The 55,598-nt window shown below is 71.6% G+C and carries 54 protein-coding genes and 2 pseudogenes (1 of these 56 only partly in view); 33 read left to right on the top strand and 23 right to left on the bottom strand.

The genetic code is table 11. The features are described from left to right. The 4 genes from ACFYYT_RS31695 to ACFYYT_RS31710 form a co-directional block, all read left to right on the top strand. Positions 1-1,044 carry the 3' portion of an LLM class flavin-dependent oxidoreductase gene (locus tag ACFYYT_RS31695; protein WP_351831204.1) on the top strand. It extends 78 nt beyond the left edge of the window, so the window shows 1,044 of its 1,122 coding nt (coding positions 79-1,122); the start codon falls outside the window, past its left edge; the stop codon is at positions 1,042-1,044. Between the two features lie 286 nt (positions 1,045-1,330). Then, complete coding sequence (locus ACFYYT_RS31700) at positions 1,331-3,070, top strand: D-aminoacylase (RefSeq protein ID WP_351826153.1); 1,740 nt, start codon at positions 1,331-1,333, stop codon at positions 3,068-3,070. Then, positions 3,067-4,545 (top strand): aldehyde dehydrogenase family protein, encoded by a 1,479-nt coding sequence (locus ACFYYT_RS31705; protein ID WP_351826154.1) that lies wholly within the window; start codon positions 3,067-3,069, stop codon positions 4,543-4,545. The genes ACFYYT_RS31700 and ACFYYT_RS31705 overlap by 4 nt, the downstream gene beginning before the upstream one ends. A gap of 230 nt (positions 4,546-4,775) precedes the next feature. After that, positions 4,776-6,359, top strand: a complete 1,584-nt coding sequence (locus ACFYYT_RS31710; RefSeq protein ID WP_351826155.1) for an APC family permease — start codon at positions 4,776-4,778, stop codon at positions 6,357-6,359. A gap of 38 nt (positions 6,360-6,397) precedes the next feature. Here the strand turns inward: ACFYYT_RS31710 and ACFYYT_RS31715 are convergent, their stop codons facing one another. Further along, positions 6,398-6,562, bottom strand: coding sequence for a hypothetical protein (locus tag ACFYYT_RS31715; RefSeq protein ID WP_351826156.1), 165 nt, complete (start codon positions 6,560-6,562; stop codon positions 6,398-6,400). A 3-nt stretch (positions 6,563-6,565) separates the two neighbouring features. Between ACFYYT_RS31715 and ACFYYT_RS31720 the strand changes: the two genes are divergently transcribed. Both ACFYYT_RS31720 and ACFYYT_RS31725 read left to right on the top strand, forming a co-directional pair. Further along, a complete protein-coding gene (locus ACFYYT_RS31720; RefSeq protein ID WP_351826157.1) occupies positions 6,566-6,808 on the top strand; it encodes a helix-turn-helix domain-containing protein in 243 nt (80 codons plus the stop codon). 165 nt (positions 6,809-6,973) lie between these two features. Then, positions 6,974-7,270: a hypothetical protein gene (locus ACFYYT_RS31725; RefSeq protein WP_351826158.1), complete on the top strand. Its 297-nt coding sequence runs from the start codon at positions 6,974-6,976 to the stop codon at positions 7,268-7,270. Between the two features lie 90 nt (positions 7,271-7,360). On the opposite strand, the gene ACFYYT_RS31730 is transcribed toward ACFYYT_RS31725, so the two are convergent. Then, a complete protein-coding gene (locus ACFYYT_RS31730) occupies positions 7,361-7,759 on the bottom strand; it encodes a VOC family protein (protein ID WP_351826159.1) in 399 nt (132 codons plus the stop codon). A 1,293-nt stretch (positions 7,760-9,052) separates the two neighbouring features. On the opposite strand from ACFYYT_RS31730, the gene ACFYYT_RS31735 reads away from it, so the two are divergent. Both ACFYYT_RS31735 and ACFYYT_RS31740 read left to right on the top strand, forming a co-directional pair. Continuing rightward, positions 9,053-9,391, top strand: a complete 339-nt coding sequence (locus tag ACFYYT_RS31735; protein ID WP_351826160.1) for a hypothetical protein — start codon at positions 9,053-9,055, stop codon at positions 9,389-9,391. A 219-nt stretch (positions 9,392-9,610) separates the two neighbouring features. Then, the gene (locus ACFYYT_RS31740; protein WP_351826161.1) at positions 9,611-9,922 is read left to right on the top strand and encodes a cupin domain-containing protein; all 312 of its coding nucleotides are present in this window, start codon (positions 9,611-9,613) and stop codon (positions 9,920-9,922) included. 19 nt (positions 9,923-9,941) lie between these two features. Here ACFYYT_RS31740 and ACFYYT_RS31745 read toward each other — a convergent pair. Together ACFYYT_RS31745 and ACFYYT_RS31750 are read right to left on the bottom strand one after the other, a co-directional pair. Further along, positions 9,942-10,082: pseudogene (locus ACFYYT_RS31745) on the bottom strand (IS982 family transposase); the annotation flags it as partial. 29 nt (positions 10,083-10,111) lie between these two features. Beyond that, entirely contained in the window at positions 10,112-10,636 is a 525-nt protein-coding gene (locus ACFYYT_RS31750; RefSeq protein ID WP_351826162.1) for a MepB family protein, read from the bottom strand. Positions 10,637-10,805: 169 nt separating this feature from the next. Between ACFYYT_RS31750 and ACFYYT_RS31755 the strand changes: the two genes are divergently transcribed. Beyond that, positions 10,806-11,699 (top strand): IS982 family transposase, encoded by an 894-nt coding sequence (locus tag ACFYYT_RS31755; RefSeq protein ID WP_351826163.1) that lies wholly within the window; start codon positions 10,806-10,808, stop codon positions 11,697-11,699. 19 nt (positions 11,700-11,718) lie between these two features. Here ACFYYT_RS31755 and ACFYYT_RS31760 read toward each other — a convergent pair whose 3' ends face one another. From ACFYYT_RS31760 to ACFYYT_RS31780, 5 genes and pseudogenes are all read right to left on the bottom strand, one after another. After that, positions 11,719-12,105, bottom strand: a complete 387-nt coding sequence (locus ACFYYT_RS31760) for a hypothetical protein (RefSeq protein ID WP_351826164.1) — start codon at positions 12,103-12,105, stop codon at positions 11,719-11,721. A 129-nt stretch (positions 12,106-12,234) separates the two neighbouring features. Beyond that, positions 12,235-12,546 (bottom strand): hypothetical protein, encoded by a 312-nt coding sequence (locus ACFYYT_RS31765; protein WP_351826194.1) that lies wholly within the window; start codon positions 12,544-12,546, stop codon positions 12,235-12,237. Continuing rightward, a pseudogene (locus tag ACFYYT_RS31770) lies at positions 12,534-12,806 on the bottom strand (serine/threonine protein kinase); the annotation flags it as partial. The gene ACFYYT_RS31765 and the pseudogene ACFYYT_RS31770, both read right to left, overlap by 13 nt. A gap of 114 nt (positions 12,807-12,920) precedes the next feature. After that, a complete protein-coding gene (locus tag ACFYYT_RS31775; RefSeq protein WP_351826165.1) occupies positions 12,921-13,166 on the bottom strand; it encodes a DUF397 domain-containing protein in 246 nt (81 codons plus the stop codon). Beyond that, positions 13,163-13,996 carry a helix-turn-helix transcriptional regulator gene (locus tag ACFYYT_RS31780; RefSeq protein WP_351826166.1) on the bottom strand — a complete coding sequence of 278 codons (834 nt, stop codon included), beginning with the start codon at positions 13,994-13,996 and terminating at the stop codon, positions 13,163-13,165. Before ACFYYT_RS31780 ends, ACFYYT_RS31775 begins: the two co-directional genes overlap by 4 nt. A 126-nt stretch (positions 13,997-14,122) precedes the next feature. Between ACFYYT_RS31780 and ACFYYT_RS31785 the strand changes: the two genes are divergently transcribed. After that, a complete protein-coding gene (locus ACFYYT_RS31785; protein WP_351826167.1) occupies positions 14,123-14,596 on the top strand; it encodes an ATP-binding protein in 474 nt (157 codons plus the stop codon). Positions 14,597-14,659: 63 nt separating this feature from the next. Here the strand turns inward: ACFYYT_RS31785 and ACFYYT_RS31790 are convergent, their stop codons facing one another. From ACFYYT_RS31790 to ACFYYT_RS31800, 3 genes are all read right to left on the bottom strand, one after another. Then, entirely contained in the window at positions 14,660-15,136 is a 477-nt protein-coding gene (locus ACFYYT_RS31790) for a hypothetical protein (protein WP_351826168.1), read from the bottom strand. Positions 15,137-15,234: 98 nt separating this feature from the next. Continuing rightward, positions 15,235-16,095 carry a TIGR03619 family F420-dependent LLM class oxidoreductase gene (locus ACFYYT_RS31795; protein WP_351826169.1) on the bottom strand — a complete coding sequence of 287 codons (861 nt, stop codon included), beginning with the start codon at positions 16,093-16,095 and terminating at the stop codon, positions 15,235-15,237. A 148-nt stretch (positions 16,096-16,243) separates the two neighbouring features. Next, on the bottom strand, positions 16,244-17,584 hold the full coding sequence (locus ACFYYT_RS31800; protein WP_351826170.1) for an ADP-ribosylglycohydrolase family protein: 1,341 nt from the start codon (positions 17,582-17,584) through the stop codon (positions 16,244-16,246). A gap of 223 nt (positions 17,585-17,807) precedes the next feature. Between ACFYYT_RS31800 and ACFYYT_RS31805 the strand changes: the two genes are divergently transcribed. Next, positions 17,808-18,893, top strand: coding sequence for a tyrosine-protein phosphatase (locus tag ACFYYT_RS31805; RefSeq protein WP_351826171.1), 1,086 nt, complete (start codon positions 17,808-17,810; stop codon positions 18,891-18,893). Positions 18,894-18,967: 74 nt separating this feature from the next. Here ACFYYT_RS31805 and ACFYYT_RS31810 read toward each other — a convergent pair whose 3' ends face one another. The 3 genes from ACFYYT_RS31810 to ACFYYT_RS31820 form a co-directional block, all read right to left on the bottom strand. Beyond that, on the bottom strand, positions 18,968-21,559 hold the full coding sequence (locus tag ACFYYT_RS31810; protein ID WP_351826172.1) for a bifunctional FO biosynthesis protein CofGH: 2,592 nt from the start codon (positions 21,557-21,559) through the stop codon (positions 18,968-18,970). Between the two features lie 40 nt (positions 21,560-21,599). After that, entirely contained in the window at positions 21,600-22,385 is a 786-nt protein-coding gene (locus ACFYYT_RS31815) for an SDR family oxidoreductase (protein ID WP_351826173.1), read from the bottom strand. 109 nt (positions 22,386-22,494) lie between these two features. Beyond that, a complete protein-coding gene (locus tag ACFYYT_RS31820) occupies positions 22,495-23,082 on the bottom strand; it encodes a hypothetical protein (protein WP_351826174.1) in 588 nt (195 codons plus the stop codon). Between the two features lie 314 nt (positions 23,083-23,396). On the opposite strand from ACFYYT_RS31820, the gene ACFYYT_RS31825 reads away from it, so the two are divergent. Beyond that, positions 23,397-25,118, top strand: a complete 1,722-nt coding sequence (locus ACFYYT_RS31825; protein ID WP_351826175.1) for a lytic transglycosylase domain-containing protein — start codon at positions 23,397-23,399, stop codon at positions 25,116-25,118. A 271-nt stretch (positions 25,119-25,389) separates the two neighbouring features. On the opposite strand, the gene ACFYYT_RS31830 is transcribed toward ACFYYT_RS31825, so the two are convergent. Continuing rightward, the gene (locus ACFYYT_RS31830; protein ID WP_007265804.1) at positions 25,390-25,593 is read right to left on the bottom strand and encodes a cold-shock protein; all 204 of its coding nucleotides are present in this window, start codon (positions 25,591-25,593) and stop codon (positions 25,390-25,392) included. 238 nt (positions 25,594-25,831) lie between these two features. On the opposite strand from ACFYYT_RS31830, the gene ACFYYT_RS31835 reads away from it, so the two are divergent. The 4 genes from ACFYYT_RS31835 (at position 25,832) to ACFYYT_RS31850 (ending at position 30,853) form a co-directional block, all read left to right on the top strand. Then, positions 25,832-26,695, top strand: coding sequence for a menaquinone biosynthesis protein (locus ACFYYT_RS31835; RefSeq protein ID WP_351826176.1), 864 nt, complete (start codon positions 25,832-25,834; stop codon positions 26,693-26,695). Positions 26,696-27,054: 359 nt separating this feature from the next. Next, entirely contained in the window at positions 27,055-28,929 is a 1,875-nt protein-coding gene (locus ACFYYT_RS31840) for a serine/threonine-protein kinase (protein WP_351826177.1), read from the top strand. A 73-nt stretch (positions 28,930-29,002) separates the two neighbouring features. Then, complete coding sequence (gene mqnC / locus ACFYYT_RS31845) at positions 29,003-30,202, top strand: cyclic dehypoxanthinyl futalosine synthase (RefSeq protein WP_351826178.1); 1,200 nt, start codon at positions 29,003-29,005, stop codon at positions 30,200-30,202. A gap of 6 nt (positions 30,203-30,208) precedes the next feature. Next, the gene (locus tag ACFYYT_RS31850) at positions 30,209-30,853 is read left to right on the top strand and encodes a hypothetical protein (protein ID WP_351826179.1); all 645 of its coding nucleotides are present in this window, start codon (positions 30,209-30,211) and stop codon (positions 30,851-30,853) included. An 87-nt stretch (positions 30,854-30,940) separates the two neighbouring features. On the opposite strand, the gene ACFYYT_RS31855 is transcribed toward ACFYYT_RS31850, so the two are convergent. Continuing rightward, a complete protein-coding gene (locus ACFYYT_RS31855; protein ID WP_351826180.1) occupies positions 30,941-31,699 on the bottom strand; it encodes a DUF3152 domain-containing protein in 759 nt (252 codons plus the stop codon). Between the two features lie 191 nt (positions 31,700-31,890). Here ACFYYT_RS31855 and ACFYYT_RS31860 point away from each other — a divergent pair, with 191 nt between their 5' ends. Continuing rightward, a complete protein-coding gene (locus ACFYYT_RS31860) occupies positions 31,891-32,583 on the top strand; it encodes a demethylmenaquinone methyltransferase (RefSeq protein WP_351826181.1) in 693 nt (230 codons plus the stop codon). A 6-nt stretch (positions 32,584-32,589) separates the two neighbouring features. After that, on the top strand, positions 32,590-33,516 hold the full coding sequence (locus tag ACFYYT_RS31865; RefSeq protein ID WP_351826182.1) for a glutaminase: 927 nt from the start codon (positions 32,590-32,592) through the stop codon (positions 33,514-33,516). Positions 33,517-34,117: 601 nt separating this feature from the next. On the opposite strand, the gene ACFYYT_RS31870 is transcribed toward ACFYYT_RS31865, so the two are convergent. Continuing rightward, positions 34,118-34,648, bottom strand: coding sequence for a GNAT family N-acetyltransferase (locus ACFYYT_RS31870; protein ID WP_351826183.1), 531 nt, complete (start codon positions 34,646-34,648; stop codon positions 34,118-34,120). A gap of 99 nt (positions 34,649-34,747) precedes the next feature. On the opposite strand from ACFYYT_RS31870, the gene ACFYYT_RS31875 reads away from it, so the two are divergent. Then, on the top strand, positions 34,748-36,031 hold the full coding sequence (locus ACFYYT_RS31875) for a geranylgeranyl reductase family protein (protein ID WP_351826184.1): 1,284 nt from the start codon (positions 34,748-34,750) through the stop codon (positions 36,029-36,031). Between the two features lie 60 nt (positions 36,032-36,091). Here ACFYYT_RS31875 and ACFYYT_RS31880 read toward each other — a convergent pair whose 3' ends face one another. The 4 genes from ACFYYT_RS31880 to ACFYYT_RS31895 form a co-directional block, all read right to left on the bottom strand. Continuing rightward, entirely contained in the window at positions 36,092-36,541 is a 450-nt protein-coding gene (locus tag ACFYYT_RS31880) for a DNA-binding protein (protein ID WP_351826185.1), read from the bottom strand. Next, a complete protein-coding gene (locus tag ACFYYT_RS31885; RefSeq protein ID WP_351826186.1) occupies positions 36,535-36,777 on the bottom strand; it encodes a hypothetical protein in 243 nt (80 codons plus the stop codon). The genes ACFYYT_RS31880 and ACFYYT_RS31885 overlap by 7 nt, the downstream gene beginning before the upstream one ends. Before the next feature lie 137 nt (positions 36,778-36,914). Continuing rightward, entirely contained in the window at positions 36,915-37,175 is a 261-nt protein-coding gene (locus tag ACFYYT_RS31890; protein WP_351826187.1) for a hypothetical protein, read from the bottom strand. Positions 37,176-37,332: 157 nt separating this feature from the next. After that, complete coding sequence (locus ACFYYT_RS31895; RefSeq protein ID WP_351826188.1) at positions 37,333-38,211, bottom strand: NlpC/P60 family protein; 879 nt, start codon at positions 38,209-38,211, stop codon at positions 37,333-37,335. An 849-nt stretch (positions 38,212-39,060) separates the two neighbouring features. Here ACFYYT_RS31895 and ACFYYT_RS31900 point away from each other — a divergent pair. The 14 genes from ACFYYT_RS31900 to nuoN are packed head-to-tail and all read left to right on the top strand — an operon-like array spanning position 39,061 to position 54,871. Beyond that, positions 39,061-39,420: an NADH-quinone oxidoreductase subunit A gene (locus ACFYYT_RS31900; RefSeq protein ID WP_030236351.1), complete on the top strand. Its 360-nt coding sequence runs from the start codon at positions 39,061-39,063 to the stop codon at positions 39,418-39,420. Positions 39,421-39,435: 15 nt separating this feature from the next. Next, entirely contained in the window at positions 39,436-39,990 is a 555-nt protein-coding gene (locus tag ACFYYT_RS31905) for an NADH-quinone oxidoreductase subunit B family protein (protein ID WP_030162005.1), read from the top strand. Beyond that, positions 39,987-40,709 carry an NADH-quinone oxidoreductase subunit C gene (locus ACFYYT_RS31910; RefSeq protein WP_351826189.1) on the top strand — a complete coding sequence of 241 codons (723 nt, stop codon included), beginning with the start codon at positions 39,987-39,989 and terminating at the stop codon, positions 40,707-40,709. The genes ACFYYT_RS31905 and ACFYYT_RS31910 overlap by 4 nt, the downstream gene beginning before the upstream one ends. Next, a complete protein-coding gene (locus ACFYYT_RS31915) occupies positions 40,709-42,043 on the top strand; it encodes an NADH-quinone oxidoreductase subunit D (protein WP_351826190.1) in 1,335 nt (444 codons plus the stop codon). The genes ACFYYT_RS31910 and ACFYYT_RS31915 overlap by 1 nt, the downstream gene beginning before the upstream one ends. After that, positions 42,040-42,789 carry an NADH-quinone oxidoreductase subunit NuoE gene (gene nuoE / locus ACFYYT_RS31920; protein WP_351826191.1) on the top strand — a complete coding sequence of 250 codons (750 nt, stop codon included), beginning with the start codon at positions 42,040-42,042 and terminating at the stop codon, positions 42,787-42,789. The genes ACFYYT_RS31915 and nuoE overlap by 4 nt, the downstream gene beginning before the upstream one ends. Then, on the top strand, positions 42,789-44,138 hold the full coding sequence (gene nuoF / locus ACFYYT_RS31925; protein ID WP_351826192.1) for an NADH-quinone oxidoreductase subunit NuoF: 1,350 nt from the start codon (positions 42,789-42,791) through the stop codon (positions 44,136-44,138). The genes nuoE and nuoF overlap by 1 nt, the downstream gene beginning before the upstream one ends. Continuing rightward, a complete protein-coding gene (locus ACFYYT_RS31930; protein WP_351826193.1) occupies positions 44,135-46,651 on the top strand; it encodes an NADH-quinone oxidoreductase subunit G in 2,517 nt (838 codons plus the stop codon). Before nuoF ends, ACFYYT_RS31930 begins: the two co-directional genes overlap by 4 nt. Then, on the top strand, positions 46,648-48,006 hold the full coding sequence (nuoH, locus tag ACFYYT_RS31935; RefSeq protein WP_351831743.1) for an NADH-quinone oxidoreductase subunit NuoH: 1,359 nt from the start codon (positions 46,648-46,650) through the stop codon (positions 48,004-48,006). Before ACFYYT_RS31930 ends, nuoH begins: the two co-directional genes overlap by 4 nt. Positions 48,007-48,066: 60 nt before the next feature. Continuing rightward, the gene (nuoI, locus tag ACFYYT_RS31940; RefSeq protein WP_388610189.1) at positions 48,067-48,600 is read left to right on the top strand and encodes an NADH-quinone oxidoreductase subunit NuoI; all 534 of its coding nucleotides are present in this window, start codon (positions 48,067-48,069) and stop codon (positions 48,598-48,600) included. Beyond that, on the top strand, positions 48,597-49,412 hold the full coding sequence (locus ACFYYT_RS31945) for an NADH-quinone oxidoreductase subunit J (protein WP_351831738.1): 816 nt from the start codon (positions 48,597-48,599) through the stop codon (positions 49,410-49,412). The genes nuoI and ACFYYT_RS31945 overlap by 4 nt, the downstream gene beginning before the upstream one ends. Further along, a complete protein-coding gene (nuoK, locus tag ACFYYT_RS31950; protein WP_030864698.1) occupies positions 49,409-49,708 on the top strand; it encodes an NADH-quinone oxidoreductase subunit NuoK in 300 nt (99 codons plus the stop codon). The genes ACFYYT_RS31945 and nuoK overlap by 4 nt, the downstream gene beginning before the upstream one ends. 12 nt (positions 49,709-49,720) lie before the next feature. Continuing rightward, complete coding sequence (gene nuoL / locus ACFYYT_RS31955; protein WP_388610168.1) at positions 49,721-51,616, top strand: NADH-quinone oxidoreductase subunit L; 1,896 nt, start codon at positions 49,721-49,723, stop codon at positions 51,614-51,616. A gap of 1 nt (position 51,617) precedes the next feature. Further along, entirely contained in the window at positions 51,618-53,219 is a 1,602-nt protein-coding gene (locus tag ACFYYT_RS31960; RefSeq protein ID WP_351829138.1) for an NADH-quinone oxidoreductase subunit M, read from the top strand. A gap of 23 nt (positions 53,220-53,242) precedes the next feature. After that, positions 53,243-54,871, top strand: a complete 1,629-nt coding sequence (gene nuoN, locus ACFYYT_RS31965) for an NADH-quinone oxidoreductase subunit NuoN (RefSeq protein ID WP_385316165.1) — start codon at positions 53,243-53,245, stop codon at positions 54,869-54,871. A gap of 65 nt (positions 54,872-54,936) precedes the next feature. On the opposite strand, the gene ACFYYT_RS31970 is transcribed toward nuoN, so the two are convergent. Next, entirely contained in the window at positions 54,937-55,554 is a 618-nt protein-coding gene (locus tag ACFYYT_RS31970) for a Uma2 family endonuclease (protein ID WP_351829143.1), read from the bottom strand. Positions 55,555-55,598 lie beyond the last annotated feature (44 nt).

The raw sequence follows: 55,598 nt of genomic DNA on the forward strand, positions 1-55,598 counted from the left end.
CTGCTCGAGGAGACCGAGTACGTCATCCAGGCCGACCAGTCCGGCTTCAAGTACGCCTGGGCCTCCGAGCACCACTTCCTGGAGGAGTACTCGCACCTCTCGGCGAACGAGGTCTTCCTCGGGTACCTCGCCGCCGCGACCGAGCGGATCCACCTCGGCTCCGGCATCTTCAACCCCCTCGCGCCGGTCAACCACCCGGTGAAGGTGGCCGAGAAGGTCACCATGCTCGACCACCTCTCCAAGGGCCGCTTCGAGTTCGGCACCGGGCGCGGGGCGGGCAGCCACGAGATCCTCGGCTTCATGCCCGGCATCACGGACATGAACCACACCAAGGAGATCTGGGAGGAGACCATCGCGGAGTTCCCCAAGATGTTCCTCCAGGAGGAGTACGAGGGGTTCCAGGGCAAGCACTGGTCGCTGCCGCCGCGGAAGGTCTTCCCGAAGCCGTACGGCAAGGCGCACCCGGCCATGTGGTACGCGGCGGGCTCGCCGGCCTCGTACGCGATGGCGGCGAAGAAGGGCCTCGGGGTGCTCGGCTTCAGCGTCCAGAAGGTCTCGGACATGGAGTGGGTGCTCGACCAGTACAAGACGGCGATCCGGGAGGCGAAGGCGATCGGTGCCTTCGTCAACGACAACGTCATGGTCACCTCGACGGCGATCTGCGCCGAGACCCACGAGAAGGCGGTCGAGATCGCGGTCAACGCGAACATGAACCGCTTCCAGTCGCTGGTCTTCCGCTACCACGACACCTTCCCGCGGCCGGAGGCGATCCCGCAGTGGCCGGAGACGCTGCCGGAGTACAACGCGGAGATCATCGAACTCCTCATCGCGGAGGAGCTGCTGATCTGCGGTGACCCGTCGGAGGTACGGGCCCAGTGCAAGCGGTGGGAGCAGGCGGGCGCGGACCAGCTGTCCTTCGGCCTGCCGACGGGGGTCTCGAAGGAGGACACGCTGACCACGATCAAGCTGATCGGCGAACACGTCATCCCCCACATCGACACGGACCCCGTCCACCGCACCACCCGCTTCCGCCAGTCCGCCTGACCCCCCGGCGGCTCCCCCGGCCCCCCGTCGCGGCGGCGTCTTCCCGGACCGCCGCCCGGCAGGGCTCCGCGGCGGGCCGGGGCGGGCGGCGGCGGCCCGCCCCCGCCCCGGCCCGACGCGCACCCCCGGAGCCCCCGGAGCCCCCGGAGCCCCCGGAGCCCCCCCCGGAGACCCCCTCCGGGGCCACCGCCATGCCCCGCGCGAACCGCAGGGCGCCGCGCGAACCGCAGGGCCCCGCCCGAACCGCAGGGCCCCGAGTCCCGAACCACCCAGGAGGGGAACCGTCATGCTCGACCACCTCATCCGCGGAGCGACCCTCGTCGACGGCACCGGCACCCCCGCCCGCCCCGCGGACATCGGCATCCGGGACGGCCGCATCGCCGTCGTCGCCGCCCCCGGCACCGTCACCGAGGAGGCCCGGACGAGCGAGGACGCGACCGGGCTCGTGCTGACCCCCGGCTTCGTCGACCCCCACACCCACTACGACGCCCAGCTGTTCTGGGACCCGTACGCCACCCCCTCCATGAACCACGGCGTCACCACCGTCGCGGGCGGCAACTGCGGCTTCACCCTGGCCCCGCTCAACCCGGCCCGCCCCGAGGACGCCGACTACACGCGCCGCATGATGAGCAAGGTCGAGGGCATGGCCCTCAAGGCCCTGGAGGAGGGCGTCGACTGGTCCTGGTCCACCTTCGGCGAATACCTCGACGCCCTGGAGGGCCGCATCGCGGTCAACGCGGGCTTCATGGTCGGCCACTGCGCCCTGCGCCGCCACGTCATGGGCGAGGCGGCGGTCGGCGGGCAGCCCACCCCCGAGCAGCTCCGGCAGATGCTCGACCTCTTCCACGAGGCGATGGACGCCGGCGCCTGGGGCCTGTCCACCACCCAGTCGTCCACCCACTCCGACGGCGACGGCGCCCCCGTCGCCTCCCGCCACGCCCGGCCCGCCGAACTCCTCGCCCTCTCCCGCGCCGTCGCCGACCACGAGGGCACCCAGCTCGAAGCGATCGTCGCGGGCTGCCTGGACCAGTTCTCCGACGCCGAGATCGACCTGTTCGTCGACATGAGCGCCGCCGCCGGCCGCCCCCTGAACTGGAACGTCCTCACCATCGACGCCGCCGTCCCCGAACGGGTCCCGCGCCAGCTGCTCGCCAGTGAGCGGGCCCGCGCCGCGGGCGGCCGGATCGTGGCGCTGACCATGCCGATCCTGACCCCCATGAACATGTCGCTGCGCACCTTCTGCGCGCTGAACCTCATCCCCGGCTGGGGTGAAGTGCTGGGCCTGCCCGTCCCCGAGCGGATCGAGCGGCTGCGCGACGCCGGCGTGCGCGCCGAGCTGCTGCGCCGCGCCGACAGCAAGGAGGCGGGCGTCTTCCGGCGCCTGGCCGACTTCGGGCGGTACGTCATCGGGGACACGTACAGCAAGGAGAACGAGGGCCTCTCGGGCCGGGTCGTGGGCGACATCGCCGCCGAGCGCGGCCAGGACCCCTTCCACTGCCTGGTCGAGATCTGCGCCCACGACGACCTGCGCACGGTGCTGTGGCCCATGCCCACCGACAACGACCCGGCCAGCTGGGCGCTGCGCGCCCGGACCTGGCAGCACGAGGACGTGATGCTGGGCGGCTCGGACGCCGGCGCGCACCTGGACCGGATGTGCGGGGCCCCGTACACGACCCGTTTCCTCGGCGACTGCCTGCGCGGCCGCAAGCTGGTCCCGCTCGAAGCGGCGGTGAAGATGCTGACGGACGATCCGGCGCGGCTGTTCGGGCTGCGCGAGCGCGGCCGGATCGCCGAGGGCTTCCACGCGGACCTGGTCCTCTTCGATCCGGAGCGGATCGAGGCGGGACCGGCGACGCTCGTGCACGACCTGCCGGGGGACAGCCCGCGCCTGGACGCCCGCGCCATCGGGATCGTCTCGGTACGGGTCAACGGCGTGGAGACCATCCGCGACGACGAGGTGACGGGGGCGGTCCCGGGGACCGTGCTCCGTTCGGGCCGGGACACGAGGACGGTGAGCACCCGATGAGCCGGGCGCCCCAGAAGCTCTACGTCGGCGGCGAGTGGGTGGAGCCCGCCGGCGGCCACTACGAGGTGATCGACCCGGCGGACGAGTCCGTCGTCGGGCTGGCCCCCGAGGCCTCCCGGGCGCAGGTCGAGGAGGCGGCGCGGGCCGCCTCGGAGGCCTTCGGCGCCTGGTCGCGCACGAAGCCGGAGGCGCGGGCCGCGATCCTGGACCGGGCCGCGGACATCATGCAGCGGGAGTTCGAACCGTGGGCGGAGCTCGCGCGGGCCGAGACGGGCGCGCCGACGGGCATCGCGCGCGGGATGCAGGTGGGCGTGGGGGTGTCCCGCTTCCGGCGGTACGCCCGTGGCGCGCTGGAGCCGGTGGAGCGCGGGCTGCCACCGCAGGTGACCGAGGCCGGGCCGATGGGGCGGGCGAGCGTGCTGGGGGCGCTGGAGGTGCGCCAGCCGGTCGGGGTGGTCACCTGCATCACCTCGTACAACAACCCGTGGGCGAATCCGGCGGGCAAGGTGGCTCCGGCACTGGCCATGGGGAACACGGTGGTGGTCAAGCCGGCTCCGCAGGATCCGCTGTCGGTGTTCAAGATGGCCGGGGCGCTGCACGAGGCGGGGGTTCCGGCCGGGGTGGTGAACGTGGTGTCGGGCGCTTCGGTGGAGGTCGGGGAGGCGGCGGTGGATTCCCCGTACGTGGACATGGTGTCGTTCACCGGGTCCACGGACGTCGGGCAGCGCATCGCGCAGGTGTGCGGCCGGAGCATGAAGCGGCAGCTGATGGAGCTCGGCGGCAAGGGGGCGGCGGTCGTCCTGGCGGACGCCGATCTGGACGCGGCGGTGCTGGGCATCGGGACGACGTTCTCCTTCTACTCCGGGCAGATCTGCACCGCGCCGACGCGGGTGATCGTGCAGCGGTCGGTGTACGCGGAGCTGGTGGAGAAGCTGACCGGCTACCTGGCCTTCATGAAGGTCGGCGATCCGGGGGAGCGGGGCACGGTGGTGGGCCCGGTGATCTCGGCGGCGCACCGGGACCGGGTGGAGTCGTACGTGGAGCTGGGCCGCAAGGAGGGGGCGCGGATCGCGTACGGCGGGGAGCGGCCGGTGGTCGGGAGCGGCCGCGGGTTCTACGTGGCCCCGACGCTGCTGGTCGACTGCACGAGCGAGATGCGGGTGGTCCGGGAGGAGATCTTCGGGCCGGTGGTCGTGGTCGTCCCCTTCGACGGGGAGGGGCAGGAGGCGGAGGACGAGGCGGTCCGGCTGGCCAACGACAGTGATTTCGGGCTGCTGAGCTACGTCTGGTCGGGGGACGCGGCCCGCGCTTTCCGTGTCGCGCGGCGGCTGAGGGCCGGCGGGGTCGGGGTGAACACGGTCGGCCGGAACATGGAGGCGCCGTTCGGCGGGTTCAAGAGGAGCGGTGTGGGGCGGGACGTGGGCTCGTACGCGCTGCACGCATACAGCGAAATCCAGTCGATCGTATGGGCTTGACCAAAAGTTGAACCGGAAAGTTTGAAAAGCCTCAAATCGGACACCGCTGCGGTTTCCGCATGGCGAAAGCGAAGCTCCGGGCCCGCCGAAACGATGATCGGCGGGCCCGTGAACCTTGCATTACGAGCTCGTGAAGTCTCTCGACCTCAAGATTCCAGGCGTTTTTGGGTCTTCGGATCCGGACTTAAGTCTTCCGAATGTGGAAACCGCACCGTCTAACGTCCTGACACATGACACAGCTGGACGTTCGGCCGCAGGTCGGAGACACGGTAAGCGGCGTCGCCCGGGGCCAGGGTCAGGGCGACGGCGAGGTCCGCGGCAAGGGCCTCGGCAAGGGGTCCGTCGGCCTGGTGGGCAGCGCGGTCATCGGCATCTCCACCGTCGCCCCCGTCTACTGCCTGACCTCCACCCTCGGCTCCACCGCCGGCGAGGTGGGCGTCCACATGCCCGCCGTGTTCCTGGCCGGATTCCTTCCGATGCTCCTGGTGGCCTTCGCCTACCGCGAGCTCAACAAGGCCATGCCGGACTGCGGCACCTCCTTCACCTGGACCGTCAAGGCCTTCGGCCCGCGGATCGGCTGGATGTGCGGCTGGGGCCTGGTGATCGCCACGATCATCGTGCTGTCCAACCTGGCCGGCGTCGCCACGTCCTACTTCTGGCTGCTCGCGGGCGAGATCACGAACGATCCGTCGGTCTCGGCCCTGGACGGCAACAAGGCCGTCCACATCGCCACCTGCCTCACCCTGATCGCCGCCGCGACCGCCATCAGCTACCGCGGCATGACCGCCACCAAGGGCGTCCAGTACACCCTCGTCGGCCTCCAGCTCGCGGTCCTCGGCCTGTTCGTCGCCATGGCCCTCCAGAAGGCCTCCGCCGGAACCTTCGACACCGGGCTGGACTTCTCCTGGGAGTGGATGAACCCCTTCGCGGTCGGCTCCATGGGCTCCTTCACCGCCGGGCTCTCCCTCTCGATCTTCATGTACTGGGGCTGGGACGCCTGCCTGGCCACCAACGAGGAGACCACCGGCTCCGCCAAGACCCCCGGCCGCGCCTCGCTCATCGCGATGGTCGTCCTGGTCGGCTCCTACCTGGCCACCGGCGTCGCCGCCCAGATGGCCGTCGGCTCCGGCACCTCCGGCCTCGGCCTCGGCAACCCGGAGACCTCCGGCAACGTCTTCGCCGCCCTCGCCGGCCCCGTCATGGGCCCCGTGCTCGGCATCCTGCTCTTCGTCGCCGTCCTCGCCTCGGCCACCGCCTCCCTGCAGACCACCTTCATTCCGGTGGCGCGCACCGTCCTGGCCATGTCCACGTACGAGGCCCTGCCCGCCTCCTACGCCCGGGTCCACCCCAAGTTCAAGACCCCGGGCCGCGCCACCGTCATGGCGGGCATCGCGACCGGCGCGTTCTACACGGTCATGACCCTGGTCAGCGAGAACGTCCTCACCGACACGATCTTCGCGCTCGGCCTGATGATCTGCTTCTACTACTCGCTGACGGCCTTCGCCTGCGCCTGGTACTTCCGCGGCGAGCTGCGCGACTCCGTCCGCGGCCTGCTCTTCAAGGGCGTCTTCCCGGTCCTGGGCGGACTGCTCCTCGCGGCGGTCTTCCTCAAGACCCTCACCGACGCCTGGGACCCCTCCTACGGCTCGGGCTCCTCCATCCCCGGCCTCGGCGTCGGCAGCGTCTTCGTCATCGGCGTCGGCCTCCTGGGCCTCGGACTGGTCATCATGCTCGTCCTCCAGCGCCGCACCCCGGCCTTCTTCCGCGGCGAGGTCCTCACGAAGTCCACCCCGTCCCTGATCGTCCAGGACTGACCCCCGGGCGGGGCGGGGCGCGGCGGGGGCGCGGCCGTTCACTGGCGGCCCCCGACGTCCAGGACGCCCTCGCCGCGGCCGGGCGGCTGGTCCCCGGCGAGGTCGCCGTCATACTGCGTGCGGCCGACGGGAGCGAGCGGACCCTGCCGGACGAACTCGTACGCATCCTCAGTGCCTCCGTTCACGAGCTGGCGGCAGGCCACGCCGTGACCGTACTCGCGTCGGAAGCCCAGTTGACGCCCGCCGAGACGGCCGAGCTTCTAGGGCTTTCCCGGCCCTTCGTCGTCCGTCTCCTCGACGCGGGCGAGATCGCCTCCAGCCACCTGCCGGACAGCCGCCACCGCATCGTGCGGCTGGCGGACGCACTCGCCTTCCAGGAGCGGCGCGCGCGCCGGGAGGAAGGCCGTCGACGCATCGCCGAAGCCGCGGGCGAAGCGGGACTGCCCTAATGAGGAGGTCGCCCGGACAGTGACGCGGATGGCGGCCGGAAAGCGCAATCCGCCCATGACGCGGGAGGATCTGCTGGCACGGCTGGGCAAAGCAGGAGTCATCCGATGCGCGGAACGGCTGGCATGAGTGGTGACCCGGTGCGTGGCGGGGTCGTTGGGTGGGGCATGACTGCCATGAAGCGCACCCTCACCGCCCTGCTGCTCTCCGGCGGGGCCGCCCTCGCCCTCACGCCCGCCGTCGCGCACGCCGCCGACGGGGACGGGCAGCCCGCCGTGGCGCCGATCGCCAAGCGCGTCGGCGACATCGTCGACCATCCCGGGCATGCCGTACAGGACACGAAGACCGCCGTGGGTGTGACCGCCCAGGCGGCCGGCGCCGCCTCCCAGGCCGCCGACACCTCCCTCACCGGCGCGGGCTCCGCCCTGTCGGCCGGGCTCCCCAGCGCCCCGAAGGCCGGCTGACGCCCCCGGCCACCGCCCCCGGCCACCGCCCCGCGTGGGGTGGTGGCCGTCGTCTTGCCGGGCGCGGCCGGGGCGGCTACCGGCTGGTGCTCAGCCCCAGGTGCGGGAGCAGAGCACCAGCCGGTAGCCGTCCGGGTCGGCGACGGTGACGCCGAACTCGTCCCAGTACGGGTTGTGGGACGCCACCCGGGTCCCGCCGCAGTCGACCAGCCGCCGCACGAGCGCCTCGTCGGGGGCCTTGCCGAGGTAGACCACGAACAGGTCGTCCACGGTCGGCGTCGGCGCCAGCGGGCTGTCCGGGTCCCGGGTCAGCTCGAAGTGCCAGCCGCCGCCCGCCGGGCCGACCATCAGGAGGTCGTGCTCCCCGGGCACGTGTCCGCTGGTGCGCCACAGGACGTCGAGCCCGAGCCCGTCGACGTAGAACCGCTCAGCGGCCTCCAGGTCGAACGAGGGCCGCGCGACCCGGACATGGGTGTGTGCATCGATCATGCCGGGAGGGTACGTCCGCCGAGCCCGGGGCGGTGTGACGGGGCTCACCCATGGGGCGGGTCGGGGTCCGGGGGCGGGGTGTCAGTTGATCGGCCTCAGGGAGGGTTTGGTGGTCTCCCGTCAGTCTCATCGTCCTTCCGTGTCGGGCCGGTCCCTCAAGGGCGCTCCTTCGTCGCGTCGCTTCGCGATGGCCTTCGGCCACCCTTGACCGACCGTCCCGCCACGGAAAAACGAAGACTGCCGGGAAACCCCCAAAAGAACGTTCACGGGGCAGTGAGCCTGGCCGATCCTTCTCAGGGAGCCGAGACCCCTACCCCCAAGGGACCCCAGGCGGGCCCGACATCCGGCCCTCCCAGACCACATCCGGGGCCAGGGGCAGCCAGACCACACCAAACAGCGACCAGAGCAGCCGGGCGGGACACCTGGCGCATCAGATCGCTACGCGCTTCTCCCGGCATAGCGTCCGCCGGCCGTCCGTGGCCGGACATAGGCCAACCGAGACCTACCGAGGGCGGTCGATGACGGGCGAGGGCGGGTCGATGACGATCGAGGGCAGGTAGTCACGGGCGTCTGCGGCCGTGACGGAGTGAGAGAGCGACGAGAGTGACTTTTCGTGCGGTCTGAGGGCGATCGTCGCCCGCCGGTCGCCATCTGCCGTCCTCGTCTTCCCCTCGCCATCTGCCGGTCGTCGTCTGCCGGTCGCCATCTGCGGTCGTCGTCTGCCGATCTCCGACTGCCGGTCTCCGTCCGCCGGTCGCCATCTGCCGGTCTCCATCCGCTCTCCGTTTGCCGGGGGGCGGTCGCTCGTCAAGTAGGGCCAATTCTTCGCCTTGGGCGGCTTATGTCCAGCCACAGATGGGCGGCGGACGCTATGCCGGGCGAAGCGTGTAGCGATCTGATGCGCGGGGGCTTCTGCTGGAGCCGCAGGCTCGTCGTGTCGCTGTCTCGTGTGGTCTGGCAGCTCCCGGCCCCTCGTTCATCTCTGACGGGCCCGGGCATGACTCGTCCCCCCCTGCCGTTTCCCTGGGGGCTTCCCGGCAGTCTTTGGCGTTTCGTGGCGGGACGGTCGGTCAAGGGTGGCCGAAGGCCATCGCGAAGCGACGCGACGAAGGAGCGCCCTTGAGGGACCGGCCCGACGCGGAAGGACAGTGGACTGACGGGCAGCCCCCAGCACCGTCCCGGCCCCCTCCAGGGTGCACCGCCCACCCCCGACCCCACCCCCGCGCCCGCCCCCGCCCCGCCGCCGCGAAAAACAGGTGCGTGCGCCCTCGCGCGGCGCCTAGCTTGAGGCGGATGAGCAGCGACTATCCATTCGCCGACGGGTACAACCTCGTCTGGGACCTGAGCGGCTTCGGCGAGGCGGACGAGGAGTTGGTCGAGTCCGTGTCCCTGACCCGGGACCAGTTCCTTGAGATCCGGTACCTCTTCGTGCTCGGTGACGATCCATGGATGGTGGCGGGCGAGTACCGGGTGGCACCCGGCATATGGGCCCGCGTCCGCAGCGCCGTGCCCGGAGTCCGGTTCCAGCGCGACGCGGAGTACTTCCTCGGCGCCCGTCAGGCCCTGCCTGACGGGCGCTTCTGGCGTCCGGCCCCGGGCACGACCGCGCCGGGCCCGGTCCCTCCGCCGTGACCAGGGCTAGGACGTGTCCGCACTCGACCTTGTGCCTGTGCTTGTACATTTCGCGGTCGAAACCGGGCGGCCGTCCGACCGAGGCGGGAGGTTTTGCCTCACGGTCGACCAGCAGTGCGCTGCCGTGTCGTAGCGTCACTGCATCCCTTGATCACGATCGCGGACGTCTCCGGCGGCTCATTCAGCCCTCCGGTGAGGCGGCCCGCCAGGAGGCACGCCATGAGCGTTATCGACATACGGAGCACGGCCGTAAAACTGCCGGACACCTGGAGCTCACACCTGCTCGGGCAGGTCGGGGGCACCGGGGTGAAGGTGCTGCGGATGGATGGACGCCCCTTGGCGCCGGAATCCCATGCCACGGCGGAAGCACTGCTGGTGATGGACGGCACGCTGCAATTGGTGGCTGGCGACATCGAGGTCGAAGTATGCGCGGGGGAGATGTACATCGTTGAGGCGGGAGTAGAGCATGCCGTGCGACCCGGCAGTCGAGGCACGCTCGTCATCATCGAACACATTTCAAGCGCGCCCTAGACGAGTTATTACGATGTGATCAGTGGTCGTAGGCGATCAGGGATCGCATGACAGGCTGTCGGGTCTTGTGGTTGTGCCAGACCGCTGCGGCCAGCGCGAGGACGCGCTGGGCGACGCGGACGGCAACGCCCTCGAAGGTCCGGCCGCCGTGCTGTTCCAGGTCGCCGGACGCCGTCGCGCAACGGGCACCTATGGGTGGTAGAGGGCGTGGGCGAGAGTCAGGTCGGCAAGCCCGTCCTGACCGAGGTTGAAGAAGTAGTTCACCTGCCATGCCTGCGTGCTGCGGGCCTGCCGGTTGGTCGTGGTCACCCACGGCGGGTAGACGCGGAATCCGCGCTTCCCGCCGGAGCCGTTACAGGAGACGATGTTGCGCTCGCACAACACCTCGCGCGGGAACACGAACTGTCCGAAGCCGTTGTCGTCGCAGCTGCTGATGACGAAGAGGTCCACTCCGTCGTCGGCGTCGAAGGGCCGGATCGGCCCCTCTTCAGACCGCTGCCACAAGGTGACGAACTGGCCCACCTTCGCCGGGGTGGTCTTGGCCACGCGGAACCGAACCGAGCGGTCATCGAGCGTGAACGCGCAAGCCGCGTACTCGGCACTCTCCGGTTCGGGCACCGGCAGCGAGCAGACGAAACCGCTCGGGTCGTACACCAATGCCTTCGCTGACAGCAGGTCACCATGAAACCCCGTCCACGACTGATTCGAAACCATGCCGTCATCCTGCCATCGCACCCGTGCGCACTGCTTTGGCCCCTCATGCCGCCAGCCGCGCACCGCCCCCCTCGAACCCGAGGTACATCCTCCGGACAGAGCCCAGGCGAGTCGTTCCGAACACTGACGGTGTGTCCGGGAACACCAACAGGGCATCCAAGATCGATCTGTGATGAATGACCTGGACGCCCTGCTCACCGCACTGTACGTGAAGATCGACGATGAAATCGGAGATACCCGATGGCTGGGTCGCCCGCCGCGGTTGACGGACTCCGAGCTCGTCTGCCTCGCTGTTGCCCAGGCGATGCTGGGCTTTGCCTCGGAGTCCAGGTGGCTGCGGTTCGTCCGCTCCCGCCTCGGCTCGATGTTCCCGTACGTGCCGAAGCAGCCTGGCTGGAACAAGCGGCTGCGGGCCGCGCTACCGCTGGTCAAGCGGACGATACGACTCCTCGCCACCGACACCGACTTCTGGTTCGACAACCACTGGATCGTCGACTCCACCCCGGTGCCGTGCGGTATGTCGAGGCCGACGGTGAAACGGTCGGACCTGGCCGGCTGGGCCGGATACGGATACTGCGCCTCCCACTCCCGTTTCTTCTGGGGCCTGCGGCTGTACCTGGTATGCACTCCGGCTGGGATGCCGATCCTATGGGCCCTGGCGAACCCGAAGCTGGACGAGCGCGAGGTGCTGACGGCGATGCTGGACCGCGAGCCGGAAACGGTCACCGACGGCCCCGGCCTGCTGCTGATCGCGGACAAGGGCTTCGCCTCCAAGGAGTTCGAGGCCGGTCTGGCCTTGCGCGGGGCGGAGTTGCTGCGGCCGTCGTTCAAGCGGGAGAAACTCCGCAAAGGCGAGTCCCTGTTGAAGTCGGTACGCCAGCTGATCGAGTCGGTGAACGACACCCTCAAGGGTCAACTCGACCTGGAACAGCACGGCGGCCGGACCTTCGAGGGCGTTGCCGTCCGCGTCGCCCAGCGCGTCCTCGCGCTGGCCGCAGCGGTCTGGCACAACCACAAGACCCGACAGCCTGTCATGCGATCCCTGATCGCCTACGACCACTGATCACATCGGAATAACTCGTCTAGTAGTAGTAGGGGTACCCCATGGCCGCCATCACGACGTAGACACCGATGCCGGCCAGGGCCGTCGCGAGGGCGGATCCGAGCGGTGCTCGTGAGGTGACGCCGGACGGCGCGACGAGTACGCCGGCGCTCCTGGTCTGCCTCCAGACGAAGCCCACGAGAAGGACGAGGGCGATCGGGGGGAGGATGAATCCCTGGTTCGTGAAGTAGGGAACGGCCCCGCTGATCGCTACGATCCCGCCGCAGCCGAGCAGCACGGCGAGCACGGCGAGCACGTCGGAACGAGCACCGAGGCGCCCGGGACGGTCCTCTGCCAGCCTTCCCGCTCCGATCGCGGCGACCACGGCCAGGGGGACCAACGCGAACAGGCACCAGCGCCAGCTCACGTCCAGGACGAGCCACCAGACCGTCGCAAAGCCGATGGCGCCGCTCCTCCAGCCCGGAGAAGGCCGTGGCCACCAGGAGCGCGGCGGAGGACGAGATCAGCGCGCCGAAGACGCCCAGGAGGGCGCGGCTCAAGACCAGCAGGTCGGAAATGGCCGCCTCGCCGCCGAACGCGGCGGCCACCGCGAAGCCCGCCAGGGTGCCGTCGGGGCGTACGCGGGCGGCGGGGGCGTCGGCTTGGCGAGCTGGACGCGGGGGTCGGTGCGTAAGTCGGCGGTGGCAGCGGGCGCGGGGGCGGGGACGTAGTCCAGGAGGTGGGCGGCCCGTCGGCCGAGCTGGGCCAGTACCGCGCCCGGCAGCCATTCACCGGCCTGGTCTCCCGCCGTGTACGTGGCCACCTCGTGCGGGGTGGGCCGCTTGGACGGGTCCTTGTAGCCACCCACGGGACGGCGGCCTCGGTGTCGGCGTCCAGGACGTCGGCCGTCCAGGCGCCGCCCACCCGCCGGGCCGCTGCCACCTCGCGGGCGAACCGTCTCCGGAACTCCGGGTGCTGGGCGTGTTCCGCCAGGACGACCTTGACCGCGACCGTACGCCCGAGGTCGGAGCGGCCCAGGTGCACCAGGCCCATCCCGCCCTCGCCGAGGCGGGCGATCAGACGGTACGGGCCTATGTGCGTGGGGTCCTGCCCCGTCAGGTGTTCCACGGCGGAGGCGTCAGCCCTTCAGGTCGGGGCTCAGGGTGGTACACCCCGGTCCCCCTGGATGGACGGCGCAGATCCTAAAGCAGAACAAACATCCAAGGGCCCGGTATGGATGGATCAGTGGACGCCCAGCCCGCCGAGGAACGCGGTCCAGCCGGCGGGGCTGACCGCCAGCTCGGGGCTGGCGGCGAGCTTCGAGTCCCGGACGTGCACGGTGTCGGCACAGCTGGCGACCTCGACGCAGTCGTCGCCGTCGCCGCTGCTGTACGTGGACTTGTGCCAGGAGAGGGCGACCTCGACGCAGTTGTCGCCCTGGCTGCTGCTGTAACTGCTCTTGAACCACCGGAGCTGGGAGCTGTTCACAGAGATCCTCGCATTCGCATCAACAGGCCCATGCTGTCAGCAGGATTGAGGGCCTGGATGCGAAGTTTTGCATATCGCTGGTGGAGCAGGCTGATGTCCTTCGGGTCGTAGAGCACGCGGCCCGACTGCTGACCCTCGCTGTAGCCCACCCACTCGTACTCCTGGGTTTCCAGGAGGCGGAAGGGTCCGCCGAGGCCGGCGTGGTGAGGGCTGACCAGCGGCATGATCTGGAGGTCGACGTTCGGGAGCTTGGCCACGGTCATCAGGTGGTCGATCAACCCTTGGGTCACCTCCGGCCCGCCAGTCCGCCGGAGCAACACCACCTCGTCGATGATGAAGCTGAAGACCATATAGGGGGTCTGGTGTAAAACCGCCTGCCGTCCCAGTCGGGCCTTGATGCGGGCCTGCGCTTCCTTGGGCGCGGGTGGAGGCAGTACGTCCGCGATGAGTGCTCGGGCGTACGCCTCTGTCTGGAGCAGGCCCGGAACTGACCGGGACTCGTAGGTGTTCAGCGCGATGGCTTCCGCCTCCAGCTCGGCCCAGAGCCGGAACCACTTCGCCAGCCCACGCCTGCGGTTCAACTGTCTGGCTGCGATGAGGATGACACCGTGGGCATCCAGGATCTCCTCCGCCTTGTTCACGAACTTCGGCGACGGATGTCGTCGTCCCTGCTCCACCGAAGCCACGTACTGCACCGAGTAGCCGACCAAGGGGCGGAACTGCTCCTGGGTCAGGCCTGCGCGTTTACGGAAGGCGGACAGCGTTTCGCCGAAGTTCTTGAGATCCGGATCCGGGTCAGCCTTCTTGGTGCCGTCTTCGTCAGCCGTCATCACGGTCACCTCCCCGCGACATGCTCACGGTCGGTGACTGCGCCTGTCCAGAGAGTCGGCTACTACAGTTCAAGAGTAGTAGTCGCCGTGCTGGGAACTCCCCTCCCCACAAGGGACGTTCTCTCCATGACCACTCCCTCCGGCCCCGCCCGGACCCTCGTACGCGTGTTCACTCAGCGTTTCAGCTGCACCCGCCGTGGAGCCCGGCTCGCTCGGCAGCTGGTGCTCGTGGAGCTGCACGGCTGGGGGGTGCCCGAGGGCACGCCGCTGTCCGATGACGCCGGGCTCCTCGTCGCGGAGCTCGCAGCCAATGCCGTCCTGCACGGGCGCTTGCCGGGGCGGGACTTCGAGGTGCGCATGACGCTGCTGGCGGGGGTGCTGCGGGTGGAGGTGTCCGATGCCCGCCGGGACCGGCGGCCGGTGGTGCGGGGGCGGGATCACCGGGCGGGGTCGGGGTACGGGCTGCGGATCGTGGAGGCGCTCGCCACCGACTGGGGGGTCGTGGACCGGCTCGTCGGGAAGACCGTGTGGGCCGAACTGCCGCGCCGGGCGAGGCCGGTGCAGCCCGGCGGCCACGAGGAGGAGCCCGGCCTCCGGTAACGCCGTGACGTGAGCCGCGACCAAGCCGGGGGGCCTCGCGGGGTGGGAGGCCCCCCGAGGGTGCTACTTCTTGGTCGGGAGGGCCGGGAGGGAGGGCAGCTTGCCCTCGCTGCGCTGGAAGGTGTCCGTACCGGCGGCGCCCTCCCAGGTGACCTTCAGGGTGGTGGCGTCGACGGAGTCGACCTTGCCCTTCGAGCGGGTCGCCCCGGCCGGGCACTTCAGGTCGAGGGCGGCGCCAGTGCTGGTGCCCTCGCAGGTCAGCCCGGTGGCTGCCTCGACCACGAACGCGGTCTGGCCCTTGACGGTGAGCACGACGCCCTTGCCCGGGTTCTGCATCGAGATCCAGCCACCGTCCAGGGTGCCCGCCTTGGCCGCCCCGCCCGCGCCGCCCGCCGTGGGGCTGGCGGCGGGGGCCGGGGCGATGACGGGGGTTTCCTTCTTGTCCGCCGCGGGGGCGGAGTCGCTGCCGCAGCCCGTCAGGGTGAGCACGGCGGCGATGCCGGTGGCGGCGGCGACGGAAAGGCGCAGGTGGTTGAGCACGGGAAAGTCCCCCAGGGAAAGCGAGTTGGCTGGAAACGCAACGCGCCAACCTATCAGCCGCCGGGTGGGGCGAAGGCCCGTCAGGGGTCTCAGAGGTGTCAGAGGTACTGGGCGAAGTCGTCCAGGGCCCGCAGCACCTCTGCCTCGGGGGCCGAGGGGAGCTGGAGGACGACCTCCTCCAGGCCGAGTTCGGCGTAGTGGCCCATCTTGCCGGGGCTCGGCTGGACGGCGTACGGGACGACCTGGAGGGTCTTGGGGTCGCGCCCGGCGTCCTCCCAGGCCCGCCGCAGCACCGGCACCGACTCGGTGAGGCCGCGTCCGCCGATGGGGAGCCAGCCGTCGGCGTGGTCGGCGATGGCCGAGAACAGCTTCGGGCCGGCTGAGCCGCCGATCAGCGTGCGCGGACCGTACAGGGGCTGCCCGGGGGCCAGTTCGCGCGGCGGCTGCACCGGCTTGGGGTGGGCCGAGCTCGGCTGGACGCGGGCGTACGGGCCCTCGTGGCCGGTGGGCCGCGGGGCCCACAGGGCGCGCATCAGGGCCATGTGGTCGCGGACCCGCTCGCGCCGGGTGCTCCACTCGACGCCGTGGTCGGCGGCCTCCTCGACGTTCCAGCCGTAGCCGATGCCGAGGGTGAGGCGGCCGCCGCTGAGGTGGTCCAGGGTGGCGACCTGCTTGGCGAGGCCGATCGGGTCGTGCTGGGCGACCAGGGTGATGCCGGTGCCCAGGTGCAGGCGTTCGGTGACGGCGGCGGCCTGCCCGAGGGCGACGAACGGGTCGAGGGTGCGCCCGTACTGCTCCGGGAGGTCACCGCCCATGGGGGCGTCGGTGACGCGGCTGACGGGGATGTGGGTGTGCTCGGGGAGGTAGAGGCCGTGGAAGCCCCGCTCCTCCAGGGCGCGGGCCAGCCGGACGGGGGAGACGGTGCGGTCGGTGAGGAAGACGGTCGTGGCGATCCGCATGGGCGAGGGCACCTCCGAGTCGTGGGGAGGGCCAAGGTACGGCGTTCCGCGCCAGGGCGGCAGGGCCCGCCACGCCCCGCCACGCCCCGCCCCGGCGTCGCTTCCCGGACCCCCGCCCGGCCGGAGCCCGGCCCCGCCCCGCCCGGGTTCAGGCCGGCGGGACCGGGTAGCGGGCGAGCCAGGCCGGGGCGGCGGACCGGGAGCCGTGCAGGGCCGGGCCCTGGGTCAGCTCCAGGGCGAGGTCGTCGGCGAGCGCGAGGACCGTGGCGCGGCCCTCCAGCCCGGCCAGCCAGCCGGCCGGCAGGGCCGTCTCCCCGTGCAGTGCGCCGAGCAGGGCCCCGCACAGGGCGCCCGTGGCGGCGGAGTCGCCGCCGTGGTTGACGGCGAGCCGCAGCCCGTGGCGGACGTCCTCCGCGACGAGGGCGCAGTACACGGCGGCGGCGAGGGTGTCGGCGGCGTCCCGGCCGCCGCCGGGGGCGAGGGCCTCGACGGCCGCCGGTGAGGGCGTGCCCCGGGTGACGGCGGCGACGGCCCGCCGGAGGGCGTCGGTGACGGGCTCGTGGCCGGGCCGGGCGGCGAGCAGACCGAGGGCGCGCTGGACCGAGGCGTCCAGGGAGTCGCCCCGGGTCAGGCCGTGCACGATCACGGCGAAGGCGCCCGCCGCCAGGTAGGCGGTGGGGTGCCCGTGGCTCTGGGCGGCGCACTCGACGGTCAACTGGAGGACCAGGGCGGGCTCCCAGCCGGTGAGCAGCCCGAAGGGCGCCGAGCGGGTGGTGGCGGCCGCGTCCCGGGCAGTGGGGTTCTTCGGCTGCTCCGGCGTGGCGAGGGTGTCGTCGGCGAAGCCGGTCAGGCAGGAGCGGTCCGGGGCGCGCCGGGCGTAGAGCCACTCCTCGCGGGCGAGCCAGCCGTTGTCCGCGCGGCGCTCGTCCGGGCCCCAGTCGTGCTGCGTCGCGGCCCAGCGGCGGTAGGCGCGGTGGACGTCGGTCGGCGGGTGCCAGCCGCCGGTGTCCCGGCGCACGTGGGCCCGTATCAGGCCGTCCACGGTGAACAGGGTCAGCTGGGTGGCGGCGGTGACGGTGCCCGCGGGGCCGTCGGCTACGGGGGCGGGCTCGGTCAGGCCCGCCGGGCCGTGGGCCGTACGGATCCCCTCCAGGGTGAGGGCGGTCACGGGGGCGCCGAGGGTGTCGCCGAGGGCGGAGCCGAGCAGGGCGCCGCGCACGCGGCTGCGGAAGTCCTGCTGTTCGGCGCGGCCCCAGAGCGCGGTGGCCGGGACCGGACCGGTGGCCGGGACCGGACCGGTGGCCGGGACCGGACCGGTGGCCGGGACCGGACCGGCGGTCGGCGGTTCCGGCGGCGGCGGCGGTGTCGGCGCGACCGTCGGCGGCGCAACCGTCGCCGCTGGAGTCGTCGTCGGCGGTGCGGTCGGCGTGTGCGCGGACTCGGGTGCCGCCCCCGCGGCGCCCGTATCCGGTGTGATCGTCGTGTCCATGTCCATCCCCCCGTGTCCTGGCGCGCACTGTAGTGGACAGGTTCGGTCGAATTCGGAAGGAGTCCGCCATGGCGCCGGTAAGTGACCGGAGGACCGCCGTCGGGCGAACGGATCCGGCCACCGTCCCGCCATGTGGCACGTTTTGCCACTGGCCTTCGAGCCGGTCGGTTTCGGCCATGCCTCGTTCATGCGGCGTTCTCCGGACCCGCCCAGCCTCGACGGCATGAAGAAGGCTCTCCTCGCCGCGACCGTCGTCGCCTCCGCGCTCACCGCCTCCCTGGTCGTGCCCCCCGCCGCCACCGCCTCCGGCTGGGACCTCCCCTGGGGCAACGGCCACCACCGGGGCCGGTCGGCCATCCCGTTCACCGAGGCCACCGTCACCGCCGGCGCCGACGGCTCGTACACCCTGAAGTGGAGCGCCGGGAACACCAGGCGCGTCGAGATCAAGGCCAACGGCAAGGTCGTCGCCCGGGGCGGCGCCCAGGGCCGGGCCGTCGTCAAGGGGCTGCCCGCCGCCGACCGCCAGTGGTTCGACTTCGAGCCGGACCGCGGCGAGGGCCTGCGCCTCGCCGACCGTCTGATCAAGCTGGAGGGGACCGCCAACTTCCGCGACGCGGGCGGCTACCGCACCACCACCGGCCAGTGGGTCAAGATGGGCGAGATCTACCGCTCCGACGCCCTCGCCAAGCTCACCGCGAACGACCTGGCCACCCTCCAGCGGCTGCGCGTCAAGACCGTCTTCGACCTGCGCACGCAGGACGAGCGCGGCAAGGACGCCGACCGGGTCCCGGCCGGCGCCGCCCACGTCGTCGCCGATGTCTTCGCGGGCTCGCCCGCCTTCCAGACGATGCCCAAGTCCCCCGACGAGGCCGTCAAGAACATGATCGACGCCGAGAAGACGATGGTCAGCGGCGAGGGCGGCAAGAAGGCCTACACCCAGGTCTTCGAGGGCATCGAGAAGGACCGCGGCCGCGCCGTCCTCTTCCACTGCACCGCCGGCAAGGACCGCACGGGCTGGGCCAACGCCACCCTGCTGACCGCGCTCGGCGTCCCGCAGGAGACGGTGATGGCCGACTACCTGGCCTCCAACGACTACCGCAAGTCCGCCAACGACGCGATCCTCTCGCACCTCCCGCCCGCCCAGGCCGCCGTCTACAAGCCGCTCCTGGACGTCCGCCCCGAGTACCTGAACGCGGGCAACGCCGAGGTCGAGGCCACGTACGGCTCCTTCGACCGCTACCTGAAGAACGGCCTCGGCATCGACTCCCACGAGCTGCGCGACCTGAAGGAAGACCTCCTGGTCGGCTGACCGGCCCCGCCCCCGCCCCCGGCGCACGACGCCCCGGCCGGGGACGCTGCCCCGGCCGGGCCGCCGCCCCGCGTTCAGTCCAGGACCGGCAGCAGCCGCGGCAGGTGCCCGTCCGAGGCGCGGGCCGCCTCCTGGCGCTCCGCCGGGACCTCCCCGTACAGGGTCGTCCGGGCCTTCGCGGGCCGCCCGGCCGCCTCGGCGACCGCCACCAGGTCCCGTACCGACTTGTACGAGCCGTAACTCGACCCCGCCATCCGCGAGATCGTCTCCTCCATCAGGGTCCCGCCCAGGTCGTTCGCGCCGGAGCGGAGCATCTCGGCCGCCCCCTGCGCGCCCAGCTTCACCCAGCTGGTCTGGATGTTCGGGATGTGCGGGTGCAGCAGCAGCCGGGCCATCGCCGTCACCGCCCGGTTGTCCCGCGCCGTCGGACCGGGCCGGGCGATGCCCGCCAGGTACACGGGGGCGTTGGTGTGGATGAACGGCAGCGTCACGAACTCCGTGAAACCGGCCACGCCCTTCTCCAGCGCGCTCTCCTGGATCCGGGTCAGCGTGCGGAAGTGGCCCAGCCAGTGCCGGGGCTGGTCCACGTGCCCGTACATCATGGTGGACGAGGACCGGATGCCCAGCTCGTGCGCGGTGGTGATGACCTCGGTCCAGTCCGCCGTCGGCAGCTTGCCCTTGGTCAGCACCCAGCGGACCTCGTCGTCCAGGATCTCCGCCGCCGTCCCCGGGATCGAGTCCAGCCCGGCCTCCTTGGCGGCCGTCAGCCAGTCCCGTACGGACATCCCCGTACGGGTCGCGCCGTTGACGACCTCCATCGGGGAGAAGGCGTGCACGTGGATGCCGGGGACCCGCTCCTTGACCGCCCGCGCGATGTCGAAGTACGCCGTCCCGGGCAGGTCCGGGTGGATGCCGCCCTGCATGCACACCTCGACCGCGCCCACGTCCCAGGCCTGCGCCGCCCGGTCGGCGACCTGGTCCAGGGAGAGGGTGTAGGCGTCGGCGTCGGTGCGGCGCTGCGCGAAGGCGCAGAAACGGCAGCCGGTGTAACAGACGTTGGTGAAGTTGATGTTCCTGGTGACGACGTACGTGACCGCCTCGCCCACCACCGACCTGCGCAGGTCGTCCGCGATCCGGCACAGCGCGTCCAGCGCGGGCCCGTCCGCGTGCAGCAGTGCCAGGGCCTGCCCGTCGGTGAGCGCCGTCGGATCGTCGGCGGCCCGCGCGAGGGCCTCGCGCACGTCCGTGTCGATGCGCTCGGGGACCATGCCGGGGGCCGCGGCCTCGCGCAGGGCCTCCCAGTCGCCGTAGACGTGGTCGAAGTCCTCGCGGCGGTCGCCGGTCCGGCCCTCGGTGTCGATGGCGGTGTGCAGATCGGTGCGCCCGTACGCGCCGAGGCCCTCGTCGGGCTCCTGCCAGGGATGCCCCTCGACCGTCGCCGACTCGTCGGCCAGCCCCGTCCCCGGATCTGCCAGCGCCCGTACGTGCGGCAGCAGGCGCGGATCCAGCCAGGGCTCGCCGCGCCGGACGAACTCCGGGTACACGCAGAGCCGTTCGCGCAGCTCGAAACCGGCCGCCGCGGACTGCGCGGCCAGCGTCTCGATCTGGGGCCAGGGCCGCTCCGGGTTGACGTGGTCCGGGGTCAGCGGCGAGACGCCGCCCCAGTCGTCGATGCCCGCGCCGATCAGCCGGGCGTACTCCCCGTCGACCAGGTTCGGCGGTGCCTGGAGGCAGGCGGAGGGGCCCATGAGGTGCCGGGCGACGGCGATGGTGGCGACCAGGTCGTCGAGTTCGGCGTCCGGCATCCCGCGCATGGCCGTGTCCGGCTTGGCGCGGAAGTTCTGGATGATCAGCTCCTGGATGCCGTGGTAGGCGCGGGAGATCCGGCGCAGCGCGAAGAGGGATTCCGCCCGCTCCGTGTACGTCTCGCCGATCCCGATCAGCAGCCCGGAGGTGAAGGGCACCGAGGAGCGCCCGGCGTCTTCCAGGACCCGCAGCCGGACGGCCGGTTCCTTGTCGGGGGAGCCGTAGTGGGGGCCGCCGGGCTCGGACCACAGCCGGGTCGCGGTGGTCTCCAGCATCATGCCCATGGACGGGGCCACCGGCTTGAGCCGCTGGAAGTCGGCCCAGGACATGACGCCCGGGTTGAGGTGGGGCAGCAGGCCCGTCTCCTCCAGGATGCGGATCGACACGGCCCGTACGTAGGAGATCGTGTCGTCGTAGCCGTGCGCCTCCAGCCACTCCCGTGCCTCGGGCCAGCGGTCCTCGGGCTTGTCCCCGAGGGTGATCAGCGCTTCCTTGCAGCCGAGGGCGGCGCCCTTGCGGGCCACGTCGAGGACCTCGTCCGGGGACATGAACATCCCGTGGCCGGCCCGGCGCAGCTTGCCGGGGACGGTGGCGAAGGTGCAGTAGTGGCACGTGTCGCGGCACAGCCGGGTGAGGGGGATGAACACGCTCTTCGAGTACGTGATGACCCCGGGCCGGCCCGCGGCGGCGAGCCCGGAGTCCCGGACGCGGGCGGCGGAGGCGGTGAGGTCGTCGAGGGCCGCACCGCGCGCCTGGAGCAGTACGGCCGCCTCGGTCGCGTCGAGCGCGACGCCGTCGCGGGCCCGCCGGAGCGCGCGGCGCATCGCGTTGTCGGTCGGAGCGTCACTCGGAGTGGTCATACGGCGAGCATACGATCACGGGCCGGATCGGTGAGGGGCGTCATCGCATCAGCTCACCGGCGTTGACCAGCAGTGACTGGCCGGTTATCGCCCGCGCCCGGTCGGAGGCGAGGAAGGCGGCGGCGTTCGCGACGTCCCCGTCGGTGGCGAGGTCCGGCAGGGCCATCCGCTCGGTCAGCCGGGCCTGGACCTCGGCCTCGGGCACCCCCTCGGTGTGCGCGGTGAAGGTGACGAAGGCCTGCACCGGCGGCCCCCACATCCAGCCCGGCAGCACGGTGTTGACGCGGATCCGGTCCGGGCCGAGCTCGCGCGCCATGGAGTACATCGCGGAGGTCAGCGCCCCCTTGGAGGCGGCGTAGGCGGCCTGCTGGACCTCGCTCGGGGCGGCCACGGCGGACTGGGTGCCGATGATGACGACCGAGCCACCGCCGCCCGCGCGCAGGGCGGGCAGACAGGCGCGGGTCATGCGCAGGGTGCCGAGCAGGTTGACGTCGAGGATCTGCTGCCAGGTCCCGAAGTCGGCGTCGGCCAGGCCTCCGAAGGAGGAGTCCCAGGCGGCGACGTGGACGACGGCGTCGACCCCGCCGAAGCGCCGTGTGGCGAGCGCGACGAGGGCCTCGCACTGGGCCTCGTCGGTGATGTCGGTGGTGCGGTGGGCGGTGTGCGCGCCGTCCGGGTCGATCTCGGCGGCGGACTTGACCAGGTTCGCCTCGGTCCGCGCGCCGAGCACGGCGTTGCCCCCGTCGCGCACCACGGCGGCGGCCACCTGGTGGCCGAGCCCGGCCCCGACCCCCGAGACGATGACGGTCTTCCCTCGCAGCAGCATGGCGCGCCCCCTGGCGGCTCGGTCCGGCGACTGGATCTGACGGGCCGTCAGGGTAGGGGTGCGGGGCGGGGTTGGGAAGGGCGGCGGGACGGACCCGCCGCCCCGGGGCTCAGGCCGCCACGTCCGCGATGATGTGCGAAACGACCCATACCGCCCAGAGCAGCGGGACGATCGCCACGTAGGCGAGCGGCCGGGCGTGCAGCGGCGGTCCCTCGTCCAGCTGTTGGCGGCCGGGCGCGGGCTCCGAGGGGTCGAGCTTGTCGAACTTCAGCGAGGCGACGAGGTTCCAGATCAGGGTGAAGGGCGTGAACAGCACCAGGGAGAGCGGGCTCCACCAGCCCTGGCACAGCGTCTTCGTGGTCATGATCCGGACCAGGGCCCGGCCGCACCGGCGGCAGAAGGGGCCGTCGAGCCGGTGGAAGCGCATCAGCACGAGCACGCCGACGTGGGCCCGGACCGCGAAGTTCACCGCCTCGGGGGCCCCGCAGTTGCGGCACCCGGCCGGGGGCGCCACGGGGTACGGGGCCTGCGGGTGGGCGTACTGCGGGGGCTGCTGTGCGTACGGGGGCTGCTGGGCGTGCGGCTGCTGTGCGTACGGCGGCTGCTGGGCGTGCGGCTGCTGGGCGTACGGGTTGGCTCCGGCCGGCGGGGGAGGCAGCGGCGCACCGGAGTAGGGGTTGACGGGGGGAGTGCTCATGGACGGGCCTTCGGGGTCTGCGGGGTTCACGGCTGGCAGGGGGTGGCGAACGAACGTACCAGCCGGGATGGGCCGTTCGGGCCGGCTGAACCGCACCAAAGGCCGCGAGCGGTTGCAGGAGGTGCCATTGGGGTGTTCCGGACCGCCTGGAGGCCCGCTGGACGTCCTGAGCCACAACCGGATGAAGGTGAGACGAATGGTGCCCCCTCTGTACGGGGGTGACGGCGAGTCGTATCCGAATACCTGATAGACAGAAGAATCACGGCTCGACCAGCCGACGCCTTCGCCGGCCGCCTTGGGGGGATCGCCGCACTGTGAAGCCGCTTCACCGTCACGTAGTCAACACCTCGCGCAAGGTCTTGTGCACGGCCGCCCTCGCGGCCAGCCTGACCACCGCCGCCGCTCTGACCAACACCCCGGTCGCCGGCGCGGGAGAAGCCGAACCGACCCCGGAGAGCCCGCAGGCCGCCGACCGGGGCGACGCCCGGCTCGACCTCCCGGCCCCGCTCGCGGACCCGCTGGCCCCGCCCGCCGCGGGCGGCGCGGTCGCGGGGGAGGGGGCTTCCGGGATCCCCGCGACCGCCCTCGACGCCTACAAGCGCGCCGAGGTCGCGGTGAAGGCCGCCCTCCCCAACTGCAACCTGTCCTGGGCGCTGATCGCGGGCATAGGCCGGGTCGAGTCGGTGCACGCCTCCGGCTACGGACTCAAGCCCGACGGCACCACCGAGCGGCCGATCCGCGGGCCCCGCCTGGACGGCAACGGGTACGCGAAGATCACCGACACCGACAAGGGCGAGTGGGACGCGGACACCGAGTACGACCGCGCCTTCGGCCCGCTCCAGTTCATCCCCTCCACCTGGAAGGACTGGAAGGCCGACGGCAACGGCGACGGCCAGCGCGACGCGAACAACATCTACGACGCGGCGCTCGGCGCGGGCCTGTACCTCTGCGCGGGCGGCAAGGACCTCTCGCTCCCGGCGGACCTGGACAAGGCCGTCCTCAGCTACAACAGCTCGCGCGATTACGTGAACTCCGTGCTCGGCTACATGCGCCAGTACCTGGACGGCGCCACCGGCGTGCCCAACCCGCCCGTCGGCAACTACCCGACGCCGCCCACGCCGAGCCTGCCCACCCCGCAGGCGCCGCACGTGCCGTCGCCGAACACCCCGGCCACCCGGCCGACGCCGACGCCCACCCCGAAGCCCACCCCGAAGCCCACGCCGACTCCGACGCCGACCCCCACCCCGGGCGAGCCGTCGAAGCCGACCCCGCCGCCCGCGACCCTCGCCAAGCTGGAGCGGGTCGGCGACGCGAAGCTGGAGGCCGAGACCGGCGCCCTCTTCGCGGAGGGCGTCCGCTTCAAGGCGGTGCTCAGCGACGGCAAGCCCGCCGCCGGGCAGGCCGTGGTCTTCGCCGTCGAGCAGGACACCACCGGCGGCACGGGCTTCGTCTTCGAGGGCGAGCCGAGCGTGGTCGTCCGTACCGGCGCCGACGGCACCGCCACCGCGCCCCGCCTCAAGGCGGGCGCGAAGGGGGGCACCTTCACCCTGCGGGCGACGGCCTACGACGCCAAGAGCCAGTTCACGGTGACCCTGCCCGGCACGGTCACCGAGAAGGCGAAGCCGCTGGAGATCACCCGTGCCGATGGGGACGCCCCGGTCGCGGTCACGGCCGGCACCGCCGTCAAGGGCCTGGAGTTCCTGGCCGCCATGGGCGGCAAGCCCGTGGCGGACACGCGGGTGACGGCCACGCTGGTCGACGGCGAGCCGGGCGCCTGGGTCCCGCTGGACCCGAAGAAGGCGAAGGGCCCGTACTTCGCGGGCAAGGACGGCGCGAAGCTGTTCACCCTGGAGCTGCCCAAGACCGGCGCCGACGGCAAGACCGCCCTGCCGGAGCTGCTCACGACGGACGTGCCCGAGGGCACCTACCACCTCCGCCTGAGCACCCCGGACGGCGCGGAGCTCGTGGTGGGAATCAAGATCACCGCTCCGAAGCCCACCCAGCCCGCCAAGCCCACCCAGGCGGCCAAGCCCTGAGGCCGGCCAAGCCCTGAGGCCCGCCAAGCCCTGAGGCCCGCCAAGCCCTGAGGCCCGCCGGTCCCCGGCTCCGGCTCCGGCCGGGACCGGGGCCCGGGGGCCCGCCCCCGAACGCCGGTGGCCCGGTCACCTCGCGGTGACCGGGCCACCGGCGTTCCCCCGCGCCACCGCCGGGGGCACAAAGGCAGGAGCCCCGCCTCCTCCGCTCGCACGGAGGAGACAGGGCTCCTTGGGTACTGCTAATCCAACCGCGATCCGGTCGGCCAGGCGACTAGGCCGGGGTAACGTTCTCCGCCTGCGGGCCCTTCGGACCCTGCGTGACGTCGAAGTTCACCTGCTGGTTCTCCTCCAGGGAGCGGAAGCCAGAGGCGTTGATCGCGGAGTAGTGGACGAAGACATCCGGGCCGCCGCCGTCCTGGGCGATGAAGCCGAAGCCCTTTTCAGCGTTGAACCACTTCACGGTTCCGGTAGCCATGAGCCCTCCTATGGGCCAAAGGGTCGCCCTGCTCCAGAACCTGCTAAGAAGTCTGAAAACTACAAAAGCCTGCGGGTTACATGCTCCGCAGGCTTCGTACTGCAAGGGAAACCAAAACTGCAACTTGCGTCGAGCCTAGCACGCACCCTCGGGGCGAGACCAGAGGGAAAGATCACGTCACTCGGACGTTTGAGACCCGCCTGATCGCTGACGGCGAGCCGGGGGCTAGTCTCGCGATGTGGACGTCTATCGCAGCCGGCCCCGCGTCGGCCACATCCAGTTCCTGAACTGCCTGCCCCTCTACTGGGGACTGGCCCGAACCGGCACGCTGCTGGACATGGAGCTGACCAAGGACACCCCCGAGAAACTGAGCGAACGCCTCGTACGGGGCGAGCTGGACATCGCCCCCATCACCCTCGTGGAGTTCCTCCGCAACGCCGACCAGCTCGTCGCCTTCCCCGACCTCGCGGTCGGCTGCGACGGCCCCGTCATGTCCTGCGTGATCGTCTCGCAGGTCCCGCTGGAGCAGCTGGACGGCGCCCGGGTCGCCCTCGGATCGACCTCGCGGACCTCCGTACGCCTCGCCCAGCTGCTGCTCTCCGAGCAGTACGGGGTCCGGCCCGACTACTACACCTGCCCCCCTGACCTGGGGCTCATGATGCAGGAGGCCGAAGCGGCGGTGCTGATCGGCGACGCCGCGCTGCGCGCCTCCCTGCACGACGCCCCCCGCCTCGGGCTGACCGTGCACGACCTGGGGCAGATGTGGAAGGACTGGACGGGACTGCCGTTCGTCTTCGCCGTCTGGGCCGCCCGCAAGGACTACCTCGCCCGTGAGCCGGAGGTGGTCCACGAGGCCCACGCGGCGTTCCTCGCCTCCCGTGACCTCTCCTTGGAGGAAGTCGCGAAGGTCGCCGACCAGGCGGCCCGCTGGGAGGCCTTCGACGCCGAGCTGCTGGAGCGCTACTTCACCACCCTCGACTTCCGCTTCGGCCCCGAGCAGCTCGCCGGGGTACGCGAATTCGCGCGCCGTACCGGCCCGGACACGGGGTACGCGGCGGACGTCACCGTCGAGCTGCTGAAGGCGGCCGGTCCGCACCGCTGAGCGGGTTTATCCCGTCGATCTCCGGTGATCTCCGGCGGCCCGGAACGGGGAATGTTCCGTTTGCCGGGAATTCGTTCTCCTTTCGCATTCTCGTCCCCCGGTGTGGTGAATGCGGACGGGGGGCGGGGGAGCCGAAGGCATTCGTCCGGAACGGGAACAGGCCGGCCCGGGGCCATTGATCCGGCGGACCGGGAAGAGGTCCCCCGGCTCCCCGGCCCCCCGTCGCCCGTACGCCGCCCGTACGCCGGCTGTACGCCGGGCGGCCCGGCCGAGCCGCCGGGCCCGGCCGGGATCCGCCGGGCACCCCCTAAGGTGCTGCGTGTCGACGCGACACCACCAACTCGGGGACGGGGGACGCGATGCAGCCGCTCGAAGCCGGCGAGCCGCGGTTCATCGGCGCCTACCGGCTGCTCGGCCGGCTCGGCGCGGGCGGAATGGGCCGGGTCTACCTCGGGCGCAGCGCGGGCGGCCGGACCGTCGCCGTCAAGATCGTGCACCCGCACTTCGCCTCCGACGAGGAGTTCCGGGCCCGGTTCCGCCGCGAGGTGGAGGCGGCGCGGCGGGTCGGCGGGGAGTGGACCGCGCCCGTGCTGGACGCCGACCCGGAGGCGGCCGTGCCGTGGGTGGCGACCGGGTACGTGGCCGGGCCCTCGCTGGACCGTGCGGTGGCCGGGCATGGTCCGCTGCCCGAGCACTCGGTGCGGGCCGTCGGCGCGGGGCTGGCCCGGGCCCTGGTGGCGGTGCACGCGCTGGGACTCGTCCACCGGGACGTGAAGCCGTCCAACGTGATGCTGACCCTCGACGGGCCCCGGCTGATCGACTTCGGGATCGCCCGGGCCACAGGGGGGTCCCCCTGGACGGAGTCCGGGGGAGGCACCGCCTCGCTGACCTCCACCGGGGTGTCCGTCGGCTCGCCGGGCTACATGTCCCCGGAGCAGATCCTCGGCAAGGGCGTCACCGGCGCCTGCGACGTGTTCTCGCTGGGCGCGGTACTGGCCTTCGCGGCGACCGGCCGACCCCCCTTCACCGGGGACAACTCCGCGACCCTCCTCTACAAGGTGGTCCACGAACCGCCGGAGCTGGACGGGGTGCCCGCCGGCGCGCTGCGCGAGCTCATCGCCGCCTGCCTGGCCAAGGCGGCCTCCGGGCGCCCCGCGCCGCAGGACCTCGCGGCCGCCCTCGGCGGTGCGCTGGGGGCCCCGGGCTGGCTGCCGGGGCCGCTGGTGGAGGAGGCGAGCCGGGCGGCGGTGGCCCTGCTGGACCTGGACGCGGACGCCGCCGGGGACGCCGGGGGCGGGTCCGGCGGGGGCGCTTCCGGTGGCGGGTCCGTCCCGGTCCCCGGGGCGCGCGCGGAGCCCGTGTCCGGGCCGGTGCCGTTCACGGAGGGCTCCTCCGGCGGGCCCGTCGGAGTCGGCTTCGGTTCGCCCGACCCCTCGTACGGGGGGCGGTCCGGCTCCCCCTACTCCGCCGCGGCGGGCCCGTACGGCGGGGGCGGCGGGATGTACGGAGCCCCCACCGGGACGGCGGGCGGGCCGTCCGGGCCGTCCGGGCCGTCCGGCGCGGGGCACCCCGGCGCGGCCGTACCCGGGCAGCGGACCGCCCCCGACGGCCGGGGGGCGAGCCTGCGCGTGGCGGGGCGCCGCTTCAGCTGCACCCTGGTGCTCGGCGCCGCCGCCCTGACGGTGGCGCTGTCCGGCGGGCTGTACGCGTCGGGGCTGCTGCCGGGCCTGGGCCCGGACCGGGGCCGGGAGGCGGCCTCGGGCAACCCCCGGCCGGGCGGCAGCCCGCTCCCGGCCGGCTCCGCCCCGGCCTCCCCGCGCGCCTCGGACCCGGCGTCGCCCCCGGCCTCCGGCGCCCCGCCCAAGGGCACCCGTAACGACGTGCCCAAGGAGCTGACCGGCACCTGGAAGGGCACCGTCACCACCGCCCGCATGGGCGTGCCCAGCCAGTTCGAGATCACCATCAAGGCCGGCCGGGTCGGCGAGAGCGTCGGCCGGGACAAGTCCGTCATCGACCTCCTGGGCACCGACTGCGGCGGGGACTGGAAGCTGGCCTCCGCCACCGACCGTTCCCTCGTCCTGGACACCTCGGGCGGCCCCAACCCGGCCCCCGGCATCTGCTCGAACGGCTCCGCCGACGAGCGCTTCACCCTCAACGCGAACGGAACCCTCCACTACCGCTCGGGCGACCGGGCCGCCGGGAACCCCGAGGGCGACCTGACCCGTAGCCCCTGACGAGCACGCACCGCCCCTGGCGTAGGCTGGCTCGGTCCGGACCCTTGACACACCGCCGAAAGGTGACGCACCGGTGACCGACCAGGCCGCTCTCCAGTCTGTCCTCGACCGTGCCGCCGCAGGGGGCCGGATCACCAGGGAAGAGGCGCTCGACCTCTACCGGCACGCCCCGCTGCACGCGCTCGGCCAGGCCGCCGACGCCGCGCGCCGCCGGCGCTACGCCGGTACGGAGCACATCGCGACGTACATCATCGAGCGCAACATCAACTACACCAACGTGTGCGTCACGGCGTGCAAGTTCTGTGCCTTCTACGCGGCCCCCAAGGACACGAAGAAGGGCTGGTCCCGCGACCTCGACGACATCCTGCGCCGCTGCGCGGAGACCGTCGAGCTGGGCGGCACGCAGATCATGTTCCAGGGCGGGCACCACCCGGACTACGGCGTGGAGTACTACGAGGAGCACTTCTCCGCCATCAAGAAGGCGTTCCCGCAGCTGGTCATCCACTCCCTCGGCGCCTCCGAGGTCGACCACATGGCCCGCATCTCCGGCGTCTCGGCGAAGGAGGCCATCCAGCGGATCCACGCCGCCGGCCTCGACTCCTTCGCGGGCGCCGGCGCCGAACTGCTCCCGGAGCGGCCGCGCAAGGCGATCGCCCCGCTCAAGGAGTCCGGCGAACGCTGGCTGGAGATCATGGAGATGGCCCACGGGCTGGGGGTGGAGTCCACCTCCACCATGCTGATGGGCACCGGCGAGACCAACGCCGAGCGCATCGAGCACATCGCCATGATCCGGGACACGCAGGACCGCACCGGCGGCTTCCGCGCGTTCATCCCGTACACGTACCAGCCCGAGAACAACCACCTCAAGGGCCGGACCCAGGCGACGGTCTTCGAGTACCTGCGGATGATCGCCATCGCCCGCCTCTTCCTCGACAACATCGCCCACATCCAGGGCTCCTGGCTGACCGTCGGCAAGGAGGCGGGCCAGCTCTCCCTGCACTACGGCGCCGACGACCTCGGTTCGATCATGCTGGAGGAGAACGTCGTCTCCTCGGCCGGTGCCAAGCACCGCTCGAACCGGCAGGAGATCATCGACCTGATCCGCAAGGCGGGCCGCGTCCCGGCGCAGCGCGCGACGACGTACGAGCACCTCGTCGTGCACGACGACCCGGCGAACGACCCCGTGGACGACCGCGTCGTCTCCCACATCTCCTCGACCGCCATCGAGGGCGGCACCGCGCACCCCGAGCTGAAGCTCATCTCCACGAACTGACGCCCGATGCTCACGCTGCACACCGCCGAACTCCTCCTCACCGGGCCGGGGTCCACGCCGCTCGCGGGCGGCGCGGTCCTGGTCGAGGGCGACCGCATCGCCGGCACCGGCCCGTACGAGGAGCTCGCGGCCGCCGCCCCGCACGCCCGGGTCCGCCGCTGGCCCGGGGTGCTCACCCCGGGGCTGCTGGTGCGCGGCGCGGACGAGCTGCTGGAGCGGACGTACTACCCGGACGACCCGTACGAGGTCACCGAGCTCGGCGCCGGCCCGATCACCGGGGCCGCGGCGCTCGACGCCCTGAAGATGACCGACGCCCGCTGGGGCAACAGCGCCCGGCGCGGTACGCAGAAGCTCCTCGCGCGCGGGGTGGTCGCCGTCGCCGGGCGGTTCACCGTCCCGTCGGTGCGCACCGCCGTGGTCCGCTCGGGCCTGACCGTGCTGCCGCCGCTGCCCTACGGGGGCCCGCCGTCCCTGGACCCGCTCGCCGGGCGGGCGGACCCGGGGGAGGCCTTCCACGGGGTGCTGGAGGCGGGGGCCGCGGCCCGGTTCGCGGTGTTCGCGGTCGCCGGTCCGGCGGAGCTGCCGGAGCGGGGCGCGACGGCCTGTGTGGCCACCGTCATCGGCGGCCGGCTGCTGCACCGCCGCCGCTGAGCCGGGGCCGGGGCCGGGCCGGGCCGGGGGCCGGGCTGGGGCCCGCGCCGGGGCCCGCGCCGGGGTGCGGCTGCGCTCGGGCCGGGCTCAGGGGACGGGCGGGCCCGCGAGGTAGGTGCCGTCCGCCGCGTACGGCCAGGCGTTCGGAGTACAGCCGAGCAGCCCCTTGATCTGCTGCATCATCGCCGGGGCGGGCGCGCCCGGGCGCGGGCAGGTCTCGTGCTCGTGACCGAGCTCGTGGCCCACCTCGTGGTTGACGATCAGCGCCCGGTACTCGGCCACCGGGCCCGCGAACTGCGGGGACCCCTCCTGCCAGCGCTTGAGGTTGACCACGACGGTGTGGCCCACCCGGCAGTTGGTCTCCCCGACGAGCTCCGGGGTGACCACCTCGCACAGCCGGTCGGTGGTGCCCGGGGAGGCGATCTTCACGGTGAAGTCCACCGGCTCCCCGCGCCCGGCCAGCCGGAAGCCGTTCGCGGGATCCCGTATCCAGCCGCGCCGGTCCCCGAGGATCGCCTCGACGGCGCGGGCCGCCGCGTCCGGGTCCACCCCGCTGCCCCGCTCCGTCTCCACCCGCCAGCGCAGTGCGGGCCCCTGCCCCTGGGCCCTGCCGCTGACGGAGGAGGCCGTGAACCCCGGTGAGGCGGCCGTGGCCCCTCCCGGTGCGGTCCGCTCCGCGGGCCGGGCGTCGGCGGGCGGGCCGCCGGCCGGGTCTCCGGCCGGGCCGCCGCACCGGTAGGCGGCCACGGACAGGGCGGCTAACGCCCCTGCGGTCAGGACCGTGCGGCGCAGCCTCCGGAACCGCTCGCTCCGCCGGGCGCTGCTGACTGTCTTGCCTGTCGGCATCCTCGAAACCCTTTGTTCGCCATGTCCCTCCAGTGTGCCGGGCGCCGCTGTGGCCCCGCCGGACCGGCGCCCGGGCCGGTGGTGGGGCGGCCGGGCGGCCGGGGCAGCGGTCGGGGCGGGGCGGCGGCCTGAGAGGATGGCCCCGTACCCGCCGACCGGCAGATCCACCGAGCACCGAGGGGCCAACACCAGTGACAAGGGCTTCCCTGGACAAGCAGCCGCACGAAGTCGCCTCCATGTTCGACGGCGTGGCCGCGAACTACGACCTCACCAACGACGTCCTGTCCCTCGGCCAGGCCCGGCTGTGGCGCAAGGAGGTCGCCAAGGCGGTCGCCGCCCGCCCCGGGCAGCTGGTGCTCGACCTGGCGGCCGGGACCGCGACCTCCTCGCTGCCCTTCGCCGCGACCGGCGCCTACGTCGTCCCCTGCGACTTCTCCCTCGGCATGCTCAGCGAGGGCAAGAAGCGCAACCCGTGGCTGCCGCTGACGGCGGGCGACGCGACGAAGCTGCCCTTCAAGGACGGCGTCTTCGACACCGTGACGATCTCCTTCGGGCTGCGCAACGTCCAGGACACCGAGGCCGCGCTGAGCGAGCTGTACCGGGTCACCAAGCCCGGCGGCCAGGTCGTGATCTGCGAGTTCTCGCAGCCCACCTGGGCCCCCTTCCGGACCGTCTACACCGAGTACCTGATGCGCGCCCTGCCGCCGGTGGCCCGCGCGGTCTCCTCCAACCCCGACGCGTACGTGTACCTCGCCGAGTCCATCCGCGAGTGGCCCGACCAGCCGGCCCTGGCCGCGCTCCTGCAGAAGGCGGGCTGGGGCAAGGTCGCCTGGCGGAACCTGAGCGGTGGCATCGTCGCTCTGCACCGCGGGGTCAAGGCGTAGCCGACCGTGGCGAACCGGCCCTACGACTACGCGGAACTCCTGGAGCGGATCGCGGCGGACGTCGCCCCGCTCGTGGGCAGCGGCACCCCCGCCGAGTACATCCCGGCCCTGGCCTCCGTCGACCCCGGGCAGTTCGGGATGGCCCTGGCCGACCTCGACGGCAACGTCTACGGGGCCGGGGACTGGCGGACCCCGTTCTCCGCGCAGTCCGTCACCAAGGTCTTCGCGCTGGCGCTGGCCCTGGCGGAGGGCGGCGACAGCCTGTGGGAGCGGGTGGGGCGGGAGCCGTCCGGCAACCCGTTCAACTCCCTCGTCCAGCTGGAGTACGAGAACGGCATCCCCCGCAACCCCTTCATCAACGCGGGGGCGCTCGTCGTCACCGACCGGCTGCAGACCCTGACCGGCGACGCGAGCAGCGAACTCCTGGACTTCCTGCGGCAGGAGAGCGGCAACCCGGAGATCGGCTTCGACGCGGAGGTGGCGGCCTCCGAGCAGGAGCACGGCGACCGCAACGCGGCCGTCGCACACTTCATGGCCTCCTACGGCAACCTCGACAACCCGGTGCCGGCGCTGCTCGACCACTACTTCTGGCAGTGCTCCATCGAGATGAGCTGCGGGGACCTGGCCCTGGCCGGACGGTTCCTGGCCCGGCACGGACTGCGGGCGGACGGCTCGCGGCTGCTGACGCGCAGCGAGGCGAAGCAGATCAACGCGGTGATGCTGACCTGTGGGACGTACGACGCGGCGGGGGAGTTCGCCTACCGGGTCGGCCTGCCGGGCAAGAGCGGGGTCGGCGGGGGCATTATCGCGGTCGTCCCGGGCCGCTGCACCCTCGCGGTCTGGAGCCCCGGCCTCGACGCCCAGGGCAACTCGGTCGCCGGCGTAGCCGCCCTGGACCGCTTCACCACCCTGACCGGCCTGTCCATTTTCTGACGCGCCGCTCGCGCGCCTCGGCCGCAGGCGGCCTCCGCGGCTTCGCGCCGCTGCGCCGGACTCCGTCCGCCGTCCCCCCGGCCGGGGCCGCTGCCCTCGGCTGCTGTCCGCCCGTCGCCCGCTCCCGCTGCGCGGTGCTCGCCCCTCCCCGCCCTTCCACCGTTCCCGCCTCAAGCGCCGGCGCGGCTCACCACACGGCGCTCCGCGCCCGCGCCTCAATCGCCGGCGGGGCTGAAGTGTCTGGCGGGGCTCACCACACGGCGCTCCGCGCCTGCGCCTCAATCGCCGGCGGGGCTGGGGTGTCCGGCGCGGCGCACTTCACTCCATGCGGGGCTGGAGTGTCCGGTGCCGGGTCGTGAGATCCAGCCTCGCCGGCGTTTGAGGCGCGGGGGTCCGGGGGCTGGCCCCCGGCAGCGGCGCCGCACGCGCGACGGGTCCGGGCGGAGCCCGGGGAACGGGGGAAGGGCGGGTCGGGGACAAAGCCCCGCGCAGCGGCACCGCAGCCGCCCTCCCCGCACGCAGCCCCCGCACGGCGAGTGCCCGTCGGCAGCCCCCCACCGCGAACGCGCCCCCGGATCCCGGAGCACGGCGGGTCCGGGGGTCAGGCCTCCGTGAGGGAGAGTTCGTAGCGGCGGCCCGTGCGGCGGCCGCCCGGGAGGGGGAAGACGCCGGCCAGGGTCATGCCGAGGCGTTCCGCCACCGCCGCCGAGCGGACGTTCGCGTCGTCGATCATCGCCACCACCTGCGGAACCCCCGCCCCCCGCAGCCGCTCCAGCGTCGCCAGCGCAGCGGCGTACGCGTAGCCCCGCCCCCACGCGGACCGCCCCAGCCGCCAGCCGATCTCGATCTCCCCGACCGGCCCCCACTCCTTCTCCGCCGGCCACGGCTGCGCCCCGGTGAAGCCGATGACCTCCCCCTGCCCGTCCAGCAGCGTCCACAGGCAGTAGCCGAGCCGCGCGTCGTGCAGCCGCTGCCGGGCGGTGAACTCCTCGTACATGAACAGCTCGGCCGGCCCGCCGAGGAACTCCATCACCTCGGGGTCGTCGAAGAGCCGGTGCCAGGCGTGCGCGTCCTCGTCGGTCGGGACGCGCAGCCGCACGTCGGGGAGTGGCCGGATGGGCGAGGTGGTCATCGGGGCAGCCCTTCGGGTTCGTGATCTCTCTCGCTGAATAGACTGCGTCATGTTCCGTGCCGTTGGGCACCCCTTATCGAGCCTTCGGGAGACCCCGCAGTGACCGAGCCCCTCTCCGAACACTCCGCGGATGTGATCGTCGTCGGTGCCGGGCCCGCCGGCTCGACCACCGCCTACTACCTCGCCAAGGCCGGACTGGACGTCCTGCTCCTGGAGAAGACGGCGTTCCCGCGCGAGAAGGTCTGCGGGGACGGTCTGACCCCGCGGGCGACCAAACAGCTGGTGTCCATGGGCATCGACGTCTCCGAAGAGGCCGGCTGGCTCCGCAACAAGGGCCTGCGCATCATCGGCGGCGGCCAGCGCCTCCAGCTGGACTGGCCGGAACTGGCCTCGTACCCGGACTACGGACTCGTCCGCAAGCGCGACGACTTCGACGAGACCCTGGCCCGCCAGGCGCAGAAGGCCGGGGCCCGGCTGTACGAGCGCTGCAACGTCGGCGAGCCGGTCCGCGACCCCCGCACCGGCCACATCACCGGTGTGCAGGCGAAGCTGGGCGAGGAGAAGACCCCGGTCACCTTCCACGCCCCGCTCGTCGTCGCGGCGGACGGCAACTCCTCGCGGATCTCCCTGGCGATGGGCCTGCACCGGCGCGAGGACCGCCCGATGGGCGTCGCCGTGCGCACGTACTTCACCTCGCCCCGGCACGACGACGACTACCTGGAGTCGTGGCTGGAGCTGTGGGACCGGCGCGGCACCCAGGACCGGCTGCTGCCCGGCTACGGCTGGATCTTCGGCATGGGCGACGGTACGTCCAACGTCGGCCTGGGCATCCTCAACTCCTCCTCCGCGTTCAAGGAGCTGGACTGGCGCGAGGTCCTCAAGGCCTGGTGCGCGTCCATGCCGGAGGACTGGGGGTACACGCCCGAGAACATGACGCAGCCGATCCGCGGCGCGGCCCTGCCGATGGCGTTCAACCGCCAGCCGCACTACACCAAGGGCCTGCTGCTGGTCGGTGACGCGGGCGGCCTCGTCAACCCGTTCAACGGCGAGGGCATCGCCTATGCGATGGAGTCGGGGCAGATCGCCGCCGAGGTCATCGTGCAGGCCCACGCCCGGGCCACTCCGGCGCAGCGCGAACTGGCGCTGCACGGCTACCCGAAGGTGCTGAAGGAGACCTACGGCGGCTACTACACGCTGGGCCGCGCGTTCGTGAAGCTGATCGGCAACCCGAAGGTCATGAAGATCGCCGCGCAGCGGGGCCTGACGCACCCGGTGCTGATGCGGTTCACGCTGAAGATGCTGGCGAACCTGACCGACCCGACGGGCGGCGACGCGATGGACCGCATCATCAACGGCCTCTCGAAGGTGGCGCCCCGCGCGTGACCGGTCAACGCCGGGCCGTTCGATGGGGAGTCGAGCGGCCCGGCTCACGGCTGTTGGCCGTCAGACGTTGACGATCTTCACCTTCGGTGAGCCGGGGAGCTCCTCGGCGGCCTTGCACAGCGCCGGGATGTGCGACTTGTCAGAAGTGACGAGCAGGACCGGGGGAGTGCAGAGTGCGGCCGTGGCCACCACCAGTGCGTCCACGAGGCATTCGTGCCCGTCTAGGCCCGAGGCGTCCAGCAGCTTCGCTGCGGCTTCTGTCACCGCGTCGTTGACCGGTTTCACGTCGAACCGGGACAGCAGGAACTGGAGCCGCTTGGCGGCTTCTCCTGTTCGGCGCACCTCCAAGGGCGTCAGTGCGGACAGCGCCACGCGTCGGCCGCTCTGCTGAGCGACTTCGATACGTGCACGCATCCCGTCGTCACCGTCGACGTGCAGTGAAAGTCCCTGGGCGTCCAGGAAGAGCGTGCCCTCGCTCTTTGCCTTGATCTTGAGGCGCTTGCTTACCACTCCTGCTCCGCCTGCCGCCGAGCTTCCGCGGAGACGGGGCCGAAGGCCTTGCGGTCGGCGGTCACGACCTCGCGGAGCTTCTGCGCGGCGAGCCATTCCTCCAGGGCTTCGGCCACAACGGAAGAGAACCCGCTCTTGCCCGCGCGTTCCTCTACTTCCTTGATCAACGACTGGGCGAGCGACACGGATCTCTTGCCGGCCCGCTCGGCGGCCTGGGGTGCCACGTGGCTGCTCATGCCTAAAACGTACCACCGCCGGTAGGAAATTTCTCGTCCGATGGCTGCCCCAGTGGAACCGAGGTGGCGCCGAAGGCCTGACGCCGGGGGCCGCGGGTGCCCCTCAGAGCCGCTCTCCGGGTTTCCCGGGGGGCGGTTCAGGCGTTTCCGGGGTCCCCGGGGGTGTCCGGGCCGCCGTGGACCGTGCGCACGCAGCGGGTCAGGAGCACGAGTCCGGACACCAGGAGGGCGCCCGACACGGTCCAGCCGAGGCCGAGGGTCAGGACATGTCCGGGTTTGTGCCAGGGGCGGGCGGTGGTCAACAGCCAGCCTCCGACGGCGAGGAGGGCGAGCCCGGCGGCCGCGGGGACGGCGGTGGGGTCGCCGGTGCCGGGGTCCTCGTAGGACGGTCTGCTCACCGGATCACCACCTCCAGGTCTTCGTGCGGCGTGCCCGCCCATCTTCGCAGGAGCCCGGCGCCCGCGGTACCGGTTCCCGCATCCGGTGCGCGGGGGTACGCCGGAGGGCCGGCCCTCCCGAGCGGGGGAGTGCCGGCCCTTCGAGCGAGCGCGGGGATCAGAGGACGCGGACGGCGCCCGTGGGCATGTCGTAGCTGAGGTTGCGCTCGACGATGCCGGTGCTGGGGTTCTGCGCACCGACGAACTTGCCGCCGCCGACGTAGATGGCGACGTGGTACGCGCTGCCCTTGGAGCCCCAGAAGAGGATGTCGCCGGGCTGGAGGTTGCTCAGCGAGACCGAGGTGCCGGCCAGGGACTGGTCCTGCGAGGTGCGGTCCAGGGAGATGCCGGCCTGGCGGTAGGCGGCCTGGACGAGGCCCGAGCAGTCGTACGCGGAGGAGCCGGTGGCGCCCATGACGTACGCCTTGCCGACCTGGGCGCGGGCGAAGTTCACGATGGCGGCGGCGGAGCCGGTCGCCTTGGAGGTGGAACCGGTGCTGGAGCCACTGCCGGTGCCGCCCTCGGACGGGGCGAAGCCGCCGTCGTCGGAGGCGGAGGCGGTGGTCAGCGAGGTGCGGCCGGAGCTGCGGCCCGCGCGCTCGGCGGCGGCCTTGCGGTCGGCCTCCTGCTTGGCCTTCTGCTCGGCGGCCTTGGTGGCGTCGTCCTTGGCCTGCTTCGCCTCGGCGGCGGCTCCCGTACGGGCGCTCTCCTCCTGGGCGTTCAGCTCGCCGGTGACGGCGGCTTCCACGGCGGCGATGCGGGTGGTCTCGGCGGCCGTGGTGACGGCGTTGGAGACCTCGGCGCCGAGGTTCAGGTCGAGCACGGGCATTTCGAGCGTCGTCTCGGCGACGGGCTCGGGGGACGAGGGGGTCGCGCTCGCGGTGCCGGCCATGGCCAGCGTGCTGAGGACGCCACCGGCAACTCCGGCGCGTACCGCGAGCTTCGAGGCGCTACGGCGCGGCTTCCGGTGGCTGGGTATGTGAGCGGTGTGGGACATGAGAACAACCGCTATCAGGGGTGCGGGGTCCGCTTCAAGAAACGTGGTCTGCGCCACAGTTGCGGAAAACGCCCGCGAACCCGGCGCGCCGCGCCCCTTATTGACGCCGTAACGGGCTTAACGGACACCCTTTCACAAGCCTGTGATCATGGGGTTTCAGTATTAAGTCCGAATTGATCCACTGCCTACCATCCAGTGGTACAGATGGCCAAGCCCCCTTTTGACGGCCCTTCCGAGGTGTGTCGCAGGTCACAGTTACCTGCCGCCGTGGGGGCGCCGTGACCGGTCCGTGATCCGACCGTGAAGTCCCCGTGCGGTTCGTGAACGGATGCACAGCATCCGCGCCCCCGCCGCCCGGCCGCCGGCTCCCGGCCATCCCGGCCATACCGCCCATTCCGGATTCGGCCCCTCCACTCCGCCTGCCCCGGGGACCCTCGTCCACTCCGGTACGCCGGATATCCCCCGTCCGAGGGGGTTGATTCCTTTACCACTTGGGCCGTCGCCCCGCCAATTTGCCTGCGCCCGCCATCATTTGATAGGGCGACACGCCTTCCACCTGCGACGACGAGCCCGGATGTCACCTTTGGTGATCATGTGGATGCCTTGCGTACGAAGATCACCACTCATCGGACTTCATGATCGTTCGTCAGGTGGTGGAGATCACAAACTCGGTGTTGTTACCCGTGTCGCAGATCACAGACCGGCAGGCATAAGATGCGCATCAGCCCGGCTTGTGAACTGCCTCACATGCGATCCCCCCGACCTGCGGGGCGATCTTCGCGAGGCGGAGCACTCGGCGCCGGAGCGCAGCGGTCCAACGGTCAAGGACGACTGGAAGGAGCGAGGAGCGTGAATGCGTACGCACCCATCCTCGTGCTCGGCGCCATCGGCGCAGGGTTTGCGATCTTCTCCGTGGTCATGGCCACGCTGATCGGCCCAAAACGGTACAACCGGGCGAAGCTTGAAGCCTACGAGTGCGGCATCGAGCCCACGCCCCTGCCCGCCGGCGGCGGACGCTTCCCCATCAAGTACTACCTGACGGCGATGCTCTTCATCGTCTTCGACATCGAGATCGTCTTCCTCTACCCCTGGGCCGTCACCTTCGACTCCCTGGGGATCTTCGGGCTCGTCGAGATGCTCCTCTTCGTGCTCACCGTCTTCGTCGCCTACGCCTACGTGTGGCGCCGCGGCGGCCTGGAATGGGACTGAGGGGCTGAATTTTCCATGGGACTGGAAGAGAAGCTGCCGAGCGGCTTCCTGCTGACCACCGTCGAACAGGCCGCGGGATGGGTGCGCAAGTCATCCGTCTTCCCGGCGACCTTCGGCCTGGCGTGCTGCGCCATCGAGATGATGACCACCGGAGCCGGCCGCTACGACCTGGCCCGTTTCGGCATGGAGGTCTTCCGCGGTTCCCCGCGCCAGGCCGACCTCATGATCGTGGCGGGACGCGTCAGCCAGAAGATGGCGCCGGTGCTCCGGCAGGTGTACGACCAGATGCCCGCTCCCAAGTGGGTCATCTCCATGGGTGTGTGCGCCTCTTCGGGCGGAATGTTCAACAACTACGCGATCGTCCAGGGCGTCGACCACATCGTCCCGGTGGACATCTACCTCCCCGGCTGCCCGCCCCGCCCCGAGATGCTGATGGACGCGATCCTCAAGCTCCACCAGAAGATCCAGGGCGGCAAGCTCGGCGTGAACCGGGAAGAGGCGGCCCGCGAGGCGGAGGAGGCGGCCCTCAAGGCCCTCCCCACCATCGAGATGAAGGGGCTCCTTCGGTGAGCGACGACCCCGCCGTCGAGAACGGCAACAACCTCCCCGCCCCCCGCACCTCGGCCGGGCCCGAGGTCATCGGGGTGCGCAAGGGCATGTTCGGGGCCGACAAGGGCGGCGACACCAGCGGCTACGGCGGCCTCGTCCGCGCCGTGGCCCTGCCCGGCGCCTCCGCCCGGCCCTACGGCTCCTACTTCGACGAGGTGGCCGACGAGCTGGAGGGCGCGCTGGAGGAGCAGGACCTGGTCCCCGGCAACGCCATCGAGAAGACGGTGGTCGACCGGGGCGAGATCACCTTCCACATCGCCCGCGAGCACCTCGTCCGGGTGGCCTCCACCCTGCGCGACGACCCGGCCCTGCGCTTCGAGCTCTGCACCGGCGTCAGCGGCGTCCACTTCCCCGGGGACAAGGGCCGCGAGCTGCACGCCGTCTACCACCTGCGTTCGCTCACCCACGGCCGGATCGTCCGGCTGGAGGTCTCGGTGCCGGACGACGACCCGCGCGTCCCCTCGCTCGTCGCGGTCTACCCGACCAACGACTGGCACGAGCGCGAGGCGTACGACTTCTTCGGCATCGTCTTCGACGGCCACCCGGCCCTCACCCGGATCATGATGCCGGACGACTGGCAGGGCTTCCCCCAGCGCAAGGACTACCCGCTCGGCGGCATCGCGATCGAGTACAAGGGCGCCCAGATCCCGGCTCCCGACCAGCGGAGGTCGTACAGCTGATGAACACCCCCAACGCGTCGCACCCCGCCTCCTCCAGGGAGACCACCGAGGGCCCCGTCTACACCGTCACCGGCGGCGACTGGGACGAGATCGTCCAGTCGGCGGCCCGTGCCGACGACGAGCGCATCGTCGTCAACATGGGCCCCCAGCACCCCTCCACCCACGGGGTGCTCCGCCTGATCCTGGAGATCGACGGCGAGACCGTCACCGAGGCCCGCTGCGGCATCGGCTACCTGCACACCGGCATCGAGAAGAACCTCGAATTCCGGAACTGGACGCAGGGCACCACCTTCGTCACGCGCATGGACTACCTGACGCCGTTCTTCAACGAGACCGCCTACTGCCTCGGCGTCGAGAAGCTCCTCGGCATCACCGAGCAGGTCCCGGACCGCGCCACCGTCATCCGCGTCCTGCTGATGGAGCTCAACCGGCTCTCCTCCCACCTGGTGTGCATCGCCACCGGCGGCATGGAGCTGGGCGCGACCACGATCATGATCTACGGGTTCCGGGACCGCGAGCTGATCCTCGACATCTTCGAGCTGATCACCGGCCTGCGCATGAACCACGCGTTCGTCCGCCCCGGCGGCCTCGCCCAGGACCTGCCCCCGGGCGCGGTCGACCAGCTGCGCGAGTTCGTGAAGACCATGAAGAAGAACCTGCCGGAGTACGACAAGCTCGCCACCGGCAACCCCATCTTCAAGGCCCGCATGCAGGACGTCGGCTACCTCGACCTCACCGGCTGCATGGCGCTCGGCGCCACCGGCCCGATCCTGCGCTCCGCCGGCCTGCCGCACGACCTGCGCAAGGCGGAACCGTACTGCGGATACGAGACCTACGAATTCGACGTCCCCACCACCGAGAGCTGTGACTCCTACGGACGCTTCCTCGTCCGCCTGGAGGAGATGCGCCAGTCCCTGCGGATCGTCGAGCAGTGCCTGGACCGGCTGGAGCCCGGCCCGGTCATGGTCGCCGACAAGAAGATCGCCTGGCCCGCACAGCTCGCGATGGGACCCGACGGCCTCGGCAACTCCCTCGACCACATCAAGAACATCATGGGCACCTCCATGGAGGCCCTGATCCACCACTTCAAGCTGGTGACCGAGGGCTTCCGGGTACCGGCCGGCCAGGCGTACGCCGCCGTCGAATCCCCCAAGGGCGAGCTCGGGGTGCACGTCGTCTCCGACGGCGGCACGCGCCCCTACCGGGTCCACTTCCGCGACCCGTCCTTCACCAACCTCCAGGCCATGGCCGCGATGTGCGAGGGCGGCCAGGTCGCCGACGTCATCGTGGCCGTCGCCTCGATCGACCCCGTGATGGGAGGCGTCGACCGATGACAGACGTGCAACTGGGCATGCCGCAGCTGCCCGCCCCCGACTTCCCCGCGGAGGTCCGGGCCCGGCTGGAGGCCGACGCGGCCGAGGTCATCGCCCGCTACCCCGACAGCCGCTCCGCGCTGCTGCCGCTGCTGCACCTGACGCAGTCCGAGGAGGGCCACGTCTCGCGCACCGGCATCCGCTTCTGCGCCGAGGTGCTGGGGCTGACCACCGCCGAGGTCACCGCGGTCGCCACCTTCTACACGATGTACCGGCGGCGGCCCTCCGGGGACTACCAGGTCGGCGTCTGCACCAACACCCTGTGCGCCGTCATGGGCGGCGACGCCATCTTCGACGAGCTCAAGCAGCACCTGGGCGTCGGCAACAACGAGACCACCCCCGACGGCAAGGTCACGCTGGAGCACATCGAGTGCAACGCGGCCTGCGACTACGCCCCCGTGGTGATGGTCAACTGGGAGTTCTTCGACAACCAGACCCCCGCCTCCGCCAAGGCCCTCGTCGACGACCTGCTGGCCGGCCGCCCCGTCGAGCCGACCCGGGGCGCGCCGCTGTGCACGTACAAGGAGACCGCCCGGATCCTGGCGGGCTTCCCCGACGAGCGCGAGGGAGCCGTCGCGGCCGGCGGCGGCGCCGGTCCCGCCTCGCTGATCGGTCTGCGCATCGCCCGCGGCGAGGCCCCGCACGCGCCGGTGGTCCACCCGCGCGGCGAGTCCCGGGGCACCGCCACCACCGAGGGAGGGGAGTGATGACCGTGTCGGCGGAACTGAGCAAGAACGGCACCAGTCCGGAGAAGCTCCTCGCGCCCGTCCTGTCGGCGTTCTGGGACGAGCCCGAGTCCTGGACGCTGGAGACCTACCGGCGCCACGAGGGGTACGAGGGCCTGCGCAAGGCGCTGGAGATGACCCCGGACGAGGTGATCGCGTACGTCAAGGACTCCGGACTGCGCGGCCGCGGCGGCGCCGGCTTCCCCACCGGAATGAAGTGGCAGTTCATTCCGCAGGGCGACGGCAAGCCGCACTACCTCGTCGTGAACGCGGACGAGTCGGAACCGGGGACCTGCAAGGACATCCCGCTCCTCTTCGCCAACCCGCACTCCCTCATCGAGGGCATGATCATCGCCTGCTACGCGATCCGCTCGGAGCACGCCTTCATCTACCTGCGCGGCGAGACCGTCCCCGTCCTGCGGCGCCTGCACGAGGCCGTGCGCGAGGCGTACGCGGCCGGATACCTCGGCAAGGACATCGGCGGCAGCGGACGCACCCTCGACATCACGGTGCACGCGGGCGCGGGCGCGTACATCTGCGGCGAGGAGACGGCGCTGCTCGACTCCCTCGAAGGCCGCCGCGGCCAGCCCCGGCTGCGGCCCCCCTTCCCCGCCGTCGAGGGCCTCTACGCCTGCCCCACCGTCGTCAACAACGTCGAATCCATCGCCTCGGTTCCCGCGATCCTCAACCGGGGCAAGGACTGGTTCAAGGCGATGGGGACGGAGAAGTCCCCCGGCTTCACGCTCTACTCGCTCTCTGGCCACGTCGTCGGCCCCGGCCAGTACGAGGCCCCCCTCGGCATCACCCTGCGCCAGCTCCTCGACATGAGCGGCGGGATGCGCCCCGGGCACCGGCTGAAGTTCTGGACCCCCGGCGGCTCCTCCACCCCCATGTTCACCGACGAGCACCTCGACGTCCCGCTCGACTACGAGGGCGTGGGCGCGGCCGGCTCCATGCTCGGCACCAAGGCCCTGCAGTGCTTCGACGAGACCACCTGCGTGGTCCGGGCCGTGACCCGCTGGACCGAGTTCTACGCCCACGAGTCCTGCGGCAAGTGCACCCCCTGCCGGGAGGGCACGTACTGGCTCGTCCAGCTGCTGCGCGACATCGAGGCCGGCAAGGGCGTCATGTCCGACCTCGACAAGCTCAACGACATCGCCGACAACATCAACGGCAAGTCGTTCTGCGCCCTCGGCGACGGCGCCGCCAGCCCCATCTTCTCCTCGCTGAAGTACTTCCGGGCGGAGTACGAGCAGCACATCACCGGCAAGGGCTGCCCCTTCGACCCCAAGAAGTCGACCCTCTGGGCTGACTCGGAGGTGAACGCATGACCGTCACCACGAACGCTCCGACCGGTGGCGGAGAGGCCGCCCGGCGGCCGCAGGACGCCGAGAACACGGTGTCGCTGACCATCGACGGACTGGAACTGTCGGTACCCAAGGGCACCCTCGTCATCCGGGCCGCCGAACAGCTCGGCATCGAGATCCCCCGGTTCTGCGACCACCCCCTCCTCTCCCCGGCCGGCGCCTGCCGCCAGTGCATCGTCGAGGTAGAGGGCCAGCGCAAGCCGATGGCCTCCTGCACCATCACCTGCACCGACGGCATGGTCGTCAAGACCCAGCTCACCTCCCCGGTCGCCGACAAGGCCCAGCGCGGGGTGATGGAGCTGCTGCTCATCAACCACCCGCTGGACTGTCCCGTCTGCGACAAGGGCGGCGAGTGCCCGCTGCAGAACCAGGCGATGTCCCACGGCAACGCCGAATCCCGCTTCGAGGGCCACAAGCGGACCTACGAGAAGCCGGTCGCCATCTCCACCCAGGTGCTCCTGGACCGCGAGCGCTGCGTGCTCTGCGCGCGCTGCACCCGCTTCTCCAACGAGATCGCCGGCGACCCGATGATCGAGCTGCTGGAACGCGGCGCGCTCCAGCAGGTCGGCACCGGCGAGGGCGACCCCTTCGAGTCGTACTTCTCCGGCAACACCATCCAGATCTGCCCCGTCGGCGCCCTCACCTCGGCCGCCTACCGGTTCCGCTCCCGCCCCTTCGACCTCGTCTCCTCCCCGAGCGTGTGCGAGCACTGCGCGGGCGGCTGCGCGACCCGGACCGACCACCGGCGCGGCAAGGTGCTGCGCCGGCTCGCCGCCGAGGACCCCGAGGTCAACGAGGAGTGGATCTGCGACAAGGGCCGCTTCGCGTTCCGCTACGCGCAGCGCCCCGACCGGCTCACCACCCCGCTGGTGCGCGGCGCCGACGGGATCCTCGCCCCGGCGAGCTGGCCGGAGGCCCTGGAGGCCGCCGCCGCCGGGCTCGTCGCCGCGCGCGGCCGGGCCGGGGTCCTGACCGGCGGCCGGCTCACCGTCGAGGACGCGTACGGGTACGCCAAGTTCGCCCGGGTCGTCCTGGACACCAACGACATCGACTTCCGGGCCCGCGTGCACAGCGCGGAGGAGGCCGACTTCCTGGCCGCCTCCGTGGCCGGCACCGGCAAGGACCTCGACCGCACCGGCGTCACGTACGCCTCCCTGGAGGCGGCCCCGGCCGTCCTCCTCGCCGGCATCGAGGCCGAGGAGGAGGCCCCCGGGGTCTTCCTGCGGCTACGCAAGGCCCACCGCAAGCACAAGCAGCGGACCTTCGCCCTGGCGCCCTTCGCCACCCGGGGCCTGGCCAAGGCGGGCGGCACCCTGCTCGCCGCCGCCCCCGGCACCGAGCCCGCCTGGCTGGCCGCCCTCGCCACCCGCACCGGCCTGGAGGCCGGCGGGGCCGAGGCCGCCGAAGCGCTCCGCACGCCCGGCGCGGTCATCGTGGTGGGGGAGCGCCTCGCCGGCGTTCCCGGCGCGCTGACCGCCGCCGTACGCGCGGCCACCGCGACCGGGGCCCGGCTGATGTGGATCCCGCGCCGGGCCGGGGAGCGGGCCGCGCTGGAGGCGGGCGCGCTCGCCGCGCTGCTGCCGGGCGGCCGCCCCGCCACCGACCCGCGGGCCCGTGACGAGGTTGCCACGGCCTGGGGGCTGGACGAGCTCCCGCACCGCTACGGCCGTGACACCGGGCAGATCGTCGAGGCCGCCGCCACCCGCGAACTGTCCGCCCTGCTGATCGGCGGCGTCGAGATCGACGACCTGCCGGACCCGGAGCGGGCCCGGGCCGCGCTGAAGGAGGCCTTCGTGGTCTCCCTCGAACTGCGGCCCGGCGAGGTCACCGACCACGCGGACGTGGTCCTGCCGGTCGCCGCCGTCGCGGAGAAGGCCGGCACCTTCATCAACTGGGAGGGCAGGGTCCGGCCGTTCGAGGCCGCGCTGAAGCCCGACCAGATGACCCGCCGCCTCGCCCCCGCCGACGCCCGCGTGCTGCACATGCTGGCCGACGCGGCCGGCCGGCCCCTCGCGCTGCCCGACGTACACGCCGTACGGCGCGAGCTGGAGCGGCTCGGCCCCTGGGAGGGGGAGCCGGCGGCGGAGCAGTCCACGGCCACCGAGCCGCTGCCCCGCCCCGGCGCGGGTGAGGCCGTCCTCGCGGGCCACCGGCTGCTGCTGGACCGGGGCCTCCTCCAGGACGGCGACGACGCCCTGGCCGGTACCCGGCACGAGGCGAACGCGCGGCTCTCGGCCGCCACCGCCGCCGAGACCGGCGTCAAGGACGGCGACGTCCTCGCCGTCACCGGCCCGGCCGGCTCGGTGGAACTCCCGCTGCGGATCACCGACATGCCCGACCGGGTCGTGTGGCTCCCGCTGAACTCCACGGGCTCCGGCGTCCTCGCCGACACCGGCGCCCGCCCGGGCACCCTCGTGCGCATCGGTCCGGCGACCCCGGCCGGCGCAGGCGACACCACTGCGGAGGTGGGCGCGTGAACGCGGTACAGCTCGCCGCGGAGGACCTTTCCCTCTTCGGCCGCGACGTCTGGTGGCTCGTCCTCGTCAAGGCGGTGTTCTGCTTCGCCTTCCTGATGGTGACGGTGCTCTTCTCCATCGTGTGGGAGCGCAAGGTCGTCGCCTGGATGCAGCTGCGCATCGGCCCCAACCGGCACGGACCGTGGGGCATGCTCCAGTCGCTCGCCGACGGCGTCAAGCTGATGCTGAAGGAAGACCTGATCGTCAAGCGGGCCGACAAGGTGGTGTACGTCCTGGCCCCGGTCATCGCGGCGATCCCGGCCTTCATGGCCATCGCGGTGATCCCCTTCGGCCCCTCGGGCAACGAGGTGTCCATCTTCGGACAGCGCACCACGATGCAGCTGACCGACCTGCCCATCGCGATGCTCTACGTCCTCGCGGTGGCCTCCGTCGGCATCTACGGCATCGTGCTGGCGGGCTGGTCCTCCGGCTCGACGTACCCGCTGCTCGGCGGTCTGCGCTCCTGCGCGCAGATGATCTCCTACGAGATCGCGATGGGCGCGGCCTTCGCCTCGGTCTTCCTCTACTCCGGGTCGATGTCGACCTCGGCGATCGTGGAGGCGCAGGCGGACCGCTGGTACATCATCCTGCTGCCGGTCTCCTTCATCATCTACGTGATCACGATGGTCGGCGAGACCAACCGCGCCCCCTTCGACATGCCGGAGTCCGAGGGCGACCTCGTCGGCGGCTTCAACACCGAGTACTCCTCCATCAAGTTCGCGCTGTTCATGCTGGCCGAGTACGTCAACATGGTCACCGTCTCCGCGGTCTCGGTCACCCTCTTCCTGGGCGGCTGGCGGGCCCCGGCGCCGATCTCCACGTACTGGGAGGGCGCGAACCACGGCTGGTGGCCGATGCTCTGGTTCGTCATCAAGGTGCAGCTGCTGCTGTTCTTCTTCATCTGGCTGCGCGGCACGCTCCCGCGCGTGCGGTACGACCAGCTGATGAAGCTCGGCTGGAAGGTGCTGATCCCGGTCTCCGTGGTCTGGCTGATGCTGGTGGCCACCGTCCGGGCGCTGCGCAACGAGGCGTACGACTTCAGCGCGATCGTCCTCTACGTGGGCGGGGCCGTCGTCGCGGTCCTGCTGCTCTCCTTCGTCGCGGACCTCTTCCGCGACAAACGCCACAAGGCCGCCGCCGAGGAGGCCGGAGCGGCCGCCGCGGCGGAGCCCTTCGACCCGATGGCGGGCGGCTTCCCCGTACCGCCCAAGCCCGGCCAGCACCTGGCACCCGTACCGCGCCGCAGGCCCCGCGCGGAGCGGGAGCTGATCGTCAGCGGCGGGGCGAACCCCGACAGTGACCGAGAGGAGGGTTGAGACGTGTCTGAGGAAAAGTGGCAGAACCCGGTGGCCGGGTTCGGCGTGACCTTCAAGGCCATGTTCAAGAAGCGCCTCACCGAGCAGTACCCGGAGCAGGAGAAGACCACCGCTCCGCGCTTCCACGGACGCCACCAGCTCAACCGGCACCCCGACGGTCTGGAGAAGTGCATCGGGTGCGAACTGTGCGCCTGGGCCTGTCCCGCCGACGCGATCTACGTGGAGGGCGCGGACAACACCGAGGAGGAGCGCTACTCCCCGGGCGAGCGGTACGGGCGCGTCTACCAGATCAACTACGCCCGCTGCATCCTGTGCGGGCTGTGCATCGAGGCGTGCCCCACGCGGGCCCTGACGATGACGAACGAGTTCGAGCTGGCCGACTCCAGCCGCGAGGCGCTGATCTACACCAAGGACCAGCTGCTGGCCGGCCTGACCGAGGGCATGGTCGAGTCCCCGCACTCGATCTTCCCGGGCACGGACGAGCAGGACTACTACCGCGGGCTGGTCACGGAGGCCGCTCCGGGCACCGTCCGGCAGGTGGCGGTCTCCAAGGGCGAGACGGCCGCCGGTTCCGCCGAGGAGGTGCAGGCATGAGCGCCCTCGCAGCCGCAGGCGCCACCGTGACCTCCACCGGCGAGGCCGTGCAGTTCTGGGTGCTGGGCACCGTCGCGGTGATCGGCGCGCTGTGCACAATCCTGATGAAGAAGGCCGTCCACAGCGCCCTCTGCCTCGCCGGGACGATGATCATCCTGGCGGTCTTCTACCTCGCCAACGGGGCGTACTTCCTGGGCGTCGTCCAGGTCGTCGTCTACACCGGCGCGATCATGATGCTGTTCCTCTTCGTGGTCATGCTCGTCGGCGTCACGGCGGCCGACTCGCTGAAGGAGACCCTCAAGGGGCAGCGCTGGCTCGCCGCCCTGTGCGGCCTGGGCTTCGGCGTCCTGCTGATCGCGGGCATCGCCAACGCCGGGCTCACCCACTTCAACGGGCTCGGCCGGGTCAACTCCGCCGGGCACGTCGAGGGCCTCGCCGAACTGATCTTCACCCGCTACATCTTCGCGTTCGAGATCACCGGCGCCCTGCTGATCACGGCGGCCGTCGGCGCGATGGTGCTCACCCACCGCGAGCGCACCGAGCGGGCCGCCACCCAGCGCGAACTCGCCGAGCGGCGCGTGCGCGAGGGCGTCCAGCTCCCGCCGCTGCCCGCCCCCGGCGTCTACGCCCGGCACAACGCGGTGGACGTCGCCGGACTGCTCCCGGACGGCACCCCGTCCGAGCTGACCGTCAGCAAGACCCTGCGCGCCCGCGGCCAGATCCGCGACGTGTCGGGCCAGGCCATGGACGACCTCAAGGCGCTGGAGCAGCGCTCCTCGGAGCGTCTCGGCCGTGAGGAGGCCTCGAAGTGAACCCGGTCAACTACCTGTACCTGGCGGCGCTGCTGTTCACCATCGGCGCGGCCGGGGTGCTCATCCGGAAGAACGCGATCGTGCTGTTCATGTGCGTCGAGCTGATGCTCAACGCCTGCAACCTCGCCTTCGTGGCCTTCTCCCGGATGCACGGCAACCTCGACGGCCAGATCATCGCGTTCTTCACGATGGTCGTCGCCGCCGCGGAGGTCGTGGTGGGCCTCGCGATCATCGTGTCGCTGTTCCGTACCCGCCACTCGGCCTCGGTCGACGACGCCAGCCTGATGAAGCTGTAAGGGGCGTTCACAGTGGAGAATCTGATTGCGCTGCTGATCGCCGCGCCCCTGCTCGGAGCGGTGGTGCTGCTCTGTGGCGGCCGCCGCCTCGACAAGGCGGGGCACTGGCTCGGCACCCTGTTCGCCGCGGTCTCCTTCGGGATCGGCGTGGCCCTGTTCGCCGACATGCTCAGCCGGGGCGCCGAGGACCGGACGCTGCACCAGCGGCTGTTCACCTGGATCCCGGTCGAGGGCTTCCAGGCCGACATGGCCTTCCAGCTGGACCAGCTGTCGATGACCTTCGTCCTGCTGATCTCCGGGGTGGGCACGCTCATCCACGTCTACTCCATCGGCTACATGGAGCACGACGAGCGCCGCCGCCGCTTCTTCGGTTACCTCAACCTGTTCGTCGCGGCGATGCTGCTGCTCGTCCTCGCCGACAACTACCTCCTGCTCTACTTCGGCTGGGAGGGCGTGGGCCTGGCCTCGTACCTGCTGATCGGCTTCTGGCAGCACAAGCCCAGCGCGGCCACCGCCGCGAAGAAGGCCTTCCTCGTCAACCGCGTCGGCGACATCGGCCTGTCCATCGCGATCATGCTGATGTTCACCACCTTCGGGACCTTCGCCTTCGGTCCCGTCTTCGGCGCGGTGGGCGACGCCACCGAGGGCAAGCTGACGGCGATCGGCCTGATGCTGCTGCTGGCCGCCTGCGGCAAGTCGGCGCAGGTGCCGCTTCAGTCCTGGCTCGGCGACGCGATGGAGGGCCCGACCCCGGTCTCGGCCCTGATCCACGCGGCGACGATGGTCACCGCCGGCGTGTACCTGATCGTCCGCTCGGGCGCGATCTTCAACGGGGCGCCGGACGCCCAGCTGGTGGTCACGGTCGTCGGCGCGGTCACCCTGATCTTCGGTGCGGTCGTCGGTTGTGCGAAGGACGACATCAAGAAGGCACTCGCCGGATCCACCATGTCGCAGATCGGCTACATGATCCTCGCCGCGGGCCTCGGCCCCATCGGCTACGTCTTCGCGATCATGCACCTGGTCACGCACGGCTTCTTCAAGGCGGGCCTCTTCCTCGGCGCCGGTTCCGTGATGCACGGGATGAACGACGAGGTCGACATGCGCAAGTACGGGGCCCTGCGGAAGTTCATGCCGATCACCTTCGTGACCTTCGGCCTCGGCTACCTGGCGATCATCGGGTTCCCGGGCCTGTCCGGCTTCTTCTCCAAGGACAAGATCATTGAGGCGGCCTTCGCGAAGGGCGGCACCGAGGGCTGGATCCTCGGCGGCGTGGCCCTGCTGGGCGCGGCGATCACCGCCTTCTACATGACCCGCGTCATGCTCCTCACCTTCTTCGGCGAGAAGCGCTGGCAGCCCGACGGGGAAGGCCATGAGCCGCACCCGCACGAGTCCCCGAAGTCCATGACCATCCCGATGATCGTCCTCGCCTTCGGCTCGGTCTTCGCGGGCGGCTTCTTCGGGATCGGCGACCGCTTCCTGAAGTGGCTGGAGCCGGTCACCGGGCACGAGCACGGCAACCCGCCGGTCAGTGCGCTGACCGTGACCCTGTCCACGATGGTGGTCCTCGTGATCGGCGCCGGCGTCGCCTGGGGCATGTACGGCAAGAAGCCCGTCCCCGTCCTCGCCCCGCGCGGCTCGTTCCTCACCCGGGCGGCCCGGCGGGACCTGTACCAGGACGACTTCAACCACGTGGTCCTCGTACGCGGCGGCGAGCACCTGACCCGCTCGCTCGTCTACCTGGACCACAGCCTGGTCGACGGAGTGGTCAACGGCACGGCCGCCTCGGTCGGCGGGCTCTCGGGCCGGCTGCGCAAGCTGCAGAACGGCTACGCCCGCAGCTACGCGGTCTCGATGTTCGGGGGCACGGCGATCCTCATCGCCGCGACCCTGCTGATGAGGGCGGTGTGAGATGAGTTTCCCGCTTCTGACGGTGACGGCGGCCGTACCCGCGGTCGGCGCGGTCCTCACGGCGGCCGTCCCGGCCGCCCGCAGGACCGCCGCCAAGTGGCTCGCGCTGCTGTTCTCCCTGGCCACCCTGGCCCTGGCCGTGCTGGTCGCGGTCCGCTTCGAACCCGGTGGCGACCGCTACCAGCTCACCGAGTCCCACGCCTGGATCGCCGACTTCGGCGTCCGCTACGAACTGGGCGTCGACGGCATCGCGGTGGCGCTTATCGCGCTCACCGCCCTGCTCATCCCCTTCGTGATCGGCGCCGGCTGGAACGACGCCGACCCTCTGGAGACGAACTCCTCCCGCTGGCGGCCGACCCAGGGCTTCTTCGCCCTGATCCTCATGGTCGAGGCGATGGTGATCATCTCCTTCGAGGCCACCGACGTCTTCCTCTTCTACGTCTTCTTCGAAGCCATGCTCATCCCGATGTACTTCCTCATCGGCGGCTTCGGCGACCGGGCGCACTCCGGGAGCGACGAGAACGCGGCCGCGCAGCGCTCGTACGCGGCGGTCAAGTTCCTCCTCTACAACCTGGTCGGCGGCCTGATCATGCTGGCCGCCGTCATCGGCCTGTACGTCGTCGCCGGGAACTTCTCCCTCCAGGAGATCGCCACCGCCCGCGCGGCCGGCACCCTCGACATGGCCACCAACACCGAACGGCTGCTCTTCCTCGGGTTCTTCTTCGCCTTCGCGGTGAAGGCCCCGCTGTGGCCGCTGCACACCTGGCTGCCCAACGCGATGGGCGAGGCCACCGCCCCGGTCGCCGTCCTGATCACCGCGGTCGTCGACAAGGTCGGCACCTTCGCGATGCTCCGCTTCTGCCTCGGGCTCTTCCCCGACGCCAGCAAGTGGGCCACCCCGGTGATCCTGGTCCTGGCCCTGATCAGCATCGTCTACGGCGCGCTGCTCGCGGTCGGCCAGCGGGACATCAAGCGGCTGGTCGCCTACGCCTCGATCTCGCACTTCGGCTTCATCGTCCTCGGCATCTTCGCGATGACCTCCCAGGGCCAGTCGGGCGCCACGCTCTACATGGTCAACCACGGGATCTCCACGGCGGCGCTGATGCTGGTCGCCGGATTCCTGATCTCGCGGCGCGGCTCCCGGCTCATCGCCGACTACGGCGGCGTGCAGAAGGTGGCCCCGGTCCTCGCCGGCACCTTCCTGATCGGCGGCCTCGCCACCCTGTCCCTGCCCGGCCTCGCGCCGTTCGTCAGCGAGTTCCTCGTCCTGGTCGGCACCTTCGCCCGCTACCCGGCCGCCGGGATCATCGCCACCGTCGGGATCGTGCTGGCGGCCCTCTACACGCTGGTGCTCTACCAGCGCACCATGACCGGCCCCGTCCGGGAGGAGGTCCGCACCCTGCCGGACCTGCGCCTGCGCGAGGTCCTGGTGGTCGCCCCGCTGATCGCGCTGCTGATCGGACTGGGCGTCTACCCGAAGGTGCTCACCGACATCGTCAACCCGGCGGTGGAGCACACCATGTCGGACGTGAAGCAGACCGACCCGAAGCCCGAGGTGGCCGTCGACGCGGTCACCGCCAAGAAGGGGGAGGCGGCCAAGTGAGCACCACGACTGCTGCCCAGGGCCTGCTGACACTGGCGGCCAACGGACCGGCCGACCGGATCCCGGCCCCGCACATCGAGTACGCCCAGCTCGCGCCCACGCTGATCGTGGTGGGCGCGGCCGTCCTCGGAGTCCTCGTCGAGGCCTTCGTCCCGCGCAAGTCCCGCTACTACGCGCAGGTGTTCCTCTCGGTCATCGCGCTGGCCGCGGCCTTCGCGGCGGTCGTCGCCCTCGCCGCGGGCGGCTACGGCAGCACCAAGGCGCACATCGCGGCCATGGGCGCCATCGCCGTGGACGGTCCCGCGCTGTTCCTCCAGGGCACCATCCTGCTGGCGTCGGTCGTCGCCGTGTTCACCTTCGCCGAGCGCCGCCTGGACCCGGCGGCCCACGGCAACCGGGTGGACTCCTTCGCCGCGCAGGCCGCGTCCGTACCGGGCAGCGACAGCGAGAAGGCCGCCGTCAAGGCCGGGTTCACCACCACCGAGGTGTTCCCGCTGGCCCTGTTCGCCGTCGCGGGCATGCTGATCTTCCCGGCGGCGAACGACCTGCTGACGCTGTTCATCGCGCTGGAGGTCTTCTCCCTCCCGCTGTACCTGCTCTGCGCCCTCGCCCGCCGCCAGCGGCTGATGTCGCAGGAGGCCGCGGTCAAGTACTTCCTGCTCGGCGCCTTCTCCTCCGCCTTCCTCCTCTTCGGCATCGCCCTGCTCTACGGCTACGCGGGCTCGGTCTCCTACGCGGTGATCGCCGATGTCGTCGACGGCACCGTCGCCAAGCTCGACCCGGCGCTCGCCTCCACCATGGGCAACGACGTGCTGCTGCTGATCGGCGGCGCGCTGATCCTGATGGGCCTGCTCTTCAAGGTCGGCGCGGTCCCCTTCCACATGTGGACCCCGGACGTCTACCAGGGCGCCCCGACCCCGGTCACCGGCTTCATGGCGGCGGCGACGAAGGTGGCCGCCTTCGGCGCGCTGCTGCGCCTGCTGTACGTGGTGCTGCCCGGCCTGCGCTGGGACTGGCGGCCGGTGATGTGGGGGGTCGCGATCGTCACGATGCTGGCGGGCGCGGTGATCGCCGTGACGCAGACCGACGTGAAGCGGCTCCTGGCGTACTCCTCGATCGCGCACGCGGGCTTCATCCTGGCCGGTGTCATCGCGACCTCGGCGCAGGGCGTCCAGGCGGTCCTGTTCTACCTGGCCGCGTACTCCTTCGTGACGATCGGCGCCTTCGCGGTGGTCACGCTGGTGCGCGACGCGGGCGGCGAGGCGACGCACCTGTCCAAGTGGGCGGGTCTGGGCCGGCGCTCGCCGCTCACCGCGGCCGTCTTCGCGGTGTTCCTGCTGGCCTTCGCCGGCATCCCGCTGACCTCCGGCTTCGCGGGCAAGTTCGCCGTGTTCAAGGCGGCGGCGGAGGGCGGTGCGGGGGCGCTGGTCGTGGTCGGTGTCATCTCGTCCGCCATCGCCGCGTTCTTCTACATCCGGGTGATCGTGCTGATGTTCTTCAGCGAGCCGAAGGCCGACGGCCCGACCGTGGCCGTCCCCTCGCCGCTGACGATGACGACCATCGCGGTCGGCGTCGCGGTCACCCTGGTGCTGGGCCTGGCCCCGCAGTACTTCCTGGACCTGGCGGGCCAGGCGAGCACCTTCGTCCGCTGACCCCCCGCTCCACACGTCAGGGCCCGGCCCCCCGAGGGGGGCCGGGCCCTGACGTGTACGGGGGATTACCCGGTCCGCCGCTTGGGGCCGATCGCGGTGAGGTCCAGATCGATGGGGAAGGGAACGGAGACCTTCAGACGGTCGTGGAAGATTCCGGTGGCGACGTACTTCTTCGTGGCCGGGTCGAGCTCGTAGACGTAGACCACTGCGCGTCCCTCTTTGTTCTCGACGCGCCAGAAGTGGACGATTCCCGCCCGCGCGTACTTCAGGGGCTTGGTTTCGCGGTCGCGCGAGACCGACTCGGGGGACACCACTTCGATCGCGAGCCGGACCGACTCCGCGGGGAGCCGGGTCTGATCCGGATCCTCGTCGGTCTCCTCCGGTACGACGATCACGTCTGGTTCGGGACGGTTGTGACGGTCGATGTCGATGGTGAACTCTCGCATCACCTCTAGTCCAGCCGGTGCCGCGGCCTGCAATTGGTGTTCGAGAAAACTGACCGCGCGCCAGTGGAATCGGGTCTGCGGACTCACGAAGATCAGGCTCCCGTCGATCAGCTCCGTGTGCGGAGGCAGATTCGGAAGCGTGTCCAGGTCGTCCGCGGTCCAGCCGCCCGCCGGCGGGATCGGCCAGCGGGACTCCGGGTCCGGTTCAGGCTGCGGCGCGGCGGTATCGACGCTCATCAGTGCTCCCATGAGGCGGAGTCTTGCGAGAGCGACCAGCGTAT

It is taken from the genome of Streptomyces sp. NPDC002032 (genome assembly GCF_042890765.1).
Classification (GTDB): Bacteria; Actinomycetota; Actinomycetes; order Streptomycetales; family Streptomycetaceae; genus Streptomyces.

What these genes read in the sequence shown, in the direction of transcription:
- ACFYYT_RS31885 (WP_351826186.1), bottom strand. Translation starts at nt 36,777, where the DNA reads ATGAGCAGCCACGTGGCACCCCAGGCCGCCGAGCGGGCCGGCAAGAGA.
- ACFYYT_RS31810 (WP_351826172.1), bottom strand. Translation starts at nt 21,559, where the DNA reads ATGACCACTCCGAGTGACGCTCCGACCGACAACGCGATGCGCCGCGCG.
- ACFYYT_RS31855 (WP_351826180.1), bottom strand. Translation starts at nt 31,699, where the DNA reads ATGCCGACAGGCAAGACAGTCAGCAGCGCCCGGCGGAGCGAGCGGTTC.
- ACFYYT_RS31930 (WP_351826193.1), top strand. Translation starts at nt 44,135, where the DNA reads ATGACCGTCACCACGAACGCTCCGACCGGTGGCGGAGAGGCCGCCCGG.
- ACFYYT_RS31710 (WP_351826155.1), top strand. Translation starts at nt 4,776, where the DNA reads ATGACACAGCTGGACGTTCGGCCGCAGGTCGGAGACACGGTAAGCGGC.
- ACFYYT_RS31815 (WP_351826173.1), bottom strand. Translation starts at nt 22,385, where the DNA reads ATGCTGCTGCGAGGGAAGACCGTCATCGTCTCGGGGGTCGGGGCCGGG.
- ACFYYT_RS31750 (WP_351826162.1), bottom strand. Translation starts at nt 10,636, where the DNA reads ATGGTTTCGAATCAGTCGTGGACGGGGTTTCATGGTGACCTGCTGTCA.
- ACFYYT_RS31905 (WP_030162005.1), top strand. Translation starts at nt 39,436, where the DNA reads ATGGGACTGGAAGAGAAGCTGCCGAGCGGCTTCCTGCTGACCACCGTC.
- ACFYYT_RS31970 (WP_351829143.1), bottom strand. Translation starts at nt 55,554, where the DNA reads ATGAGCGTCGATACCGCCGCGCCGCAGCCTGAACCGGACCCGGAGTCC.
- ACFYYT_RS31895 (WP_351826188.1), bottom strand. Translation starts at nt 38,211, where the DNA reads ATGTCCCACACCGCTCACATACCCAGCCACCGGAAGCCGCGCCGTAGC.
- ACFYYT_RS31870 (WP_351826183.1), bottom strand. Translation starts at nt 34,648, where the DNA reads ATGACCACCTCGCCCATCCGGCCACTCCCCGACGTGCGGCTGCGCGTC.
- ACFYYT_RS31945 (WP_351831738.1), top strand. Translation starts at nt 48,597, where the DNA reads ATGAGCGCCCTCGCAGCCGCAGGCGCCACCGTGACCTCCACCGGCGAG.
- ACFYYT_RS31830 (WP_007265804.1), bottom strand. Translation starts at nt 25,593, where the DNA reads ATGGCTACCGGAACCGTGAAGTGGTTCAACGCTGAAAAGGGCTTCGGC.
- ACFYYT_RS31820 (WP_351826174.1), bottom strand. Translation starts at nt 23,082, where the DNA reads ATGAGCACTCCCCCCGTCAACCCCTACTCCGGTGCGCCGCTGCCTCCC.
- ACFYYT_RS31725 (WP_351826158.1), top strand. Translation starts at nt 6,974, where the DNA reads ATGACTGCCATGAAGCGCACCCTCACCGCCCTGCTGCTCTCCGGCGGG.
- ACFYYT_RS31780 (WP_351826166.1), bottom strand. Translation starts at nt 13,996, where the DNA reads ATGACGGCTGACGAAGACGGCACCAAGAAGGCTGACCCGGATCCGGAT.
- nuoE (WP_351826191.1), top strand. Translation starts at nt 42,040, where the DNA reads ATGACAGACGTGCAACTGGGCATGCCGCAGCTGCCCGCCCCCGACTTC.
- ACFYYT_RS31705 (WP_351826154.1), top strand. Translation starts at nt 3,067, where the DNA reads ATGAGCCGGGCGCCCCAGAAGCTCTACGTCGGCGGCGAGTGGGTGGAG.
- ACFYYT_RS31915 (WP_351826190.1), top strand. Translation starts at nt 40,709, where the DNA reads ATGAACACCCCCAACGCGTCGCACCCCGCCTCCTCCAGGGAGACCACC.
- ACFYYT_RS31800 (WP_351826170.1), bottom strand. Translation starts at nt 17,584, where the DNA reads ATGGACACGACGATCACACCGGATACGGGCGCCGCGGGGGCGGCACCC.
- nuoI (WP_388610189.1), top strand. Translation starts at nt 48,067, where the DNA reads ATGTTCAAGAAGCGCCTCACCGAGCAGTACCCGGAGCAGGAGAAGACC.
- nuoF (WP_351826192.1), top strand. Translation starts at nt 42,789, where the DNA reads ATGACCGTGTCGGCGGAACTGAGCAAGAACGGCACCAGTCCGGAGAAG.
- ACFYYT_RS31785 (WP_351826167.1), top strand. Translation starts at nt 14,123, where the DNA reads ATGACCACTCCCTCCGGCCCCGCCCGGACCCTCGTACGCGTGTTCACT.
- ACFYYT_RS31840 (WP_351826177.1), top strand. Translation starts at nt 27,055, where the DNA reads ATGCAGCCGCTCGAAGCCGGCGAGCCGCGGTTCATCGGCGCCTACCGG.
- ACFYYT_RS31850 (WP_351826179.1), top strand. Translation starts at nt 30,209, where the DNA reads ATGCTCACGCTGCACACCGCCGAACTCCTCCTCACCGGGCCGGGGTCC.
- ACFYYT_RS31740 (WP_351826161.1), top strand. Translation starts at nt 9,611, where the DNA reads ATGAGCGTTATCGACATACGGAGCACGGCCGTAAAACTGCCGGACACC.
- ACFYYT_RS31960 (WP_351829138.1), top strand. Translation starts at nt 51,618, where the DNA reads ATGAGTTTCCCGCTTCTGACGGTGACGGCGGCCGTACCCGCGGTCGGC.
- ACFYYT_RS31735 (WP_351826160.1), top strand. Translation starts at nt 9,053, where the DNA reads ATGAGCAGCGACTATCCATTCGCCGACGGGTACAACCTCGTCTGGGAC.
- ACFYYT_RS31795 (WP_351826169.1), bottom strand. Translation starts at nt 16,095, where the DNA reads ATGCGGATCGCCACGACCGTCTTCCTCACCGACCGCACCGTCTCCCCC.
- ACFYYT_RS31805 (WP_351826171.1), top strand. Translation starts at nt 17,808, where the DNA reads ATGAAGAAGGCTCTCCTCGCCGCGACCGTCGTCGCCTCCGCGCTCACC.
- ACFYYT_RS31700 (WP_351826153.1), top strand. Translation starts at nt 1,331, where the DNA reads ATGCTCGACCACCTCATCCGCGGAGCGACCCTCGTCGACGGCACCGGC.
- ACFYYT_RS31730 (WP_351826159.1), bottom strand. Translation starts at nt 7,759, where the DNA reads ATGATCGATGCACACACCCATGTCCGGGTCGCGCGGCCCTCGTTCGAC.